Consider the following 57671-nt stretch of genomic DNA (forward strand, 5'->3'; position numbering starts at 1 on the left):
AGCCCCCCTCAAGATGAGATTTCCCAATTAGTAAGACCCCTTGAAGACGACGAGGTAGATAGGTTGGAGGTGGAAGCACAGCAATGTGTGGAGCTGACCAATACTAATCGGTCGAGGGCTTATCCTAAAAGATTAAACCCCAAAAAGTGACGTGAAGCTTTGCAGCAACACCGAAACCTTTTCGGGGGCCCCGGATGAACATCTAGCACTAACTTTCGCATTCAGTTTTCAGGGTGCAATGTTTTGGAGTCTGACTAGTGCAGACGAAGAAACGCACACAGCACTTGGTCGTGCTGAACCTGAATTTCATATTGGCTAATGCCGATGCTGTTTGGTGGCGATAGCGGAGGGGTTCCACGCGTACCCATCCCGAACACGACCGTTAAGCCCTCCAGCGCCGATGGTACTTGGATCGCAGGGTCCCGGGAGAGTAGGACGTCACCAAGCAGTTAATATTCCCTGATAGCTCAGTTGGTAGAGCACTCGACTGTTAATCGAGTTGTCACAGGTTCGAGTCCTGTTCGGGGAGCCATGGAGAGATGTCCGAGTTTGGTCGAAGGAGCACGATTGGAAATCGTGTAGGCGCCACAAGCGTCTCGAGGGTTCGAATCCCTCTCTCTCCGCCAGTTTGGCCCGTTGGTCAAGGGGTTAAGACACCTCCCTTTCACGGAGGTAACAGGGGTTCGAATCCCCTACGGGTCACCATTTTATGAATGAAATTACGTAGTACAGGGTACTAGTCAACTAGATAGAAACCATCTGAACAGGGTGGGATCATTACATTCAAATTTGTTAGTATCCAGCGTGAATATCGCGGGGTGGAGCAGTTGGTAGCTCGTCGGGCTCATAACCCGAAGGTCGCAGGTTCAAGTCCTGCCCCCGCAACCAAATATATAATCGCTATTTCATATAGGATTGCGTTGTTAAGGACACTTAGCTCAGCTGGGAGAGCACCATCTTGACAGGGTGGGGGTCAGCGGTTCGAACCCGTTAGTGTCCACCATAAAGAGCTATGAAATAATTATTGATAGATTGAGATACATAGCATTTATATGAAATATTATATGGACGCTTAGCTCAGCTGGGAGAGCATCTGCCTTACAAGCAGAGGGTCGGCGGTTCGATCCCGTCAGCGTCCACCATCATATCGCGGGGTGGAGCAGTTGGTAGCTCGTCGGGCTCATAACCCGAAGGTCGCAGGTTCAAGTCCTGCCCCCGCAACCAAATATGGAGCTGTGGTGTAGAGGCCTAACATGCCTGCCTGTCACGCAGGAGACCGCGGGTTCGAATCCCGTCAGCTCCGCCATTTTTCTTCTTGAGAAATGATCAAATTGAATAAGGCCCGTTGGTCAAGGGGTTAAGACACCTCCCTTTCACGGAGGTAACAGGGGTTCGAATCCCCTACGGGTCACCATTTCTCTCTTATGAGAGCCATTAGCTCAGTTGGTAGAGCACCTGACTTTTAATCAGGGTGTCGAAGGTTCGAGTCCTTCATGGCTCACCAGTTTGTGCAATATTCAGCCTGATGCGGAAGCGTCGGGCTTTTTTGTCGTTGTTTGGACAAGTAGAGCTGATTCGAGAGAGCGTAAGATGCTCTGAGTACGCAATCTTTGATTTAAGGGTGCTGATTTGTACTACCCCTAGAATTATGATAAGGGCATGCTCTATTGATGTTTTATTCGAAAGACATTATGATTAAAGGAATAGATAACTAACTCCTTTTATAAAAGGGTTTCAATAAGGTGGGACGTTATGGTGGTAGACAAAACCGTTAATATTAAGGAATTCAATCGAAATCGAATATATATGCTGCTGCGGCAAAAAAGAAACTTATCTAAGCAGGATATTGTGCAGCATTTGCAGATTAGCTTACCAACCATTACGCAGAATTTAAATTATTTGCTGCAGGAGAAGCTGATTGCGAATACGGGGACCATTGGTAATACCGGAGGACGAAATGCACAGGTCTATTCTTATATAAGCGATGCCAAAATCGCTATTGGCTTAGATATTACGCGGAACCATGTCACAACTGTGGTTGTTGATTTAAATGGGGATATTATCCACATAAACAGAAGAAGACAAAAGTTTGAAACCTCGGATCCTTATTTTCAGCTATTGGGAAATATCATTCAGGAGGACATAAAAGAACTGGATATTGACGATTCGAAAATATTAGGTGTCGGCATCGGGGTGCCGGGATTGATTACGGAAGACCACCAGACTGTCTTTTACGGGAAGATCCTGAATTTCACCGGAGAGACGCTGCAGCGCTTCACCAAGTACATACCGTATCCGGCCATTCTTGTGAATGATGCGAATGCGGCTGGGTTCTCGGAAATTTGGGCAACGCCGGACACGAAAAATGCATTTTATATTTCTCTTAGCAATAATATTGGCGGAGCCGTTTATATTGGAAATAAAGTGTTTGCCGGAGAGAATCAAAAGAGTGGGGAAATCGGGCATATTACGATCATTCCAGACGGTCTCCCTTGTTATTGCGGTCAAAAGGGCTGCCTTGAGGCATATTGCTCAGCTTCTTTATTAGCAGATACAGCTGATGGGAGTTTGGGGCGTTTTTTTGAGGAGGTACAGGGTGGCAATCGTGAAAAGCTGATCGTTTGGGACAACTATTTGCGCCATCTTTCGATCGCCATTAATAATATTCGCATGCTGTTCGACTGTGACATTATCCTTGGCGGTTACGTAGGGGCTTATATGGAGAATTATATCGATACGTTGAAGAAGCTGGTGGCTAGCCGCAATACGTTCGAAGATCATGCAGATTATGTGCGCATTTGCAGTTATAAAACGGAGGCTATTGCCGCTGGGGCTGCTCTGCCCTTCATCGATCAGTTCATTAATCAAATATAAGAAGATAGCAAGCTTACAGCAATCGCATGGAGTCGGTTTAAAGGAGTCAAGTTCCTTTACCTGCTTCATGCGTTTTTTTATCCTCCAATCGGCTGAACAAGCAGGAAATATTTCTTATCTTGTGCTGCAAAATGATACTTATTTTTTAATTGCATATTGACAAGAAGGACGAGAGGGAATATCCTTGCATTAAGTAGTTTTATAAAACACTTTAATAAAAGTAATTTACTTATTGGGGAGGCGGATGCATAATGAATCAACAACAATCTACCAGCTTAAAAGCCACGACAGGGAACGTACCAGCAACTATGAAAGCGCTTGTAGCGTATGGGAAGCATGATTACCGCTTTGAAGCCAACTATCCTACGCCTGAATGTGGGCCAGACGATATGATCATTAAAACGGAAGCATGCGGCATTTGCGCAGGAGACTTGAAGTGCATGCATGGCGCAGCAATGTTCTGGGGCGACGAGACACAGCCAGAATGGGTGAAGCCTCCGTTTATTCCGGGGCATGAATTTTTAGGAACAATCGTAGAAATTGGCGAAAATGTAACCGATTTCAAAATTGGGGATCGAGTAACTGCGGATCAGATCGTTCCTTGCCAAGAATGCAGATTTTGCAAAAGAGGGGAGTACTGGATGTGCCAGCCCCATAACATATTCGGTTTCCAAGGCTCAAACAACGGGGGAATGGCGGAATATGTTCGATACCCGAAAACGGCGGTTGTCCATAAGGTGCCAGGAGAGATGGAATTGGAGTCCGCGTTGCTGATTGAGCCCTACGCTTGCTCGAAGCATGCCGTGGATCGAGCGCAAATCGGATGCGAGGATGTCGTCGTTATCTCTGGGGCGGGGCCTCTTGGCTTAGGGATGATCACGTATGCGAGAATGAAAAATCCAAAAAAATTGATTGTGCTGGATTTGGTTGAGAACCGTTTGGAAAAGGCGAAGGAATTTGGCGCGGATATCGTCCTCAATCCGAAAGAGACGGATGTGGTTCAAACGATTTTGGATATGACGGAGGGTTACGGTTGCGACATCTACATCGAAGCGACAGGGCATCCTTCCAGCGTAACGCAAGGGTTGAGCATGATTCGCAAGCTTGGACGCTTCGTGGAATTCAGCGTGTTCGGGGAGCCGACTACCGTGGACTGGTCCATCATCGGCGACCGCAAGGAGCTGGATGTATTGGGATCACATTTGAGCCCCTATTGTTACCCATTCGTCATTGAAAATGTTGCAAACGGCAATCTGAAAACGAACGGCATTGTAACTCGCAAGTTCCCGATTGAGCAATGGGAAGAAGCCTTTGAATATGCATCTGGTAAGCATGGTGACTTCAAGGTAGCGATTACGTTCTAAAAAGGGTGAATGCTAAATGGAGAAATATGTAGTTGGAATTGATTATGGCACATTAAGTGCCCGTACGATACTTGTTAACGTATCCACCGGAGAGATATGTGCTTCTGCAGAGATGAACTATCCTCACAGCGTAATGGATCAGGTGCTGCCGGACGGCGTAACGAAGCTGGGGCCGGATTGGGCTTTGCAGCATCCGCAGGACTATTTACAATGCACCACTGCAACGCTGGCAAAGGTTCTGGAAACGAGTGGCATTGATACACGGCAGATTATTGGCGTCGGCACCGATTTTACGGAATGTACGATGCTTCCCGTAAAGGCGGATGGAACGCCCCTGTGCATGCTGGATGCATACAAGAACAATCCGCATGCGTATGTGAAGCTGTGGAAGCACCATGCGGCAGCAGAGGAAGCCAACCGACTGAATGATATAGCCCGTATGCGGGGCGAGGAATTTTTGGACTTCTACGGTGGGAAAATTTCTTCAGAATGGATGTTTCCGAAAATATGGCAAATTCTTAATGAAGCACCCGAAATATATGAAGCCGCTGATCGGTTCATGGAGCTTGCCGATTGGATTACACTACAGCTAACTGGCACAGAAACACGAAATAGCTGCACAGCTGGATATAAGGCCATATGGCACAAGCAAAATGGATTTCCATCAAATTCATTTTTGAAAGCGCTCGATCCAAAGCTGGAACACGTCGTTGACGAGAAAATGTCGAGAACCATTTATCCGGTAGGCACCAGAGCAGGATCAATTACAGAAGATAGTGCAAAATGGACGGGACTTGCTGCAGGGACAGCGGTATCCGTAGGAATAGGCGATGCCCATTGCGCCGTAATCGGCTGCGGGATTACGACTCCCGATATTTTATTGATGGTGATGGGGACATCCGGCTGCGACATGCTGGTCAGTGAAACGGCAGTGAAGGTGCCGGGCATTAGCGGCATTTGCGAGGACGGCATTTTGCCTGGGTTCTACGGCTATGAGGCAGGACAATCCTGCATGGGAGACCATTTCTCATGGTTCGCGAATCACTGTGTGCCAGAGCGCCTAGGGCAAGAGGCCAGAGCTGCGAACAAGCATGTGCTGCAGCTTCTCAATGAGAAGGCAGAGAAGATTAAGCCCGGTGCCAGCGGCTTGATTGCGCTGGATTGGTGGAATGGAAACCGTTCCGTTCTGGTGGATGCGGATCTGACAGGATCAATGTTCGGCATGACGACGGCTACGACAGCCGAAGAAATGTACAAAGCATTGGTTGAAGCAGTTGCATTCGGGAAGCGGATGATTATTGAGAACTTTGTACAGCACGGAGTTCCAATTTCCAAAATCATGGCTACAGGCGGGATTGCGGAAAAAAGCCCATTCATTATGCAGACCTTCGCGGACATCATCGGCATGCCTATTCACGTCGCGGCAACTCAGCAAGGAACAGCGATGGGGGCCGCCATGCTAGGAGCCGTAGCGGCAGGCAGTACTAATGGAGGATACGACTCCATTCAGCAGGCCGGGAAAGCAATGGGTGGAGGCATTAAGAAAACGTATGAGCCGCAAAGTAAGCACCGGGACATTTATAATCGACTTTATGCCGAGTATGTGCGGCTGCATGATTATTTTGGTCGCGATGAACAGAGTCCGATCAAACAATTGAAAGCGATTAAATTGGAAGTGATGGGTGGAGAGAGTTCAAATTAACATCTTTATAGAATAGCTGCATTACGAACAGTAGAAGAAGGAATAGATCATCCAGGAAAGAAGTGATGCATTTGAAAAGCAAAAATATTTTTGACAAAGTAGGTATTCCTGCATCTCTAGCTTGGGGCTATCTCGGCATTCTGATCTTTATGATGGGGGATGGTCTGGAGCAGGGATGGTTAAGCCCATATCTGGTTGAACAGGGACTCACCGTACAGCAATCCGGCATTTTATTTACGGTATACGGGGTTACGATTGCATTGTCTTCTTTCCTGTCCGGATTATTCGTTGACGCGATCGGCCCTAAAAAAGCAATGTTGACCGGGTTAATCCTATACATTCTCGGTTCCGTAGGCTTTATTGGTTTAGGAATTACCCAGCTTTCATTTGCAACGATGCTGCCGACGTATGCGTTTAAGGGTCTCGGCTATCCTTTGTTCGCATACTCGTTCCTCGTCTGGATCGCTTATCAGACACCTCAGAAGAAGCTGGGAACGGCTGTCGGCTGGTTCTGGTTCGTGTTCACTGGGGGCATGAACGTACTCGGCGCATACTATTCCACCTGGGCATTGAAGCACTTGGGGCATATCAATACACTATGGAGTGCAATCGTATGGGTACTGCTTGGGGCATTGTTCGCACTGGTCATCAATCCCGGCGGCAAGCTGGATAAGTCCAAGGCAGAACAGCATGACAACAAAGTAAAAGAGCTTGCCAAAGGATTGGCAATTGTCAAAAAGGAACCGAAAATCGTATTGGTCGGCTTAGTTCGCATCATCAATACGGCTGCACAATTCGGCTTCCCCATATATATGCCGCTATACATGGAGAGTCAAGGCATTAGCATTTCGTCCTGGCTGCATCTATGGGCTATGATTTTTATCGGAAACATCGCGTTCAACCTGCTGTTCGGCATTGTGGGCGATAAGCTTGGCTGGAGAAATACGGTAATGTGGTTTGGATGTGCAGGCTCGGCCTTCTTTACGATTTTACTCTTTTACGTTCCTCAACTTGCGGCAGGCAATGTATGGCTTGTGCAAATTGTCGGGATTTTGTGGGGCGGATGTCTGGCAGGCTTCGTGCCATTGTCTGCGATAGCCCCGTCTTTGGTAAAGGAAGAAAAGGGTGCAGCGATGTCAATCTTGAACCTGGGCGCGGGATTGAGCGCATTCGTTGGACCAGCTCTTGTTGCTTTATTTATTGGAAGCCTCGGTTACGCCGGCATTACGTGGCTTTTCGCTGGGCTATTTGCAGCAGCAGGCGTTATGATGATTTTTGTCACGATCCCCGCTGAGAAAAAAACAACGAAGGAAGCGAGTGCACATTCTGAAATTGTAAGCGCTTAATAATGTTATCTAAAAAAGCAGCTCTTCTCCACTTGGTAGAGGGCTGCTTTCATCATAATGCTAGCGATCAATTTTCTGGTAACTATTGTTTGTTCGATATAAGGTAGGACTGATTCCATACACGCAGGTAAACTGATTTGAGAAGTAATGGATTGAATCGTAGCCCAACATTAGCGCGATTTCCGTAATCGATTGGCGGCTTTCCATCAACAGAACGGCCGCCTTTTTCATGCGAGCCTGCAGCAAATACGCTTTAGGTGATACTCCTGTCTCTTGCTTGAAAAGCCGATAAAATTGGGACTTTTCCAGCCCACATTCGCTGCACCAGTAATCAACCGAATGCCGCTGCTCGGGATGTTCGTCCATTCGCTCCAAGATTCGAGCTATGCGATAATCCGTAGGATTGGGCAATCTGCTTGCATCGTACCATTGAATCAGCCAGGAGTAAAAACTAGCTGATGCAGCCTGCTTCGTATAGCAGCCGCGCCGATTATATGCGGTAAGCACATGCTTCATCAGCTCAATGAAGTAAGGATAAGGACGAAGCGAAGTGCAGGTCGGCAATGATTCCAGTTCTGTGCAAGACTTCTGTACGGTTAACCACTTCGGATCGAATTCATCCCATTCATAAGCAAAGGTAGGCTGGTTCGGCGGGGGAGCCTCCCAGAGATCGCAATAGATATTGCATGCATTCATCGTTTCATTTGGTGCATGCTCGAAGGAATGCCATTCGCCAGGACGTACAAAGATGAGCGTGCCGTTCGAGACCGCATATCGTTGGTCATCTATCGTCATATGACCATGGCCGTCCAAGAATAAGTGGAATGCATAGCTGTATCCTCTGCGCAGCTGTTCCTCTCGCGTTCCTCGGTAATTATACATATGCGCTGCACGGATGTATGGCCTTATATCCGCAATGGTCATCATGCCTATCCCTCCGGTTCGTTAGCGGAAATTTTTATAACTGACAGGAACTTGTTATAAATACGAGCAGCTAGGAACATGATACTATGTTTGCAGAGTTATGTCATGATAGGGGAAGTCTTGAAATGAGAATGATGACAGCATGTGTTGGCGAGGAGGAACAGTAATGGTTGATTTGGGCAAGGTGTTAGTAGAGGAATCACGAGGCGGTTGGTTGGAATGTGCATATACAGGACATATTGTAGGTGTTAACGAACAAGCTGAGACACTATTCCATGTTGGTGACCCTGACTATGTAAGCTTTATGCGCTCTTCTTCGAAGCCGGTGCAGGCGCTCCCTGCTTTGTTAGCAGGTGTTCCGGAGCATTACGGATTAAGTGAGGAAGAGATCGTCTTAATGACTGCATCTCATCGTGCACAGCAGTTCCATGTACAAGCACTGGAATCGTTCATGAAGAAAACGGGGATCACTGAGGATCAATTCGTATGCAAGCCTACCTATCCACTGAATGGCGCTGCGAGGGACGAGCGGATTGCCAACGGGCAGCCACCGCGCTCCTTATATCACAACTGCTCGGGCAAGCACTTAGGTGTTCTGGCATTATGCAAGATGATGGGGTGGCCAACCGATAATTATGCAGAACCGGAGCATCCCGTTCAGCAGAAGGTGCTGCGCTTGATGTCTCAGCTTGCTGATGTGCCTGCCCGGCAAATTAAATTAGGAACGGATGGCTGCGGGTTCCCGGTATATGCGATTCCAATTCGCAATATAGCCCTCTTGTATTTGAGATTGGCTTGTCCGGATTTAATTGCAGATGAGGAAGTGCGCAGAGCGATTACACGCTTGACGGGTCTAATGAACAAACATCCATTCTATGTATCCGGAACGGAACTTATTTGTCCAACACTGCTGCAGGATCCGAATATCGTAGCGAAAGGCGGGGCCAAAGGCATCTATTGCTTCGGCTTGCGCGAGCAGAGAATAGGGATAGCCTTTAAAGTGATGGACGGATCGGAAGATCAATGGCCGATCATTGCTGCTGACATTTTAGAGCAGATTCAATACCCGACGACTGCAACCATCGAACGATTGAAAAAGCTGAGCCCTGCGGAGACGAAAAACGACAATGCGAGGGTAGTAGGAATTCGCAAGCCTGCTTTTACACTTGAGTGGGTTAGATCATAAGAAACTAAGAACATACTATTAGAACCTGCTTGTATGAGCTGAGATATGGCTTGGCAAGCAGGTTTTTTAGCAAGAAAAAAATACCATCAAAAAATCTTTAAAAAAGATTTGCAATTCAATTATCAGTCTGATATATTATTACTTGTCCTTGTTGAACGGCAACGACGACAACGAAGTAAATGAAGTCGTACAAGTTGTATAAAATAAGGTAATATGCGGACATAGCTCAGTGGTAGAGTATCGCCTTGCCAAGGCGAGGGTCGCGAGTTCGAATCTCGTTGTCCGCTCCATATATATGCGCCCTTAGCTCAGCTGGATAGAGCGTTTGACTACGAATCAAAAGGCCGGGAGTTCGAATCTCTCAGGGCGCGCCACTTAATTTCATAATGGATACTACTAAGCCGGTGTGGCGGAATTGGCAGACGCGCGCGACTCAAAATCGTGAGGGAAACCGTGGAGGTTCGAGTCCTCTCACCGGCACCATCCATTCGGGACGTAGCTCAGCTTGGTAGAGCACCTGGTTTGGGACCAGGGGGTCGCATGTTCAAATCGTGTCGTCCCGACCATTATCATCAACCGTCGGTTATAACCGGCGGTTTTTGCTATTCTAATCCTTCTTTTTTTTCCATCCTTCCTTCCTAAATGATTATTTCAACTTTTTTAATAATTCTCTTGAACGATTCCTAACGATATTTCGTAATATAGTTGCTTTGCGCAAAGCTCGTTGCGTTATGATATTAAGGAAAGGAGGCGAATACATGTCTGAGCAGCATCGGATAGAGCGAGCAGTCAGAGGAGACATGGATGAACTTGCTGTGCTGCTGCATGATAATTACTCCTTTCTATATAAATATGCCTTGAAATTAACGATGAGCTCTTCGAATGCTGAAGATTTGGTTCAAGACACGATGGTGCGGTGTATGGAGAAGATTCATACGTACAATGGGAGTTCACGATTCTCGTCATGGCTAATTACGATTGCGACACGTCTGTTTTATGACAAGATGCGCCGCAAGAAAGTGGAGAGCAAATGGCGAGAGCAGGAACAAGCTGTGCGTCAGCTGCGTTATCAAATGGAATCAAGCAATATGGAGTGGACGGCAGCGCTGGAGCTCCTTGGTGAGCTTTCCTACGAACAGAGGACTCCAATTGTGTTGAAATATTATTATGGATATCAGGTTAATGAAATTGCAGAAATGTTGAACGTTCAGGCAGGTACGATAAAGTCACGCATGCACTATGGCTTGGAGAAACTGCGGAAGGAGTGGAAGCAAGATGAGTGAGAAGGAAGATAACAAGAAAGGACATGTAGATTCTCTACATCAAGTACCGATGTCCAATCATGCTACACATCCGGAACAGGACTCGGCGTGGGAGGAGAGACTGCATCCGCACTGGGAACACTTAGATGAATGGAGTGATCGCCATTCTCCGCATCCAAGTGCTGCCCATATCCAGCAGGTATTGCTTCAGGCGAAGAAGAGGAACCGTAGACGGCTGTGGAAAGAGCTGCTTGTCTTATGGAGTGCTGCATTGCTGCTAGTTGGCGGCGGGTGCAGTCTTGCCCAAGCGAATTGGTATATCTATGTCTGGATGCAGCTCATTTCCCTGTGTGGGGCGGTTCTTATCTGGGCAATTTGTATCCATCCGAGCAATGGGAGTGAGCAGAATGAATAACAGTCATGAGAATGTCCCTTGGTGGGTCTGGGTTCTGATTGGAATCATTCTGCTCATTCAAGGAACTTGGTTGTTTCTAGATGCGCGCAAGCGGAATAAGTACCCTTGGTTCTGGGGGATCTGGGGATTTACAGGCACCCCTCTCCCGGTTCTTGTCTATATATGCTTCGTCATTCGGCCATGGAGAAAATTGAAGTGAAGGAACAGACAGATAAATTGTATAACTTCCCCTTTATCTGGGCCACACTATAAGAAAAGCCTCCAAGTAATACAAGTGATGATTCTGGCGGCTTTTTCTTGTGAGCAGGAAGCAAGATGATTCAGGCATCGTGGAATCAATTGCTCTACTCAAATTAACAAGCAGTTAGAGGGGATTACTTATGGCTCGAGAACACCGTACCGTCTCTAGGTTCTATTTTCGAGTGAAGCAATGGAAGAAGCGTTTGCGGCGCTTCCGCAAGCCGATATGGTCTTTGGCTGCAATTGTGTTGTTCGTAGCGGTAGTTGCCATTGGGATACAGTTGTCTGATCGTGTGCGCGACATGCTGGCGGACTATGATAAGCCATCTTCGATTGAGACCTTCGCTTTATGGAAAGATAATGAGTCTAAGCTTAATGAATCAGCCCAGCTTGTGATCGCGCAGTTGGTTCAGCAGGATGAACAGCGTGAAGTCATTGCTCGCAAGCAATATATATGCGGAAAAAATGATGAAGTGTTGGGTGTAAAGCCAACACGTGACATTATTCAGCTCGTGCTCAACCATCCAGACTGGTCGGTATCCATGGATGCCAACGGACGGGTGATCTTGGAGGAACAGGTTGAAGAGTTGTCAGATACATGCAAGGATAAGGCGCATATTAGCCTCGACAAGGATGGTAATCTGACGTTGTATGACGGTCCGCCTGAAGGTGGAAAGGTGATACGTACATTTTTCCAATTGGATGTAGAGTCCATGGAGAGTTCGCTCCCTCCGAAGGTGATGAAGCAGTTATATCAAGGGATCCGCATTACAGATGTCGATGCTTATCATAGTGTGCTGTCTACGTTTAGCGATTATGCGATCGAAGAGACGAAGAAAGTCATGAAACCAACCCACCCGAATGAACGTATTACAAAATAGAGGCAGTAACAAGTAGGACGCCGTAACCGACGTCCTTCTTTTTTTGTAAATTCTCGGGTTTAGGTCATGAAATGTAACATAAAGAAAAATGGTATGGATTGCCCTTAGCCACCTACAAAAAAAATGTCGGTTTGCGGTCATAATAATTGTACAGCGGAAAGGGGAATGCCAATGGAACTTATTCTCATGTTGCTCATCATTTTGGCTTCGACAAAGATCGCAGGTGATCTCACTGTACGATTGGGTCAACCAGCCGTACTTGGTAAACTCATTGTGGGGATAATTATCGGACCAGCTGTGCTCGGATGGGTTTCAGATGGTGAACTAATTAAGGAAATGGCGGAAGTTGGCGTCATTTTGCTTATGTTCATTGCTGGTCTGGAGACAGATTTGGATGAATTGAAGAAGAATTGGAAGGCGGCGTTCGCTGTAGCAGTCGGCGGGGTCATTCTTCCGTTTATCGGTGGATATAGTGGTGGTCTGTTGTTCGGATTAGATTCGACCCAATCCATGTTTGTAGGCTTGCTGCTCTGCGCTACATCGGTAAGTATTTCGGTACAGACACTGAAGGATCTAGGACAGCTTAGCACTAGGGAAGGTACGACCATTCTTGGTGCAGCCGTCGTGGATGACATCCTTGTTGTCATACTTCTTGCCTTCATGCTCAGCTTGCTTGGTGCAGGCGGTGGCGCTTCAATCGGACTTATTATCGGGAAGAAAGTTATTTTCTTCGTCGTAGCTATACTTGCAGGGATTTATGTAGTGCCTCGAGTGATGAAGTGGCTTGCACCGCTTCGCGTTACCGAAGCCGTTATTAGTGCGGCGCTTATTATTTGTTTTGCCTTTTCTTACTTTGCAGACTATTTGGGCGTTGCAGGCATTATCGGTGCTTTCGCTGCCGGGATTGCCATCTCCCAGACGAAGTTCAAGCATGAGGTAGAACATCGCCTTGAGCCAATTGCTTACGGTATCTTCGTACCAATCTTCTTCGTAAGTGTTGGGATTAATGTCAACTTCGAAGGCCTCGGGGAGTATGTATGGTTTATTGTACTGTTTACCGTTATTGCAATTGTAACGAAGCTGTTCGGCTGTGGATTGGGAGCTCGACTGACTGGATTTGATCGCAAGAGTGCGATCGGGATCGGCTCGGGAATGGTATCCCGCGGTGAGGTTGCACTTATTATTGCAACGACGGGTCTTGAAGGCGCCTTGTTCGATAAAGTGTATTTCACACCATTCGTTATTGTCATCATTATGACGACATTGGTGACGCCTCCGATGTTGAAGATAGCATTCCGTCATTCTACAACTGAGGCAGCGGCAAATCAAGTATCAGCTGGGAAGTAATCGGCCGTAATTAGGCTGTTTTCCCTGCAAACATCATAGGAATGACTCATTCTCTTCTTCACGATCTATGTTATAATGGAGTGAACACATATGTTCGCTTACTGGTACATGGATGCGGTGAGGGAGAGATTTTTTTTGCGTATTTTGGGGATTGACCCAGGGATTGCGATTGCAGGATTTGGGTTTGTAGATAAACAAGGAAGTCGGATTGTACCTGTACAATATGGCTGTATTCAGACAGAACCTTCGACAGCGCCGGAGATGCGGCTGCTGCAGGTGTATGAAGCTACGGAGCAGCTGCTAGACAAGTATAAACCAGATTCTATGGGAATAGAGAAATTGTTCTTCAATCGAAATGTCACGAATGCGTTTGCTGTTGGACAAGCACGCGGTGTTATCATTCTAGCAGCTGCCAAGCGCGGCATACCGATTGCAGAATATACGCCCATGCAGGTGAAGCAGGCTGTTGTTGGTTATGGGAAGGCAGAGAAGAAGCAGGTTCAAGAGATGGTGAAGCTGTTCTTGAAGCTGAAGGAGATACCGAAGCCTGATGATGTTGCTGATGCTCTTGCGGTGGCGATATGTCATGCGCATTCGAGTGGGCTTAATGACAAATTGAATGGAGTATGGCGATCATGATCGATTTTTTGCGTGGACAGGTTGCTCATTTAGAAACCGAATATATCGTCTTGGATGTTCAAGGCGTTGGGTACCGTGTCTTTACCCCGAATCCCTATGCTTTTGCAAAGCAGGAAGGGGCAGTCACCGTATATATTCATTATCATGTGCGTGAGGATGCAACATTGCTCTTTGGATTCAGCTCGCGAGAGGAGCAGAAGCTATTCCGCAGGCTGATCGATGTGAACGGAGTAGGGCCGAAGGTAGCGCTTGGCATTCTAGCAGGCTGTGGCAAGCCGGAAGCAGTTGTAACTGCCATTCAGCAAGAGAATATTGTGTTCTTAACGAAGCTGCCGGGTATCGGCAAGAAGACGGCTCAGCGTATCATTCTGGACCTGAAGGATAAGCTGGACGGTATCGGACTGGATATCCATCCGGACGCCTTGTTCATGAATGTCACAGTAGCAGACGATGACAGTGTGGACGGCAATGTATGGTCAGAGGCTAGAGAAGCACTCAAAGCATTGGGATATACAGAGACAGAACTTGATCGTGTATGGAATGACTTGCAACATCGCATTCATGCGGATGAAAGTGTAGATTCTTTAATGAAGAAGGCGCTGCAGGCGTTGTTTAAAGGATAAGAAAGGCGGTTAAGATGGAAGAGCACGAACGCATCATATCAGCCAATTGCATGATGGAAGATCAGGCAGTCGAGTTAAGCCTAAGACCGCGTTATTTGTCCGAGTATATCGGTCAGTCGCAGGTGAAGGATAATTTGAAGGTTTTCATTGAAGCTGCTAAGCTCCGCAAGGAAGCGCTTGACCATGTCCTGCTGTATGGACCTCCTGGTCTTGGAAAGACGACCTTATCTAACATTATTGCCAATGAGCTTGGCGTAAATATTCGTACGACTTCGGGGCCGGCGATTGAGAGACCGGGCGATCTCGCGGCATTGCTAACGAACTTGCAGGAAGGGGATGTCCTCTTCATAGACGAGATTCATAGACTGCATCGGACTGTAGAAGAAGTATTATATCCGGCTATGGAGGACTTTGCACTCGATATTATTATCGGGAAGGGGCCGAGCGCCAGATCCGTTCGTCTGGATCTGCCGAAGTTCACCTTGATCGGTGCCACAACTAGAGCGGGATTACTCTCGGCTCCGCTTCGTGATCGCTTCGGTGTTGTGAGCCGCTTGGAGTTCTACAATAAGGATGAATTGAGCTATATCGTGTCGCGTGCCGCGGACATATTGGAAGTCCAAATTGTGGGGGAAGCAGCGGATGAGATTGCTGTTCGCTCAAGAGGGACGCCGCGGATTGCTAACCGATTATTAAAACGGGTGAGAGATTTTGCGCAAGTACGTGGTGATGGCATCATTACCGCAGCCATTGCGAAGGAATCGCTGCGCCTTATTCAGGTTGATCCACTTGGCCTTGATCAAATTGACCACAAAATGCTGCGCACGATGATTACGAATTTTCGTGGAGGCCCAGTAGGGCTGGATACGATTGCGGCAACGATTGGCGAAGAGAGCCAGACCATCGAGGATGTATACGAGCCGTATTTGCTGCAAATTGGTTTTCTTCAGCGGACACCTCGGGGTAGAATGGTTACCCCTCAAGCCTATACTCATTTAGGATTGCCTATACCGGAACAAAATTAAGTAAAACGCGTACAAATTGGCGTATGCAGAGGAGACGTGACAGAGGAAAGGAATGGGGAAACTTGAATAACAACAGGAACGTTATCCGATCCGTTGCAAGTGTGCTTACGGGGGCTCTGCTGCTATGTGGAGATCCGTATGCTCTTATACAGCCAGCTAACGTCGCGTATGCGGCAGCAAGTAACGATGCAAGACCTGAGCAAGCTGCTCTTCAGAATCATATCCGAGTGGCTTTGTTCGCTAATTTGAGCAAAGGATCACCTGGGCAAACATCGCTCCTGTCTCTGGCCTCCACAGCATCGCTGCAATTGGAAGCGCGAATTGGTGCGAGTTCCAAAGGCAGCGTTGATGTGGATGGTGGACAAGCTCGCTTTAGTGCGGATGATTATAAAGTGAAATTACTCGAAACCGATGATTTAACTGAGGCGCAATCGGTTATGAAGAAGGCACAGTCTTTAGGGCCAGCATATATTACCCAGATTCCAAGACGTGGAACGACATTCTTCGCTGTCTATGCTGGCAGCTATACTACCAGCAAATCTGCCTCCCAAGCTATGGACAAGATGCGTGGAATGACGGTGAAGGGATATGAACCATCCGTCGTTGGCCCCCATTATGTGCAAGCTGGCACATATGGCTCCCAAGATGAGGCCAAAAATGTACAACAATCCTTGTTGGATGCAGATCTTGATGCTTATGTGGTGACATTGGCAACGGATAGTGGAGTGCGGACAGCGGTCTGGGCAGGACAAGCTGCTTCGGATGCACAGCTTAGTGGGATACAATCTGTAGTCTCATCGAAGGGATATGCGGCGGGCGCTGTACAAGCCCAAGGTGCTGCTGTACATAGCATGGAATCGACTGGCAACGCGCTTACTCCTCATTACCGCGTATACGGCAGTGCGAAGTGGATTGTGAAGCCGAAAACGACGACGACGATTAAGGTAAGCGAACGAAGCGGAAGAGCGTACCGCGGCGTGATGGAGGTTAGTCTATATAAGGACAAGCTGGCGCTGGTTAATGAAGTGCCGCTTGAAGAATATTTGATATCGGTCGTTGGTGGAGAGGTCTATTCCAGCTGGCCGATGGATGCATTGAAAGCGCAGGCAGTAGCCGCTCGTACATTTGCACTGTATCAAGGGGACAAATTCGAGATTGCTAATGTGGTAGATACAACATTAAGCCAAGCCTACTTCGGCGTGGAGAAAGAGCATCCAGACATTAAGAGAGCCGTGGAAGAGACTGCTGGAGAAGTGTTGATGCAGAACGGCAAGCTAATCGAGGCCATTTTCAATTCCAATGCAGGCGGCAAGACGGCTGATCCGATGGAAGTCTGGGGCGGATCTTACGATTACTTCCAAGTTGTCGATAGTCCAGACGATGTCGCAGAGGCAGGTTCCAAATCATGGTATCGCGTATCCTTGCCAGATGGTAAAACAGGATATGTTCGTGAGGATGTAGTGAGTCTATCCGGGCAGACGGCAACCGTTCTTGAAAATGGTACGAATGTACGCCCAACACCGGCTATTCAGACAGACGTTCAGCCCGTAGGGAAGGTCGATAAGGGTACAAAGTTAACTGTGCTTGAAACGATTAAAGAAAATAATGAAATGAATTGGGTACGAGGCCCTTATACAGCGGAGCAGATTACCAGCTGGCTGAAGGACCGGACAGAGACGACATTAAGCGGAACGATTAAGACTCTAGCGGTTACGGAAAGAGGTCCATCTGGACGTGCTGTCAAGATCGAAGCTAATGGCAAGCCTGTCGCGGTTAGTTATCCAGACAACTTCCGTTATGCATTTGGCGGTCTGCCGAGTACTTTGTTCGATATCGTTCCTGGCGGATCAGGTGTGGTGTCTGATGTCCTCAGCAATGGCAGCGGGACAGGCACATCCTCGATTTCTATCGTTGGGGCAGATGGCAAATTGCAATCCGTTAAAGATACCTCACAGCTTCGTGTTGTCAGCGGCAGCAGTAAGACAAGCGGGAAGCTCCCAAGCAGCATGGTAGCTGTGAATGGGAAAGGTACGACAAGCAAAGTGTCGCCTACCAAGGAAGAGCAGAAGCCAGTCGTAGAAGCGACATCGTTCTTGTTTGTTGGCAAAGGTAATGGGCACGGAATCGGAATGTCGCAATGGGGTGCCAAGGGATTAGCCGATCAAGGGTATGACTATAAAGCGATTTTGCAATACTATTACAAAAATGTAGAGCTAGTGAAGCGTTAGGACGGATAGCAGATGAATGTGGACTTATATGATTTTCATTTACCAGAGCATTTGATTGCGCAGACACCGTTGGCAGTACGGACTGCATCTCGATTATTAACATTGAATCGCCAGACTGGTGAAGTGGAGCACCATGCATTCCCTGAAATCATTAATTATTTACAGCCAGGTGATTTATTGGTACTGAACGACACTCGGGTTATCCCTGCCCGGTTGTTCGGAGTTAAGGATGATACGGGCGCTAAGGTGGAAGTTCTCTTGCTCAATCAGGAAGAGAATGATTGCTGGGAAGCGCTCGTGAAGCCAGGGAAGAAAGTCAAGCTGGGAACGGTTGTAGTGTTCGGTGATAAGTTGAAAGCGGAAGTGTTGGAAGAGCGTGAGATGGGGGCGAGATTGCTACGCTTCACATATGAGGGCATTTTCAATGAAATATTGGATGAGCTTGGGCAAATGCCCCTTCCTCCATATATTAAAGAACAACTAGATGATCGTGAACGTTATCAGACCGTATATGCGAAGCACGAGGGATCTGCTGCTGCACCTACGGCAGGATTGCACTTTACGAAAGAACTCCTAGCGGAAGTGGAAAATAAGGGAGCTCGAATTGCGTATGTTACCCTTCATGTAGGATTGGGCACGTTCCGACCAATGTCTTCTGATACGATTGAAGAGCATGTCATGCATTCGGAATATTATGAAGTGAGTGCAGAGACGGCACGAACAATTAATGAAACGAAAGAGCAAGGCGGCCGTATAGTTGCAGTAGGAACTACATCAGCAAGAACACTAGAAACGGTTGCAGGGAGATTCGTCGGAAAGGCGATTGAGCCGTGTTCGGGCTGGACAGACATTTTTATCTATCCAGGATATGAATTCAAGCTTGTGAACTCGCTACTAACGAACTTTCACCTCCCGAAATCGACATTAGTGATGCTTGTCAGCGCACTGGCTGGCCGTGAACATATTATGGCTGCCTATCAGGAAGCAATTGAGCAGAAATATCGCTTCTTCAGCTTTGGCGACGCCATGTTCATTTATGATAATGCAACGGAAACCTAATACAAGGATGAGATACAATTATGGCAGCAGTTACTTACGAATTAATTAAGACATGCAAGCAGACGGGAGCGCGGCTTGGCAAGGTTCATACCCCGCACGGCTCCTTCGAGACACCAATTTTCATGCCTGTTGGGACATTGGCAACAGTAAAGACGATGAGCCCAGAAGAGTTGAAAGAGATGGAAGCCAAGATTATTTTGAGCAATACGTACCATCTCTTCCTTCGTCCAGGGCATGAAATCATTCGCGAAGCTGGCGGGCTTCATAAGTTTATGAATTGGGATCGCGCGATTTTGACGGATAGCGGCGGGTTCCAGGTATTTAGTCTTAGCGATATGCGTAAGATTGAAGAGGAAGGGGTTCACTTCCGATCCCACTTGAATGGGGACAAGCTCTTCTTGTCTCCAGAGAAAGCGATGGAGATTCAGAACGCGTTAGGCTCTGATATTATGATGGCATTCGATGAATGTCCTCCGTATCCGGCTGAACCTCAATATATCAAGCCATCGCTTGAGCGTACAACTCGTTGGGCAGAACGTTGTTTGAAGAGCCATGCTAGACCACACGATCAAGCGCTATTCGCGATTATCCAAGGTGGCATGTATGAAGACCTTCGCCGCCAGAGTGCGAAGGATTTGACTTCGATGGATTTCCCGGGGTATGCTATTGGAGGACTTAGTGTAGGAGAACCGAAACACTTGATGTACGAGGTGCTGGATTACACAACTCCGTTGCTTCCGGCTAATAAGCCCCGCTATTTGATGGGGGTTGGATCACCGGATGCTTTGATCGAGGGAGCTATGCGTGGGGTGGACATGTTCGACTGCGTACTTCCTACCCGCATCGCCCGCAATGGTACGACTATGACAAGCCAAGGCCGTCTTGTTGTACGGAATGCGAAGTATGCTCGCGACTTCGGGCCGCTTGATCCGAAGTGCGATTGCTACACATGCCGCAACTACTCGCGTGCGTATTTGCGCCATCTCATTAAGGCAGATGAGACATTTGGTCTTCGCTTGACGACTTATCATAACCTGTATTTCCTGGTGAACTTGATGAGTCAAGTACGCGAGGCGATCCGTGAAGATCGACTGCGCGATTTCAGAGACGAATTCTTTGAAGCTTATGGAATGGACCGCAACGAGAGCGGGTTCTAACAGTAGACATGCTGCCTGCTGAATCGTTTACATTCGTGGATGCTTCAGCTCGTTCGGCAGTCTATACATAATTATTTCATTATTGAAAGGGGGATACATACATGTTGATAGCAGGAGCAGAGGCAGGAGGAACTGGTGGGTTCCTTCAAATGTTGTTGCCGTTCGTCTTGATGTTTGCAGTATTTTACTTCTTGTTAATCCGTCCTCAGCAGAAGAAGCAGAAGCAGCGGAACTCAATGCTTGGTGCATTGAAAAAGGGAGACAAGATCGTAACGATTGGCGGTCTTCATGGCAGCATCATGGAAATTACGGATGACACAGTCGTGTTGCGTGTAAATGACGTTACAAAAATGACATTCGATCGCAGTGCAATTAGTCAAGTTGTATCTGTAGATGAATCTACAAGCGCATCCTAAGTTGATGCCAAGCATAGGAGAAGGGGCTAACCGTTGCATGAGATGCAATGGCCAGCCCCTTCTTTCGTTGCATCATGCGCCGTATGCCGAAGGGAGCAGGAGCATGATTAGCTTATGTCGTTGGAATTGGTATAAGACTTGCTGAATGTCTTCTGCCGATCTGGCAGCAAGCTGAGCTTGGGTTGAACACCTGCAAGCTTCAAGCCCACCCATGATGCAACCATAGCAAGTACGGTTCCAGCCAGCATATCCGTTAACCAGTGAATGCCGAGGTAGAAGATCGAGAACACAATAATAATTGCACTTGCTGCTGTAAAGATGGCCCATCTGCGATTGCCAGACTGTGAAGCGAGCAGAGCGACCGTTACGGAGATTGACGTATGCAAGCTTGGGAAGCAATTATCAAGTCCAGAGAGGGCGCGATACTGCTCCTCGAAGTTCGGGAACACCTCCAGCATGCGGAAGCTGACCCCGGCTGGTGCATACGACCATACCTCATTAACTGGGAAAAATAAATAGAATGGGATAGCTACGATGTAGTTAATCATAATGGCATAGCATACAGCGTGCGCCATTCGGATATTCCCGTTTGTTGTATAAATCCCGAGTGAGGCTACGATAAGTGCTTGAAAGACAACAATATAGAAAAAGGAAACAAATTGCGTTAATAGCGGATGATTGAAAATCTGCTGGACACTGTATACGAATTGTCCTTCAAGTTGATGAATATTGGAAGTGAAATCCCAATTAATCTGCAGCACTTTTTCGAGCGTAAGCTCAAAGCCATTGACCATGAGAATAAGCACCATCGCAATGAACGCAATCAGAAAAGAACGCGATGTCCACAATGATCGTAGTAATGCTCCAGCGACAGCTAGCGGCTGTCTGCGTGAACCAAACCAGACAAGTACAATGACGGTTACGATGGTCCACAGCGTGACAGTCTGCATGGATTGAAATAGAACCACGAGAATCCCCCTAATGTTATGTCACATTGCCGTTTTGTAAACTCCAATAGTATAACACAATTGGGTGGGGATTACATGATGCGATCATGCCGGCCATTTGAGAGCAAGGCTTTCCTCCTTTACTGGCTGGACTTGCTCATATTTACACCGATAATACCCCCTATTGCGCTGACAGCGAACGCTGCTACTGTTTGGACGAGTTTTTGAACGCTTACCCCTGCATCCATTGCAAGAAAACCAATCAGCATGACGAGCAGCACATAGAAGATTCCTGTCATTCCTCCATAGTACCAGCCCTTTTTGCCGCTTCTTCTGCCAGAAGTCCATCCACCGATAAAAAGAGCGATACAATGGATAATATAAATATAGCCTTTCATTTCGTCCTCACTAGTTGAGCTTGAATATAGCAAGACTGACAAGGCGAGTGCACCGAGAGCCATCCAAACGAAGGCGTAGACGATTCCCGCCACTAGCGGGTGGCCTAATTTCCAGCGCGTTACATTCTGAATCGCATTCATCTTACACGCTCCTCCCATCATTTCTATGATTAGTATTCATCGTATGGGCAAGCTATCCAATTTAGTACAAGGCATAGACGAAAAAAAAAGACAGCGTTATAATGTGTGAACAAAAGGTCAGTAAAGAAGAAAGTTGCAATCAGAGCCTTATAAGGTAGAGAGGGATGGAGTCTTGTGGGACATACTGTAGCAAATTGGCAAGTGACCGCGGCGGTCATTGTGTTTTTAATCACGTATGCCATCATTATTTCGGAGAAGATTAATCGAGCCGTTATTGCGCTCTTAGGCGCAGTTGCGATGCTCGTCCTGCAGATTGTAGATGTACATATGGCATTTACAACCTATATCGAGTGGAATACGCTGTTCCTGCTCGTTGGTATGATGATTTTGGTGGGGATTACGAACAAGAGCGGGATCTTCTCATACGCTGCTGTCAAGGCAGCACAGCGGGCTAAGGGACATCCGAAGCGCATCATGCTCATTATGTTCCTGCTCACAGCGGTAGGATCTGCATTTTTGGATAATGTAACGACGGTGCTGCTCATGGTGCCGATTACGTTTTCCATTACACGTATGCTGAAAATCAACCCAGTGCCATTTCTAATCGCGGAGGTTATCGCATCGAATGTAGGGGGAACAGCAACCCTAATAGGCGATCCGCCGAATATTATGATTGGATCTGCCAATAAGCATCTGACTTTCAATATGTTTTTGACGCATCTGGCTCCAATTGTGTTTGTCATCGCAATCATCATAATCGGCTGCTTGCTGTTCATCTACCGCAAACAGCTGCATGTATCGGACGAGCAGCGGCAAGCATTGATGGAGCTGTCGGCAGCTTCGTACATTACAGACGCTAAGCTTGTAAAGAAGTCCCTTACTGTGCTTATTTTAACGATTCTTGGCTTCGCACTCCATTCAGTTATTCACGTTGAGGCAGCTGTTGTTGCAATGGCAGGTGCAACAATCTTGATGCTCATCGGATTGAAAAATGAGGAGGAGCTTGAAGAGGCGCTCCATCAAGTCGAATGGGTTACGATTCTATTCTTTATCGGGTTGTTCATCCTTGTTGGCGGTTTGATTCAAGTAGGTGTCATCAATCGTCTTGCAGAACTTACGCTCGGACTTACGAACGGGGATATGACCAAGACTTCGATGCTCGTCCTCTGGGTATCCGGTATTGCGTCGGCTACGATTGATAACATCCCGTTCGTCGCGACAATGATTCCGCTCTTACAGGATATCGGGACGCAGATGGGGATTACAGACCCGAACCAATTGAATCCACTCTGGTGGTCACTTGCGCTTGGTGCATGTCTTGGCGGAAACGGGACGCTGATAGGTGCATCTGCCAACGTCATTGTGGCGGGTATGGCCCAGCGTGAGGGTCATGGTTTTAGCTATATGGACTTTTTGAAAATAGGTGCGCCGATTACGATTATCTCGCTTTTGATTTCTACGGGATACATTTTACTGTTCATCCTATAATTACAATTGTCCATTTGTAAGATACAGGATGGGAAAAATTCAATAATTAAGAAGCAGTATGCTTCACGATCACGGCGGTCAGAATACCAATGAAAGCGGCTATCGCAATGCGACAATCGGCAGCGAGGGAGGCGTTACATTTGGGACTTTGGACCGTCGTTTTTCGTACGGTGTTGATGTATTTTGCGGTATTTATTGTTCTTCGAGTAATGGGCAAGCGTGAAATCGGCAAGCTGTCTGTTTTTGACCTCGTCATCTCGATCATGATTGCAGATATTGCAGTAATGACGATTGACGATTCAGAGCGTCCCCTTCTTGTGGAATTTGCTCCGATCATTGTACTGCTCGTCATCCAGGTTACACTTGCCTTCGTAACGTTAAAGAGCCCGAAAATGCGCGAAGTATTTGACGGGACTCCAAGCATTATTATTGCCAATGGAGTGCTGCAGCAGGACGTTATGAAGAAGCAGCGATACAATCTGGATGATTTAATGCTGCAACTGCGGGGACAAGGGATCGACAACGTCAATGATGTTACCTACGCCATTTTAGAATCAACAGGGGAATTGTCCGTATTTAAGGCAAGTGAGGAAAAGCCAAACCAGAACTCATCGAGCTCGAATGCAAGCAAGCAGGAAGGGCAAAAGGAAAGCAAGTCCAAACCATCCAATACACAGCCCGCCCTGCCAGAAGCACACCAATATCAATTCACGTCACTTCCCTTGCCGCTCATTATGGAGGGGAAGGTACAGGAACAGAATTTGCTAAGCATCGACAAGACACGGTTCTGGTTAAAGAATCAAATTCAACAAAAGGGTGTCTATGATTTTAAGCAAGTGTTCTTCTGTTCCATAGACCATAAAGGCCATATTTACGTAGATAGCAACCCGAGCAAGCTCAAGCGCTGAGATTATTTTGGATCAGGCTTCGCATGAAAGAAGCGTCGAAAGAACGGAAAGCGGGAAAGATCACTGCGATCGATTAATTTCATCATGATAAGAAGCAGAATATAGACAACAATCCCAACAATACAAGAAATAATGAATCGAAGCACAAGATGCTCGTCCGTAGAACCTGGAAAATGAATATATGTCGCTTGTATGCACCCGGCCGTAATGATCATTGCGGCTCCAACCTTGATGAAATCCAGCCAAGGAAGCTTAAGGCCAACATGGCGAACGACACTATATGCGTGCATAGTTGTTACGACAACGATGTTCACATTGATGGCAATAACCGCGCCGGTAATGCCTAATTTCGGATCTGCCGCGAGCCATAGAATCAATCCAATTTTAAGAATTGCCCCTATGAAGGTATTGATGAGAGCTGTTCCCGGACGCTCTAGCGCTTGGAGAGCAGCTTGGAGCGGGGCTTGCAGGTAAATGAAAATAGCGACAGGCGCCATCCATTTCAACATTGGAGCAACGGTTGCATCATTGTATAGCAGAGAACATAACGGAACAGCCAGCACGAACATAACAACGGCAAAAGGTGCTCCGCTTACGAGCGCAAGCCGGAGAGCCTGATGAATGCGCTTCTGAATGGTGGTCGTATCTCTACGGCCAAGTGCTTCGGACAGGGCAGGGACGAGTGAGACCGCAAGAGAGTAAGTAAGTGCTCCTGGCAAGGTGAGAATGGGAATAATCATGCCTTGAAGTGCTCCGTATTGCGCCGTTGCGACTGCGGTAATGATACCGGCTGCTGCAAGACTGCGTGCGATTGTGATGGACTCTAATAAATAGGACAGAGATCCAACCAGTTTGCCTCCTGTAACAGGAATCGCGATTTGCAGCAGCCTTCGCAAGACATTGCCCTGAGCTGGGCAAGAGGTTGCGCCCGTTGGCTCTTGTCCACCTTCAATTGACTGCTTCACTGCATTGAGCTGTTGAGTGCTGCTCTGAGAGTGACGTTTGCGAGCCGTGTAATACATCCAAGCAAGTACGGCAAATCCTCCGATCTCCCCAATTACTACACCTGCCATGGCGCCAGCGGCCGCCCATTCCAAGCCGTAAGGCAAGCCCATATATGCAAATAAAATGACGGTAAAGATCCGTATTATGGTCTCAGTAACTTGAGACATCGCGGTTGGTATCATGTTCTGCATGCCCTGGAAATACCCTCGAAGCACGGATGAGGCAGCAATCACGATAATGATAGGGGTCATCACCATGAACGTATAATATACTCTGCTGTCCGTTAGAACGTGCGTCGTTATCCATGGTGCAAGAACAAGCAAGGCAACTGAAAATAATAGGGATGCCCCAATCGTTATTTTGAGTGACAATGACAATATCCGTTTTACTCGTTGTTGATCGCCGGTAGCATCTGCCTCCGCGATAAGCTTGGCCACTGCTAGTGGAATCCCACCCGTTATTAACGTAATGATCACGATGAGGAAGGGGTATCCCAGCTGATAAATGCCTACGCCCTCTGCTCCAATGATGCGCGGCAGCATAATGCGTGGGATGAATCCAAGGATGCGGTTCACGATGCCGGCTGCCAATAAAATAAGTGTTCCTTGAATAAATGTTTGTTTTTGTAAGGTATTTTTTGACAATAGCATCCCTCTTCTCGCGCAAACTTCAGTACACGTAATTGCTGCCCAATATCATTCATATGCGGTTGTCCACAAACCATACCGAATGTGTTGAGGAGATTTTTCAGCCTAGAGCTTGCGTATTAGCAGGAATTCAAGAGGAGAGGGTCGAATTATGACTAACGTGGAGAAGGGAGTTATGCGGCATGACAGAACTAATTAGTGACGCGGAACGTATCGAGGCAATTGAACTGTGCTGTGAGAGCAAAGCAGAAGAATTGCGCTTGATTGGGTACGAGCACGTTACCGGTAAGGATGTATGGGAATGTGTAAGTTCGAAGTATGTAAAAAATGGAATCGAACCTGCGCTGCATAAGGTTGTAAATGACATTTTATCGCTTAAAGCAACGCAATTTATGAATTATATAACAGTTGCCGCATATCGGGGCGCTCCCTTTTAATAAGGCGAGGCCTTTTTTTTGTTTGTTTGCCATGATTCTTAAAATTGACGCGAAAAATGAGCGCCGATATAATAGGAATATTGAATATGAAAGGGGACTAGGGACGATATGAAAAGGGTGACCGCATTCCTGCTCATCGTTGTCGTTTCGCTAGGCGTCATTTTTTGGACAAGCCCTTCGATCGTCAACAGCATACGTCTTGGGCTCGATTTGAAGGGCGGCTTTGAAATATTGTATCAAGCATCGCCGCTTGAATCGGGTGGCAAAATTACAAATGAGGCGTTGAAACAAACGGCGAAGAGCTTGGCTAAGCGTATTGATGCTAACGGCACGAGCGAACCGGAGATCATCATTGAAGGTTCGGATCGGATTCGTGTCAAGCTTGCCGATGTGAAGAATGAGGAAGAAGTTCGCAAGAAATTAAAGGAGCCTTCGGTGCTGACCTTCCGTAGTTCTGACGGCTGCAAGGAAGCCACGGACTACTGTAAGGTGGAATTGCAGGGAACAGACTTCAAGGAGGGTGGCGCGAGCGTCGTATTTAACGAGTTGCACCAACCAATTGTAGCTATCAAGATGAAGGATGCAGGCAAATTCTCTGAATTGACGAAACGTCTTGCTTCACTTGCCGGTGAGCAGCGCAACCACTTGGCAATCTTCATGGATGAGAATATGATCTCTGATCCGGCTGTTAACTACGAGATTCCGGGTGGAGAGGCGACGATTACTGGTCAGCGCACGGTTGAGGAAGCGAACGACCTTCGCGACAAAATCAACCTTGGCGCATTGCCGCTGAAACTGACAGAAAAATACTCCCAAAGTGTTGCTGCAACACTAGGTAAGTTGTCGTTGGAACAAACGGTGAAAGCCGGCTTGATCGGATCGGCACTGATTCTCGTGTTCATGCTGCTTGTTTACCGTTTGCCAGGGGTAATTGCGAGCTTCTCGCTCGTCTTGTTCACATGGCTTCTGCTGGTGTTGTTCTGGTTGGCTGATATTACACTGACATTGCCGGGTATTGCGGCATTCATTCTCGGTCTCGGTATGGCAGTCGATGCGAACATCATTACTTATGAACGGATTAAGGAAGAGCTGCGCAGTGGTAAATCGATTAACTCCGCACTCAAGGCTGGTTCAAAGAACTCGTTCAGAACCATTATGGATGCAAACGTAACGACGATTATTGCAGGTGTTGTTATGTACATCATGGGTGAAAGCTCCGTTAAAGGCTTCGCACTCATCTTGATGATGACAGTCATTTGCAGTATTTTCACAAACGTATTCTTGTCTCGTGTGTTCCTACATCTGCTTGCGAAATCGAAGTTATTGAGCAAGCCAGGATATTTTGGCGTAAAGGAGAGTGAAATCCGTGCGCTTTAAGGGAACATTCAACTTTGTTCATCAGAGTAAATATTTCTTTATCTTCTCGATCGTGATTACCATTCTCGGTTCGTTGTCTCTATCGATATTCGGATTGAACTACGGTGTTGATTTCAGCTCTGGTACGAATGTGGATATCAACGTCACGAAGAAAATTGAGAAATCACAAGTGGAAGATCTGCTGAAAACATATAATTTCAAAAAAGAACCTACGATTACGATGGGGGCGGAACGTATTACCGTACGCTTCACTGAAGTTCTTGATGAGCAGCACGAAAAGCAGTTCAAGGCGGACATGAAGAAGATTGATGAAGGCTCTTCCATGGAAATCAATACGGTTGATGTAGAGATTGCTCGTGAATTGCAGCGTAATGCACTGCTCGCTGTATTGATCGCGAGTATCGGGATTATTATCTATGTCAGCATCCGCTTTGAGTGGCGCTTTGCCGTATCAGCGGTTGTCGCCCTGCTGCATGATGCATTTATGGTTATCAGCTTGTTCTCCATCTTCCGGTTGGAGGTCACGCTGCCGTTTATTATTGCGGTGCTGACGATCATCGGTTATTCCATTAACGATACGATCGTTATTTTTGACCGGATTCGTGAGAATTTACGTTTTTCGAAGATCAAGAGTATGGATGACTTGGCTCACTTGGTTAACGACAGTATCTACCAAACGCTCACTCGCTCCATCAATACAGTATTGACTGTATTGGTAACGGCGCTCTGCCTGTTCATCTTCGGCAGTGAGTCAATCCGGATGTTCTCACTTGCGATTCTATTCGGTCTCGGCTTCGGTGCTTACTCGTCCATCTTCATTGCAAGCCCGCTGTGGGTCGTATTGAAGAACAAAGAGAGCAAGAAACCAAAAGCTTCTGCTAAACCGCAGGAAGCGAAGTAATTTATTTTGTAAAGAAACCATTTGTTTTTCTTTTCTCTCATAATCTGGAGTTAAGAAACATACGATAAAGCCGCGTCCGTTTGTGACGCGGTTTTGGCGTTGTGTAAGCCGCCATGATCACAATGATGATTAAACGAGGGATGCTGCATGTCTACTGACCGATTTGCCAAGGCGGAGACCGGAGCCTGGGTAGGAATTATCGGGAATATCTTATTAGCTGGAGTCAAGGGAATAGCCGGATTTTTGTCCGGGAGCCAGGCGCTTATCGCAGATGCCTTTCATTCTGCTTCGGATGTAGCGGGTTCATTCGCTGTTCTAGTCGGTTTGAAGGCGGCTAAGCGTCCTCCAGACAAAGATCATCCATATGGTCACGGCAAGGCAGAATCGATTGCTGCAATTGTCGTCTCTGTACTGCTGCTGGTCGTGGGAATTGAACTGGCAATCTCTGCGGCTAAGTCAATATGGAATGGCAAAGTCGTCGTGCCAGAGTGGTATGCGCTGGCAGCTATTATTTTGTCCATCGTAGCGAAGGAGAGTATGTTCCAGTACAAATTCCGATTGGGCAAGCGCTTATCGTCGCAGGCATTAATTGCGAATGCGTGGGAGCATCGATCTGATGTATACTCGTCTATTGCGGCACTAGCAGGTGTTGGGGGAGCAATGATTGGCGGCAAACTAGGCATTAGCTGGCTTCTCTATTTAGATCCGATCGCGGGTGCTGTTGTAGCTCTGCTCGTCCTACGAATGGGGTATCGGCTCGTACTGGACTCCATCCACTCCACCATGGATCACGTCCTGCATGATGAGGATGCGAATCCACTTATTCGAGCAGTGCAATCCGTTGACGGTGTAATTACTGTTGATGAGCTGCGAGCGCGCGAGCACGGACATTATGTGATTGTAGATGTCAAAATTAGCGTCAATCCTCGCTTGACGGTAGCGGAAGGACATACAGTTGCCAAGCGAGTCAAAAAACATTTATTGCAGCGGTTTATCCATGTAGCGGATGTATTCGTGCATGTGAATCCATTCGATCCGGGATTCCCTTATCGATCTCAGGAAGCACGTAGTGAGGATGCCTCCACATTGCTGCAATAAGGATAATAAAGGAGATAAAGAATGCTTCATCCACGTTCACGGTGGATCTGCGCGGCAACGTCAGACGAGCAAGTGAGTCAATTGGCACAAGAAGCCAAATTATCGCCATTGTTGGCTCGTATGATGGTCGTACGTGGGATTGACACTGCGGAGCAGATCCAGCAGTTTTTATATGCTGATGTCAACCAACTGCATGACCCGTTCCTCATGGCAGGGATGGAAGAAGCGGCGGGACGGATAAGACGGGCGTTAAATAGCGGAGAGAAAATTCGGATTTACGGTGACTATGATGCGGATGGCGTATCGAGTACTTCGCTTATGATTTACCTGATGCGAGAGCTGGAGGCGAACTTCGATTACTATATCCCGCATCGTGCGAATGAAGGATATGGACTCAACAATGGCGCGATTGATGATGCGAAGGCACAAGGCTGTACGCTTATCGTAACCGTCGACACTGGCATTAGTGCCGTAGAGCAGGTTGCCTATGCGAAAGAGCTTGGTATTGATATCGTTGTTACGGATCACCATGAGCCGCCTGAGCAGCTTCCAGAAGCATATGCCCTCGTCAATCCGAAGCTTCCTTATTGCCCCTACCCATTCAAGGGATTGGCTGGGGTGGGGGTAGCTTTTAAGCTGGCTCATGCATTACTCGGCAAAGTGCCCGAACATTATCTGGAGCTTGCTGCGATTGGAACAGTGGCTGACTTGATGCCGCTACTCGGAGAGAATCGAGTCATTGTTCAGGAAGCATTGAAGCGCATGGCTCGTTCCCAATATGCAGGCATTCGCGCTTTGATGACCATTGGCGCGATAGATCCGACAGAAGTAACATCGACAAGTATTGCCTTCTCGATGGCTCCGCGCATTAATGCAAGCGGCCGGCTCGATCATGCCGATATCGCTGTTCGATTGTTAACGGCTGATGAGGATGAGACAGCTATCGCTTATGCATCTGAGCTGGATCGATTGAATAAGGAGCGGCAGAAGATCGTAGAAGGCATCGTGAAGGAAGCAGAGGCACAGTTGACGGAGAAGATGACTGATACAGGCGAGGTTCCGAATGTCATCGTTCTCGCAGCAGAGGGCTGGAATGTCGGCGTTATCGGCATTGTTGCTTCGAAGATTGTAGAACGCTATTATCGGCCTACCTTCGTGCTTGGGATTGATGAAGAATCAGGATTTTGCAAGGGCTCGGCCCGTTCGATTGCAGGGTTTGACTTATATGAATCGATGACGGAATGCGCAGAGGTGTTCGAACACTATGGCGGTCACCAGGCTGCCGCCGGGATGACGATTCATCGCGATCGATTATCCGAGCTTGAGGAACGCTTGAATAAGACGGCTGCGGAGAGATTGACCGAGGATGATTACATTCCATGCACGGAAGTCGATGCGGAATGTGAGCTTGATGATGTTCCGCTGGAAGTGATTGAGCAATTAGGGCGTCTAGCACCGTTCGGAATGGGCAATCCTAGTCCGCGTGTGGTTATTCGCAACGCGGTAGTACGCGATAAGCGCACGATGGGGAAAGAAGGACAACATTTAAAGTTGATGTTAGGCAAAGAGCGTGCTACATTGGATGCGGTGGCATTTCATAAAGGGGCATTGTCCTACCGAATTGCCAATGATGTGCAGGTTGATGTGCTTGGAGAGCTGTCGATCAATGAATGGAATGGACAGCGCAAGCCACAGTTGATGATGCAGGATATCCAGATTACAGAACGACAGCTATTCGATCGTCGCGCAACTGCTCGTCCACTCGAATCAGCTATCGAGTTGGCAAGAACACTCGAGCAGGACGAACCGCAGACAAGCGCTCTACTTATGACACGAGAGCAGGCAGGAGTGTATGCCGCTGAACCGTTCGTCTGGTTGTATAGCGATGAGCTTGAAGGGCCTACCGTCATACCGAGCTCCTGGGCATGGGCAGCGGATGAATCAATGCTTGGGAACGTGTCGAAGCATATCCATGAGCTCGTGCTGTGCAGTATCCCTCCATCGGAGTGGGAGCTGAAGCGGTTGGCAGATCAGCTTTCGAATGTAGGAAGAATACATGCCATACTCCCGCGCCAGCCGGAAGGCGGGCGGCTGTTCACGCCTAGTCGTGATCGAATGGCCTATGCATATAGCGAGCTGAAGCGAGTCGGCACTTGGGATACGGAAGTGTCAACGATGTCTTCGCTTGCGAAGCGATTGCGTATGAATGAAAGAGAACTGCTGATGCTGATGGAAGTATTTAAGGAATTGGACTTTATTACTTGTACATCTTCTTCGAACAACAGCGTTTACAGCATTGTACAGCAGCCGAACAAAACATCACTTGAACAATCACAGCGCTATCAGGATTGGATGACCGCAGCAGCCTGGGAATCTCGCTGGTACGAACCAGTGACTGAGGAATTAGCGGCATGGATATGGTCATATTGGGATGAAGCGCGTTGCAAGTAAGCTATATTATATTTGGATAATTCCAAGGGAGGATTTTTAATGGATTTAAAACAGCATATTCGGGTGATTCCTGATTTCCCACAACCAGGCATCAGCTTCAAGGACATAACAACATTGTTGAAGGATGGCCAAGCCTACAAGGCGACCATTGAAGCGATGCATGAACTCGTAAAGGATAAGCAGATTGATCTCGTAGCAGGGCCAGAAGCGCGCGGATTCGTAGTAGGTGCTCCATTGGCACTGTCTATCGGAGCTGGTTTCATTCCGGTCCGCAAGAGTGGTAAACTTCCAGGAGAGACGATTGAGGTCGGTTATGACTTGGAGTATGGCAAGGATAAGCTAGCTATGCACAAGGATGCGATTCAGCCTGGCCAAAAAGTGCTTATCGCAGATGACCTGCTCGCTACGGGCGGTACAATCAAGTCTACGATTGATCTCGTTCGTCAGTTGGGCGGCGAAGTCGTTGGTGCGGTATTCCTGATTGAGCTTAGTGAATTGAACGGCCGTGACAAATTGGGCGAAGGCATCGACGTTATTTCGCTCGTTCAATATTAATTCGTTCTCTTGTGAAGCAACGATAATAAAAATCCCCTGCCGCCTCTTCTTCCGTGATAGATGAAGATGCGTGCAAGGGATTTTTTTGTATGATTCAATATTATTCGTTAGACAAGTGAAGCTTGTCCAGAATGATGAAGAACACGTTCAGTACAATCGCAAGCACAGTTGCGAGCGCCATCCCTTTCAATTCAACAGCACCGAACTGGAGCTTGGCACCGCTGATCCCGATGACGATGACGAGGGTTGTCAGCAGCAGATTCTTCGGCTTGCTGAAGTCAACCTTCGAGTCCACAAGAACGCGGAGACCGGATGCAGCAATGACCCCGAACAAGAGCAGGGATACGCCGCCCATAACGGGAACTGGAATGTTCGCAATCAATGCGGACACGTTACCGAAGAACGACAGGATAACTGCGAATACAGCAGCACCGCCGACAACCCATACGGAGTATACGCGTGTCAGCGCCATAACGCCGATATTTTCACCGTATGTTGTATTCGGTGTGGAACCCATGAACCCGGAAATGACAGTAGAAATACCATTACCAAGCAAGGAACGATGCAAGCCAGGTTCTTTGGATAAGTCTTTGCCTACAATGTTGCTCGTTACCATCAAGTGACCGATATGCTCCACAACAACGACCAGCGCTGCGGGAACAATGGTGAGAATAGCAGTTAAATTCCATTCTGGAGTCGTAATCGTAGGCAATGAGATGAATGATGCCTCAACGACCTTATCCATATTCACATAGCCCATAAGGTAAGCCGATACATAACCAGTAATAATACCGATCAATATCGGGATAATCTTAAAGAATCCCCGGAACATAACATTACCGATTACGGTCACACCCAATGTGATCAATGCGAGCGTAACCGCTTTTCCATCCAATGGGGCATCTGGGCCAGCAGGAATGAAGCCAGACATGTTGGCAGCAACCGGTACAAGCTCTAAACCGATAACCGCAACAATCGCGCCCATCGCTGCAGGAGGGAACAATACGTTAAGCCAGCGAGTGCCTGCCATTTGGACAATGAGAGCCACTACGATAAATATAATACCTGATACGATAAAACCGCCAAGTGCTTGTGCATAATTCTCCGCATGACCAGAGAGAACGACCATAACCGGAGAAATGAAGGCGAAGCTCGATCCCAAATAAGCAGGAATCATACCGCGGCACAGAATGAGATAGAATAGTGTACCTAGTCCGTTCATCAGCAGTACAATCCCTGGATCGACTCCAAATAGGTTAGGTACAAGCACGGTAGAACCGAACATGGCGAACAAATGTTGAATGCTGAGCAGCAGCCCTGGAGCGAAGCCAGGTTTTTCATGCACTTGAATTTCGCGTTGCAAGCGAATGCACTCCTTTTTCAAATATGTAGTTGTATTCGGGCGTGTAGACAATCAATGTTCAAAAAGTTTGAGCTTCTTGAACTACCGCTAAGGCCCAACTATATAATTTACAGGTTAAGCCCCCTTCATTTCAACAACATTTTACTCGATTTGCATAAAAAAACGTCAAATGCCCATAAGAAACGAGATTATTCTGCAAATTTCGACATATATAAACACCACTCACGGATGATAAGGATCGGAAACCATTGACGAGTGACACCGAATAAAGGCATAATTATAGGATACTCTGTAATCTAGGGGAGGTGTCCCCGGATGAAGAAAGGAACCGAGTCGACTCCAATGGGTATCGAGCAATTAATTGAGAAAGCTGCGACCTATATGAAAGAACCGGATCTCGATCGCATCCGCGATGCATACGAATTTGCGGACAAAGCGCATACCGGACAAGTCCGGAAATCCGGTGAACCTTATATATTGCATCCGTTGGCCGTTGCAGACATCGTTGTTGGCATGCAGATGGATCCTACCTCTGTCGTTGCGGCCTTGCTGCACGACGTCGTAGAAGATACATCCGTATCCCTGGAGGAAGTGCGAGCTAAGTTCGGGGAGACTTGCGCGATGCTCGTTGACGGACTGACGAAGCTGGAACGCATCCAATTCCGCTCTAAAGAAGAGCAGCAAAATGAAAACTATCGCAAAATGTTCGTAGCTATGGCAAATGATATCCGAGTCATCGTCATTAAGCTGGCGGACAGACTGCATAATATGAGAACGCTCAAATTTCAGTCGGAGGAAAGCCAGCGCCGTATCGCGTATGAAACGCTGGAAATTTTCTGTCCGATTGCGCATCGTCTGGGTATTTCCGCGATCAAATGGGAGATGGAGGACATTGCGCTTCGGTATTTGAATCCGCAGCAGTATTATCGCATTGCGAATTTGATGCATAAGAAGCGGGCAGAACGTGAGCAGTACATTTCGGATGTCATTTCCCGGATCAAAGAAAAACTCGATGAGATGGGAATTACAGCTGATCTGTCAGGACGCCCAAAACATATTTATAGTGTGTACAAAAAAATGACGGCGAAGAGCAAGCAGTTCAACGAGATCTATGATTTGCTTGCCATTCGAATTATTGTCGACAATATTAAAGACTGTTACGCGACCTTAGGGATTATCCACACACTGTGGAAGCCGATGCCAGGTAGATTCAAAGACTATATTGCGATGCCGAAGACGAACATGTATCAGTCCTTGCATACAACGGTCATCGGGCCTACGGGCGAGCCTACGGAAGTTCAGATTCGCACTTGGGACATGCACCGTACGGCCGAGTACGGTATCGCGGCTCATTGGGCCTACAAAGAGGGGAATGGCACGATTGGCGGCAGCTTCGAAGAGAAGATGCACTTCTTGCGTGAAATCTTGGATTTGCAGCAGGAAACCAAGGATGCCCAGGAATTTGTTGAGTCGCTCAAAATGGATTTCTTCTCTGATCTCGTATTTGTATTTACGCCGAAGGGAGAAGTTATTGAGCTTCCATCCGGTTCAGTACCGCTCGACTTCGCCTTCCGCATCCATACGGAAGTTGGAAATCGGACGATCGGTGCGAAGGTGAATGGACGGATCGTACCGCTTGATCATCAGCTGAAGACCGGGGATATCGTTGAGATCTTAACTTCAAAGCATTCCTATGGTCCTAGCCCGGACTGGATTAAGATCGCACAATCTTCGCATGCGCGCTCCAAGATTAAGCAATGGTTCAAGAAGGAGAAGCGAGAAGAGAATGTGCAGAAGGGCCGGGAATCCATTGAACGTGAACTGAAGCGTCTTGGGCTCGAGACATCCGTATGGATGGCTGATGAGAAGCTGATGGAAGCAGCCAAGAAATTCAACTTCAACGATATAGAAGATATGATGTCTGCCGTAGGCTTCAGCGGGATCACTGCAGCGCAGGTATGCACTCGCATGACGGAGAAGATGCGCAAGGAAGCCGAGGAAGCAAGTCAGATTGAATTGACGCATGAAGTGAAGGAAGTCAAGAAGGAGCCTGTTCGCAAGCATCGTCCGACTCACGGCATTACCGTTAAGGGAATCGACAATCTCCTCGTTCGCTTTGCCCGGTGCTGCAATCCAGTGCCGGGGGACGATATTGTCGGGTATGTAACCCGCGGAAGAGGCGTATCTGTCCATCGGGCAGATTGCGTGAATGTCGTATCGACAACGGATGGCGAAGACGCTGCACGGATGATTGATGTGGAGTGGGGAGAGTCTGCTGAGGCGAATTATAGTGTCGATATCGAGATTACGGGGATGGATCGCCGTGGCTTCTTGAACGAAGTGCTGCAGGCTGTATCCGAGAGCAAGACCAATATAGCAGCAGTGTCTGGACGTTCTGACCGTAATAAGCTGGCCATGATTCATATGACGATTCTTATTCGAAATACGGATCATCTTCAGTCTGTAGTAGAGAAGATCAAACGAGTAAAAGACGTATACACAGTGCAGCGAATTATGCAATAATTCGCTGCCTTTTTACATGCAAGGACGTTGGTAATAGAAGGATAAAATGGCGGATGACAGGAACGCTTATCTAGCATGCCAGCCCCTCAAGGGTGTTGTAACCGCAATATGGGACTAAGGAGGATGACGACATGAAGGTAGTTGTACAGCGCTGCAAGGAGGCGCATGTGGACGTTGATGGAGTAATAGTTGGCGGGATTGGACAGGGTTTAATGCTTCTTGTGGGCATTACACACGAAGATACAGAGCGAGATATTGAATGGATGGCGGATAAACTTGCAGGTCTTCGTATTTTTGAAGATGAATCTGGTAAAATGAACAGCTCGGTGCAGGATGTAGGCGGCAGCATTTTATCGGTATCTCAGTTTACCTTATACGGGGATTGCCGGAAGGGAAGACGCCCGAACTTCATGGCAGCGGCTCGTCCTGAGCAGGCGGAACCATTATATGATTTATTCAATGAACGTCTTCGTACACTAGGTTTGGAAGTTGCGACTGGGAAGTTCGGAGCCATGATGGATGTGCATCTTATTAATGACGGACCGGTTACGCTAGTCGTCGATAGCCGTACCGAATAACAGCTTCCTGACTGGCTATACTAGAACTGGCACTTCTGTGACGCACAAGGCAAAGGAGCGATTCGATGCGCCAGTCCCTGCATCAGTTAGCAATCCAGTACAGCTGCTTGTCAGGAATGCAGTCGCTGCGTGAATCCGCTGCGGCATTGCAGCAAGAGGAAGAGCATAGGCAAGCGACACGTCGAAATGGCGAAGGCATGAAGCGGTAAACTAATCGAAGTCTGCATCATACCAGTGGATGCGCCCTTTTGGGGCGTATTTTTTTGCTTTGATGTTGGAGAGGAAGAGCCAGAAATAAAGCGCTTTATTTTTTGTAATCTTATTGTAATCTTTGTTTCATGTTTCCTTAACATTGGATACCTATAATAACAGACATGACCCCCTTTTAAAAATATATCTTATTGATAAACCTACAGTGATGTAGGTTTTTTTCTTGACTTTAGCGTGCTACATCCTTACAATGTTCTTTATATTCCGACTTTACATGTAAATGAAAATGATGATTTGATGACAGGAACAAGTAATTCGTACCCACATATGCAGAGAGAGGTTCCACGGCTGGAAGAACCTTGATGATGGACGGATGAATGACATCCTCGAGAACCTGCGGCGAAGCGAGAAGCATCGATCTTGGATAAAGCATTGAGCTCTCAAGGTAGGACACCTAATGTCCAAGTAGCCGTATGGCGTATGACGTACGTTACACGTGAATGAAGCGTAATCGGAGATTTCGATGTGCAGCCGATATAGGGCACAGTGCTTGCGATTGCGGAATGTGGGTGGCACCACGGGTGAATGGAACATACCATCTCTCGTCCCTTTGCAAATGAATCATTTGCGGGGCGGGAGATTTTTTATTTTATAGACAAAACGATTAGGAGGTTAGCGCTCATGGCATATCAAAAACCTACGGGTACGCAGGATTTGCTGCCTGGCACGGTTGAAATTTGGCAAACGGTTGAGCAAAAAGCTCGGGATATCTGCCGTCGTTTCAACTTTAAGGAAATCCGGACTCCAATCTTCGAACAGACTGAACTGTTCGAGCGCGGTGTTGGTGAAACAACGGATATCGTTGAGAAGGAAATGTATACGTTCCGGGATAAGGGCGACCGCAGCATGACACTGCGTCCAGAGAATACTGCAGGCGTAGTTCGCTCGTATGTAGAGAACAAGCTGTATGGTGAACCGGACTTGACGAAGCTGTATTACATGGGGCCGATGTTCCGGTATGAACGCCCGCAGGCGGGTCGCTATCGCCAGTTCCACCAATTCGGCGTGGAAGCCTTCGGGTCTGTTGATCCTAGCTTAGACGCTGAAATTGTTGCTCTTGGCTATCAGTTCATGAAGGATATTGGCTTGAGCGGTGTTCGTGTCGAGATTAACTCTGTCGGCAACGCACCGAGCCGTGCGGCTTACCGCGAGACTTTGCTTGGCTTCCTGATGCCGATGAAGGAGACACTGTGCAAGGATTGTCAATCCCGGATGGAGCGTAATCCGCTGCGTGTGCTCGACTGTAAGGTCGATCAGGACAAGTTCACGAATGCACCATCGATTCTGGACAGCTTGGATGAAGAATGTGCAACACACTTCGAGAAGGTGAAGCAGCACTTAACGGCGATGGGCGTCGAGTATGAAGTGAACCACCGTCTTGTGCGCGGCTTGGATTACTATACGCATACGGCATTCGAATATAAGGCCCAAGGGATTGGAGCCATTGATACCGTAGGGGGCGGAGGCCGCTACAATGGTCTAGTCGCTGATATCGGCGGTCCTGAGCAGACAGGTATTGGCTTCGGTATCGGGATGGAGCGAATTGTGCTTCTGCTTGATAAGCAAGGCATTGCCTGCAATGAGCAGCCGCCGCTTGATATTTATCTCGTAGGACTTGGTGAACAAGCAGAGAATGAGGTGACGAAGCTGTTGTACGCATTGCGTACAGCTGGCATCGCTGCCGAGAAGGACTACCAAGGACGCAAGATGAAGGCGCAAATGAAATCAGCCGATCGCATGAAGGCTCGGTATGCAGGGATTCTCGGCGATGACGAATTGGCACGTGGGGAGATCGCGTTGAAGCATCTGGAAACAGGAGAGCAGCAGTTCGTGAAGCTGGAGCAATTGGCTGAAGCAATCGAAAGAGCTTAACTAGGCTCAATTCCATTCGTAAATGGATGAACTATATTAATGTGAGGAGCGTGCATCCTATGATGTACAAAACGCATCAGTGCGGAAAAATTACAAAAGAACGAATTGGCGAAACGGTTACCCTGAATGGATGGGTACAGCGTCGTCGTGACTTGGGCGGGGTATTATTTATTGATTTGCGCGACAGAAGCGGTCTTGTACAGGTCGTATTCAACCCTGATTTCTCTCAAGAGGCTCACGACATTGCAGATCGTGCGCGTAACGAGTATGTGCTTGCTGTTCGCGGTACAGTCGTTGAACGCGATGCAGAAACGGTGAACCCGAATCTGCCAACAGGAGAGGTAGAAGTACGCGTAACGGAAATTGAAATCTTAAATGCAGCGAAGAACCCGCCATTCTTCATCGAAGACGGCATTGAAATTGATGAGTCCCTTCGTTTGAAATATCGTTACCTCGATCTTCGTCGTCCGGAAATGCAAAAGACACTGATGCTTCGTTCCAAAGCAACGAAAGTATTCCGTGATTTCCTGGAAGAGAATGAATTCATCGATGTAGAAACACCAATCTTGACAATGATTACGCCAGAAGGCGCACGTGACTACCTAGTACCAAGCCGTGTGCATCCAGGTGAATTCTATGCATTGCCGCAATCGCCGCAAATCTTCAAGCAGCTGCTTATGGTATCCGGCGTTGAGCGTTACTATCAGATTGCGCGCTGTTTCCGCGATGAAGACTTGCGTGCAGACCGTCAACCAGAATTCACTCAGGTGGACATCGAAACGTCCTTCATGTCTACAGAGCAATTGCATGAAATGATGGAGCAATTGATGGTTCGTTTGTTCAAGACAACATTAGGAGTAGATATTCCTACGCCATTCCAACGCATTACGTACCAAGATGCAATGGAGAAATACGGTTCCGATAAGCCGGATCTTCGCTTTGGCCTTGAGCTTGTGGATGTGTGCGATATCGTACAAAACAGCGGCGTGAAGGTGTTTGGGTCAGTAATCGAAAAGGGCGGCGTTGTTAAAGTCCTGAATGCAAAAGGCTGCGGAACATGGAGCCGTAAGGACATCGATGATTTGGCACCGTATGCAGCACGCTATGGTGCGAAAGGCTTGGCTTGGATTCAAGTGAAGGACGGCGAATTCCGCGGTCCAATCGTGAAGTTCATGAGCGAGGAAGAAATCGCATCCCTTCGTGAGCGTACAGGCGCAGAAGAGGGAGACTTGCTGCTCTTCTCTGCGGACAAGCGTAAAGTGGTATACGATGTGCTCGGCAACCTTCGTCTCTTGATCGGCCGCCGCTTGAACCTGATCGATGACAATGCGTTCAAGTTCGCATGGGTTGTTGACTTCCCATTGCTTGGCTACGACGAAGAAGCGAAGCGTTATGTAGCGGAACACCATCCGTTCACACGTCCGAAGGACGAAGACTTGGCATTGTTCGATACTGATCCTGGCCAAATCCGCGCTCAAGCTTATGACCTTGTCTTGAATGGTTATGAAATCGGCGGCGGTTCGATGCGTATTTACAACCGCGATGTACAAGAGAAGATGTTCGCGGCGCTTGGCTTCACACCAGAAGAAGCACAACAAAAATTCGGCTTCTTGATGAATGCCTTCGAATATGGTACGCCTCCACACGGTGGTATTGCATTCGGCTTGGATCGCCTCGTAATGCTGCTTGCAGGACGTACGAACTTGCGCGAGACGATCGCATTCCCGAAAACGGCAAGCGCAACAGACTTGATGACAGATGCGCCTAACGTAGTTGATAAGTCTCAGTTGGATGTTTTGCATATTAAGTCGACGTACAAGAAGAAAGAAAAAGAAGAGAAGACTCAAGAGAATAACGAAGAGCAATAAGCCGGACGGCTGAATAGAAGCTGTCTGCATACAACGCCCCTCGCCCGAAATTCCTACTAGCGGATGCTTGGGCAAGGGGCGTTCCGCTATGCTCTTGAGCCCGTCTATGGTACGATAGAAGGTAGTAGATTAAGCATCTAAGATGCGAACTTGATGCATGATGGCTTTTTGTGCAGAAGTGTTGCCATTTGTGCAGAAGTGTGCCAATTGATGGGCAATATTGCACATCACACGATGCATAAACCATGCATGGATAATGAGACGCAGGAGGAAAAGGACGTTATGCTGCATCAATTTTCACGTACGGAACTCGCGATTGGACCTGAAGGATTAGAGAAGCTGAAAAACAGCACAGTCGCAGTTCTAGGAATCGGCGGTGTTGGCTCAATGGCTGCAGAGGCATTGGCACGCACCGGTGTAGGCCGAATTATTCTCATTGATAAAGATACAGTCGATATTACGAACATTAACCGGCAAATTCACGCCTTGACGACAACAGTAGGTCAGAAGAAGGCGGAGTTGATGCGTGAGCGGATTAAGCTAATTAATCCAGACTGTGACGCAATCGCGCTTAACATGTTCTATACGGAAGAAACCTATGAGGAACTGTTCAAGTATGAGCTAGATTATGTTGTCGATGCATCAGATACGATTGTATATAAAATTCACTTGATCAAAGAATGTTTGAAACGTAAAATACCTATCATTTCCAGCATGGGTGCAGCGAACAAGATGGATCCTTCGCGCTTCCAAGTGGCTGACATTTCGCAGACGTCTTACGACCCGATTGCCCGCGTCATTCGGCAAAAGCTGCGCAAGGATGGCATTCGCAAAGGGGTAAAGGTTGTGTTCTCTACAGAGGAGCCGATCAAGCCGCGTGAGGATGTTACGGAGCGCATCGTACCGGATACTGCCCCCGATATTCGGAAGGCGAAGCAACCGCCATCCAGTAACGCATTCGTACCGCCGGTAGCCGGGCTTATTATGGTCAGTGTCGTGATTCGCGATATGCTGGCAGACTTGTAATTCGTGGTGACAGATATGGATCTATTCTCTTATGGGGAAGAACAGCAGCATCCTACGATGCGATTGCTGGCTGATCGAATCCGGCCAAGAACATTGGAAGAATATATCGGCCAAGAACATATTATAGGGCCGGGGAGACTGCTGCGGAGAGCGATTGAAGCGGATCGGGTCTCCTCGATATTACTGTATGGCCCCCCAGGCTGCGGCAAGACAACGCTCGCGAATATCATCTCGGAGCAGACAAAGGGTGAATTCGTTCGTTTAAATGCTGTCGATGCATCAGTTAAGGATGTTCGAGCCGTAATTGAACAGGCGGATACGAATAAGAAGATGTACAACACCAAGACCATTCTGTTCTTGGATGAGGTTCATCGCTTCAATCGATCGCAGCAGGATGCCTTGCTGCCTGCCGTTGAGAAGGGGACGATTATATTCATCGGCGCAACAACGGAAAATCCATTCCATCATGTAAATGGAGCGTTGATCAGTCGTTCGACCTTGTTCCAATTAAAGCCGCTCACGAAGGAGCACTCGCTGATGGCGATGAAGCGTGCTTTGGTGGATAAGGAGCGTGGGCTTGGCTTCATGCCGATTCAGGCAGACCCGGATGCGCTTGAGCATATCGCTTCCATGGCGAATGGCGACATACGCCGTGCATTGAACGCGCTGGAGATGGCGGCAATGACGACGACACCGGAGGAAGACGGGACAGTCCACATTACGCTGGAAGTGGCGGAAGAATCCGTTCGGCGGCCGACTGTGCAGGCAGATGAATCTGTACAGTATGACGTCTTGTCCGCCTTCCACAAGAGTATTCGCGGCTCCAGTGATGCAGCATTGTACTGGTTCCTGTATGCGGTCGAGAAGCTGGGCATGGATCCAATGACGTTCATTCGCAGATTAACCGTTGCATGCAGCGAGGATATCGGATTGGCGAACCCGCAAGCAATGGTGCAGGCTGTGAGCGCATTGGAGGCCTATCATCGAATTGGCTGGCCGGAGTCGAAGTATATCGTGGCACAAGCTATCTTATTCGCGGTAGAAAGTCCGAAGTCCAACTCAATACCGCTTGCCATTGCTCGCGTCATGCAGGCATTTGAGGATATTAAGACTGCTGAAGTGCCATTGCATTTGCGAGATACTCATTATAAAGGTGCAGATAAGCTCGGACACAAGGGCTATCAGTATCCACACGACTACCCAGGACACTATGTAGAGCAGCAATACCTGCCTGACCTGATCAAGAAGCGGGTATTCTTTATGGCGAACGAGCAGGGGACAGAAGCGAAGATGCGCATCAACCAAGAGCGGAGAAGAGGCTCGCATGGGCGAGGCGACGTTTAGTACGTTTAATGTAGACAGACCTGTACTGAATTTGAAATGAATACTTTGATGGAGGTATTTTCATGTTCATTCGTAGGCACAGAGCTAACAGAAACAAAGGACATCGTCTGAATCGACTCGCACCATTTTCATTGGTTATTGGTCTTATCGCATTAACAATTGTCGCAGGCTGTGGCAGTTCTCCTGCGGGCAAAGAAGGCGCAGAACATGCCGGACAAGCATCAGGAGATCATGAACGTCTGATGAAGAATGGCGATCTGCGTCAAACGACGGCATCGGTTGCCGAACTTCCGCCTTTCTTGAATGACAAACAGAAGGAAATGCGACAAGTTTATCAGCTGGCTGCTACGAACAGTGAATTACTTCAATATATTCCTTGTTATTGCGGATGCGGAGAAGTAGCTGGCCACCAGAGCAATTTGAATTGCTTCGTCGCCTCGAAGGAAGAGGCGAAGATCGAATGGGATGATCACGGCACTCGCTGTGGTGTGTGCCTTGATATTGCCGTAGAGGCGTCCCTCATGCTGAGGGACGGGAAGTCGGCCAAAGACATCCGCCAAGCTATTGATACCAAATACAAAGAGGGATATGCAGAACCTACTCCTACGCCACTTCCTGCTGTGTAGGAGCAGGCTTCATGCATGCTCTGAATCAATTGGCATGGATTCCTTAGGAATCCATGTTTATTTTTCTTCGCTTTGTCATAACCTACAGGCAACAGTGCCATACATATGTAGGTATGTTCATCTCGTTCCCACGCATAAGCAGCCAGATATAGATGAACAACACAAAGGAGAAGAAGAAGATGAATTATTTCCTGGGAAAAGATTTGGATGCAGATGTACTGGAGCGGGTATCGCAAACGTTCAAAGCGTTGGGTGATCCGACACGTATTCGAATTTTGTCACTTCTTGCGCGTGAGGAATGCGCCGTAAATCAAGTCGCTGACGCTCTGCAATTATCACAATCGGCAGTATCTCATCAGTTGAAAACACTTCGTGCATATCGCTTCGTCAGATATCGCAGAGAAGGTCAAAATATTTTATATATTTGCGATGATGCTTATATACTTGAGCTGTTAAATGAAGCAGTTCGATACGCGGTTGAGCAATAATTTCGCGAAATCGCAGGCTGATTGTTCCGATTCATATTCAACAAAAATGGTGATAGGACGATATAAAGAAAGAATATACATAAAGACAACAAATCCCGCTAATTCTCATATGTTCAACGAAGAGGCGTATGGGAGTAGGATTCTTATGTATTTTCTTATATAATAGTATATGTCTTTATTTTATTGTATGGGGAGGTGTTCCTGTCCGTTTCGAAGTGGGAGTGGGCAGGAGATCGGGTGAGTAGTGATCCGTTACCGATATTTTGGGGATTGTTGTTTGTACTGCTATTAGTATTTTTGAATGGCTTTTTCGTTGCGGCAGAGTTCGCGATGGTGAAGGTGCGCGGAAGTCGCCTGGATACGCTCGTGCAGGAGGGAAATGCGAAAGCGAAGCTGACTCGGCATGTGACAGAGCATTTGGATGCTTATTTGTCTGCCTGCCAATTGGGAATTACGCTTGCTTCTCTTGGTCTCGGATGGATTGGGGAGAAGACAGTCGCACAGCTGCTGTATGAACCGTTGACGGCACTCGGTGCAAGTAATGCGGTGATTACATCGATATCTACTGCTATCGCCTTCATTATCATTACCGTGCTGCATATCGTTCTCGGTGAGCTTGCGCCTAAGACGCTTGCGATACGCAAATCGGAACGTGTAGCATTGTGGACTGCAGGACCATTAAGCTTATTCTACAAAGTGATGTATCCGTTCATCTGGCTATTGAATGGTACGGCTAATATGGTGCTGAAGGTATTCGGCATCGAGCCGGCTTCTGAGCATGAATCAGCTCATACGGAAGAAGAGATTCGGATCCTAGTCAAGGAAAGCCATAAGAGCGGTCTCATTGATAATACTGAATTGGCACTTGTAGACAACATTTTCGACTTTACGGAAACGCATGCACGGGAAATTATGATTCCAAGAACCGATATGGTCTGTTTGTATGCAGAGGATTCATTTGAAGTAAACAAGACCAAAGTGCTGACGGAAATGCATACTCGTTATCCGGTATGCGATAACGATAAGGATAATATTATCGGCTTTATCCATATTCGCGACATTGTGAAGGCTCCTGATGATTTGGAGAGCATTCATACGATTGTTCGGCCAATGTTAAGTGTCCCAGAATCGATGTCAATTAGTGCCTTGTTGAAACTGATGCAGAAAAATAAGGTGCAAATCGCGCTGCTTATTGATGAATTCGGTGGGACAGCCGGTTTGGTCACATTAGAAGATATTATGGAAGAGATCGTTGGCGAGATTCAGGATGAATTTGATGAAGAGCGTCCGCAAATTGAGAAGAAAAATGAAACCAATTATTCGATTGATGGACGTTTGCTGATTGAAGAAGTGAATGCGTACTTCGGGACGAATATTTCTTCCGAGGATTATGATACAATTGGCGGCTGGATGTATGCCATGGTGGAGGTGCCTCCGAGAGTGGGGCTGCGAACTCGGGTGGAAGGCGCCTTTGAGTATGAATTCATCATTGAGGAAACGGATCATTTCCGGATTGCGCGACTTCATGTGAAGAAGCTGGGGGCGGCAACCAGCCATGATGCGATTCTGAATCCAGCATCAAGCATTTAGACCCAATGACGAAGGGGGGTTATCCTGCACCGTGTGGAAATTTCACAGTGCGGGATAACCCCCTGTATCGTTCAGCAATCCTGCTGGGTGTTACGCCTTCAATTTACGGACGATATCAATCGTGCCACCGCCCAGGCAAATGTCGCCATCATAGAAGACGACTGCTTGTCCAGGTGTTACAGCGCGTTGGTTGACGTCGAATGTTACCTCAACTGTTCCGTCCGCATTCTTCTGGAGAGTAACTCCTTGGTCAGGCTGACGGTAACGGAATTTGGCTGTGCAGCGGATCGGTTCAGTTGGCATGTCGCCTTCGATCCAGTTGACCTGAGTTGCAACGAGGCCTGTGGAATAGAGGCTTGGGTGATCATCCCCCTGTACCACATACAGAACATTGTTGGCCAAGTCCTTCTCAGCAACGAACCATGGCTCTCCGTTGCCTGAGCCGCCTATGCCCAAGCCTTGGCGTTGACCTAGCGTGTAATACATAAGCCCGTCATGGCGGCCCTTCACCTCGCCTGTACGGATGTCAATCATCTGTCCAGGCTGTGCAGGCAAGTACTGGCTCAGGAACTGCTTGAAGTTGCGTTCACCGATGAAGCATACGCCGGTGCTGTCCTTCTTCTTGGCAGTGGCTAGTCCTGCTTCTTCCGCAATGCGGCGAACCTCCGGTTTCGGCAGATGGCCGATCGGGAACATAGCCTTCGCTAGTTGTTCTTGGTTCAGCGCATTAAGGAAGTAGGTCTGATCCTTATTCCCGTCCACACCGCGCAGCAGCGTATGCTTGCCGTCTTCATGAAGGACACGCGCGTAATGGCCTGTCGCCAGATAGTCTGCACCCAGATCGAGTGCTTTCTGCAGGAACTCACCGAATTTGATCTCACGGTTGCACATCACATCTGGATTTGGCGTGCGACCGTGACGATATTCGTCTAAGAAATAGGTGAAGACCTTATCGAAATATTCCTTTTCGAAGTTCACCGTATAATAAGGGATGCCGATTTGTTCGCATACGCGGCGAACATCTTCCGCGTCGGTTTCGGCTGTACACTGTCCGAACTCGTCAGTGTCGTCCCAGTTTTTCATAAATATGCCGATGACATCGTAGCCTTGTTGCTTAAGCAGCAGTGCTGTCACCGAGGAATCTACGCCGCCCGACATGCCGACGACGACGCGAGTGTTCGCATTAGAGTTTGTCATGGTATCACCGTCTTTGCTGCGAGCTGTAAGAATGGCCTTGCGATAATGGCTATCGGCTCGCGATTTTATCATAATAGCTTGAAACTAATACAGGCTTGGTACAAAAGCGAGAGTAATTCACTTCCTTTAATATTGTACCATAAGGGCTTGTATACCGGAAATAAGAGATGATGTCAAGAAAATTTCAAGCAAATGGAAATAATTCGTGAATGGCACATCAGTTTATTGTCCATAAAGAGAAGAGTTATGTTACGATATACAGGGAACCTTAATCGGAATACATTGGATTTATACGATAATAAAACTATGAGGTGTATAATATGAAAATTTCAACGAAAGGCCGTTATGGCCTGACGATTATGATGGAACTGGCAAAGAGCTGTGGAGAAGGCCCAACGTCGCTAAAGAGTATTGCAGAGAAGAACCAACTGTCCGAGCATTATTTGGAGCAGCTGATTGCGCCGCTGCGCAATGCTGGATTGGTTAAGAGTATTCGCGGCGCATACGGCGGCTATATACTGGCAGGCGTTCCTGAACATATTACAGCAGGTGAAATTATTCGCGTGCTGGAAGGGCCAATCTCCCCAGTCGACTTCACGGAAGAGGATGATCCGGCTAAGCGTGACTTGTGGCTGCGTATCCGGGACAGCATTGCGCAGGTACTTGATTCCACGACTCTTGCCGATCTGGTTAACTATAAGGATGTGGGAAGCCAGGACAGCTACATGTTCTATATCTAGACGATGGATGGACAGCAAGCTATAGGTTGACGACCACTTATCTTGAGAGAGAAGTTTGATATTGTTATTTGTCATACGGATTAGCAGAAACGAGGGAATACAATGGAACTCATCTATTTTGACCATGCAGCGACGACTCCGCTTCATCCCGACGTACTTCAAGCCATGACCGACAGTATGCATCAAGTGTTCGGAAACGCTTCCAGCGTTCATGCGTTCGGACGTGAAGCGAAGCTTGCCTTGAATCAAGCCCGCGATCGTATTGCCGCCCAGTTGGGCTGCCAGCCGCAGGAGCTTGTCTTCACGAGTGGAGGAACGGAAGGGGATAATGCTGCCATCTTCGGTGCAGCATGGTCTGCCTGGCTGCAGCAATCGTCAGAAACTGCTTCTCAGCAAGGAAGCAGTGGCGATTCATCCGCACGCAAGCCGCATATCGTGACGACTCAATTGGAGCATCATGCAGTGCTGCATGCGTGCGAGCGCTTGGAGCAGTTGGGCTTCGAGGTTACTTATGTTGCGCCGGATCAGCTGGGTCGAGTATCGGTTGAGGCAATTGAAGCTGCGCTGCGCCCGCATACTTGTCTCATTAGTGTCATGTATGGCAACAACGAGGTGGGCACGCTTCAGCCGATAGAAGAAATTGGCCGCTTGGCACGTGAGCGCGGCATTCTGATGCATACAGATGCTGTTCAGGTGCTCGGGCATTTGAAGCTCGAACTGCACGCGTTGCCGGTTGACTTCGCCAGTTTCTCTGCCCATAAGATTAATGGCCCCAAGGGAGTAGGCGTTCTCTATGCTCGCGCAGGTGTTCACTGGGATCCTCTGCTGTATGGTGGAAGCCAAGAACGCAAGCGCAGAGCAGGGACGGAGAATGCAGCAGGGATTGCCGGAATGGCGAAGGCAATGGAGATAGCGAATGGCTCACTTCCAGCGAAGCTGGAGGAACTAGCGCAGGTGCGCAGCACGCTGTGGACAGAGTTGTCAGCAGCTCTCAGCGATCGAGTGGTCATGAATGGCCATCCTACTGAGCATTTGCCGCATATATTGAATGTTAGTTTCTTGGATGTGCCTACGGAGACAATGCTGATGAATTTGGACTTGGCGGGAATTATGGCTTCGAGCGGATCTGCCTGCACATCAGGCTCGCTTGAATTGTCGCATGTGCTAGAGGCTATGGATTTACCAGATGAGCGCAAGAGAACTGCTGTACGATTCAGCTTCGGTTTGGGCAATACTAGGGAAGAGGCTGCTTGCGCTGCGCAACAAATTGCAACCATCGTATCACGTGTTCGTACTAGACAGTAAGGGAACTGTCACAGCGTGAAAGGAGGGGCGTTTGAAGATAACGCGGCATGTTGGCCGGGGACGTACGTGAAATGAGAATCTACCTGATTCTGATGAGGAACGTCCTGCATTTGGAAGTGAATGCCGTTAGCTGAAGAGGGGGCCCCGATATGAAGCTGTTGGAATTAATCGGCCTTCCCGTATATGGAATTGAGACGGGGAAGCGGTTGACCAAGGTAAAGGATATCCGCATTTCGAATGATTGGACTATCACACATATAGAGCTTGAAGGTCGTTCCCGCAAGGGATCACCACCTCCTTCTGTAAGCTGGGAAGAGGTAACGGCTTGTGGTGAGGATGCAATAATGATCGCGAATGATACAGCCATCCGGCATACGGAGGCTATCCATATAGAGAGGGCTTTCTTGACAGGGAATGGAGCGTTGAAGGATTTGCCTGTCATGACAAGTGAAGGATCGCAATTAGGATGGGTCGCCGATGTTTATTTTCAGCCAAATATGGGTAACCAAGTAACAGGTCTGGAAATTTCAGACGGTTTGCTGTCTGACTTGTTGGAAGGCAGACGGCGGATAGATGGGACAAGCCGCTTGAAATGGGGATCAGATGTTATCATCTTCGAAGATGGCGGATAACCTGAACGGTACGAACAAATTAGTCAATGGACGGAATGGTGAATACGATGTTGCGATGCCCGAATTGCAATTCCAAAGAAATCGGGAAAATTGGTTCCCACCAATTTTATTGCTGGGGATGTTATATAGAGCTGACGGTGAACGGGGACAAGATGTCAGTTTACCAGGTCGAAGAGGATGGCACATTAAGCTCTCTGGATGACTTGTTTTTTGGTGATGAATTTGCTGCACCTTCGTTCCCAGAGGCGCAGGCTTCATCGTAAGGGTCAGGCAGAAATATCCACCATATGGAACATAAGCGCTCGTAACCGCCTTATAGAGGCGATTGCGGGCGCTTTTTGCATGGTCGGCCATTTGTCCGTGATGAATCTCATATTGTGAGAAAAAGAGTTCGTTCATAATACATATTGTGCTCATTTTCAAATAACAACACTAGATATAGTTGACATAGACAAATTGCACTGAAAATGATGGTACATAAAGAGAAAGGAATGAGTTGATATGACGATGGTATCCATGAAACGGACGAACGCAGTATGGGATCGGAGCAAACGGACCAGCACAGAACACTTGACGGCATCGCTGCACGAGATTGTAGACGGTGGCAATCAGGATCTGATGCAGGAAAATGCGAATGTAGATGGAAGATCGCCAATGGGTATGATGGGGAAGATCGCTAGCGAAAGCGCACGCTGGTATGCGGTTCAACATCTGCTGTCTGCTGACGTAAGAGATGCAGTGGAGCAGAACCTGATGTATCCACATGATCTTGATTTCTATGCCTCCGGTACGACAACGTGCTGCCAGATTCCTCTGGGCAAGATGTTGAAGCAGGGGTTCAACACAGGTCATGGATATATGCGCGAGCCGCAGGATATTAAGAGCGCGCTTGCGCTGGCATCGATTATATTGCAGGCGAACCAAAACCAGCAGCATGGCGGACAGGCGTATCCGATGTTCGATTATGATGTAGCCCCTTATGTGCGCAAGACATTCAATCGCCATATTCGCTATATGGAATCACTGCCACTGCAAGCAGACTTCGATCTAGAGACAGAGGCGTGGAGACTAACGGAGCGTGACGTATATCAGGCTTGCGAGGCATTCATTCATAATGCGAACTCGATGCATTCTAGAGGCGGTGGGCAGGTACCGTTCATTTCATTGAACTATGGCACGGACACCTCTGTGGAGGGGAGAATGCTGATTAAACAGTTTCTTCTCGCAACGCAGGCCGGTCTTGGTAGAGGAGAAACACCTATCTTCCCAATTCAAATATTCAAAGTGAAGAAAGGCGTCAACTTCGATCCTGCTGATCCGAATTACGATCTGTACCAGCTTGCCTTGCAAACGACAGCGCAGCGGCTGTTCCCTAACTTTGCCTTTCTCGATGCTCCGTTCAATTCGCAGTACGATAACGGCACACCCGAGAGCGAGGCATGCTACATGGGCTGCAGAACGCGCGTCATGGGCAATGTGAACGGGGACGAAACGGCGATCGGCAGAGGGAACTTGTCATTTACCTCTTTGAATCTTGTTCGCCTTGCTATGATGTCGTCCAGTGTGGATGATTTCTTTGGCCGATTGGACTCGCTTCTGTCCTTGACAGTGAAGCAGTTGAGAGAGCGATTCGACTATCAATCGAAGAAGCAGGTGCGAGACTTTGCCTTTCTTATGAAGCAAGGGGTATGGCGCGGAAGTGAGGACTTGCAGCCCGAGGATGAGCTGGGAGATATCCTGAAGCAGGGGACGCTTAGTGTTGGCTTTATCGGACTTGCTGAGGCGCTTGTAGCGCTTGTTGGCTCCCATCATGGCCAGTCTGAGGATGCACGCAAGCTAGGTATGCGCATTGTGTCTCATATGCGTATGCGAATGGATGAGGCGATTGAAGCGACAGGCCTTAATTTCTCCTTAATCGCGACGCCGGCTGAAGGTCTATCGGGTAAATTTACGAGCCGGGATCGGGATGATTTTGGCGTGAGAAAAGGAATTACAGATCGGAAATATTACACCAACTCGTTCCATGTACCCGTCTATTACTCGTTGAAGGCAATCGACAAGATTCAAATCGAAGGGCCGTTCCATGAGCTGTGCAATGCCGGGCATATCACGTATGTTGAGCTGGATGGAAGCGCCAAAGCCAACCCACAGGCACTTGACCGTATTGTGCGTGCAATGGCGATGAGCGGGATTGGGTATGGTTCTCTTAATCATCCTGTTGATCGCTGTCGTACATGCGGCCATCAAGATACGATTGAAGATAGCTGTCCGATGTGTGGAAGCTCAGGTTCGCAGATTGAGCGCATTCGCCGCATTACCGGTTATTTGGTAGGGGATATGGACAAGTGGAACTCTGCGAAGCGGAAGGAAGAGACGGAGCGGGTGAAGCATCGATGAGTATGCGTGTTCTATCTATTTTGCATGACAGTGTCGTTGACGGCGAAGGGCTGCGTACAGTTGTGTTCTTCAGCGGCTGCCCCCATCAGTGCGAGGGGTGTCATAACCCGCAATCGTGGAACATGATGAACGGCACGGAAATGAGTGTAGCGGAGGTGGCAGCCGAGGTACTGTCCAATCCGCTTACGGATGTCACACTGTCCGGCGGAGAACCGTTCATGCAAGCGAAGGAAGTGAAGGAACTTGCCCGGCTGCTGCGTCAGTCGGGTCGGCATATATGGGCATATACGGGATATACGGTGGAGCAGCTGCTTGAAGGAGGAACAGCTGACCAGCAAGAGCTGCTTCACTGTGTGGATGTATTGGTTGATGGTCGATTCGCAGCGGAGCGCCGTTGTCCAGGACTTCCCTTCCGCGGCAGTGACAATCAGCGCATATGGCGGATGGAGGAAGGGATACCAGTTGGATTAATTTCTCCCTAGGCTACACATACTTTACTGTATTGCAAGCATTCTACATCACAAGCGTACATGAACGGAGTGTATAATACAGTGGAGCGTTTTTGGAAGAACCGTCTTTTTGTAATGGCTATCTATTGTCTGCTTGGTCTTATCATCCTCTATTTTCTATTTATGATGAAACCTCTTATCGGGCATGTATACGGCTTCCTCAAGGCCGTGCTTGCCCCCTTCTTCGTGGCCATGATCATTGCCTATGTGTTAAATCCCATCGTAATCCTGCTCAATGAGCGGAAAGTGCCGCGAACGATGGCGGTGCTGCTTATTTATGCAGTGTTTATTGCGGTAGTTACCGTGATTTTAGTCAATATCATCCCCATGCTGGTGAAGCAGCTTGCTGAGCTTAACAATCAGATGCCCCACCTGAATGCCAAGGCGGAACAGATGATGGACGGGGTTAGCAAGACGATGCCGTCATCTGTACGTTCCGGTTTAAATGACTCCATTTATGCTCTTGAGGAGCGCATAGGCAAAGCGATATCGGACTTTATGGAGAATATTGGCGCCGCCATTAATTTGCTCTTCATTGCGCTTATCGTACCATTCCTCATCTTCTACATATTGAAAGATTTTGACGTCTTCGAGAGGGCGGTAATAGCTTATGTGCCGCGTTCGCATCGCAAGCATACGGTGATGCTATTCCGAGAAATTGATACTGCGCTAGGAAGCTACGTCCGGGGTCAATTTCTTGTATGCCTTATTATCGGTGTGCTTGCATATATCGGCTATTGGATAATCGGCATGCCCTATGCGCTTCTGCTTGCGTTATGTGTAGCCGTGTTCAATATTATTCCTTATCTCGGGCCATACTTCGGTGCTGCTCCTGCACTTATCTTCGCAGCGACGGTATCGCTCAAAATGATTATTTTGGTCATCGTTGTAAATACTATCTGCCAAATTGTAGAAGGGAATATTATTTCTCCACAGATCGTGGGCAAGACGCTTCATATGCATCCGCTGACGATCATTTTCGCCCTGCTTGTGGGCGGGGAGATTGCTGGAGTTGTGGGGCTAATCCTTGCGGTTCCTTTCTTTGCAGTCGTAAAAGTAATCTGTCAGCATATTGTAGCCTATCAAATCCGAAGAAAGACAGTGTGAACATTTATCGGTAGTGGAGGAAAATCAAAGTAACGAAACATCCTACTTAAGACCTATTTTTCAGAAAGTTTCGCAATTATGAACAACAAATATGTTGTTCGGCGCGTTTAAAGAATTGGATACGGCGGTAATGAAGGATGGACGCCGTATATTTTATTCGTGAAACTATGCGAAGCTGCGTCCTGGGGAACGAACGGGAAATTAAGGGAGGGGAGTTCTACGTGAAACGAACACTTGCGATATTGCTCACCATTGCTTTAGCGATGGAACTTTCTGCGAATGCCGCAATGGCATTGCCGCAGACAGACTCAAGCACAGCGCTTAAAGACTCAGTGAAAGATAAAATAGAGAGCTTGAAAACAATTAAGGTGGCATCCATGTCTCCAGCTGCTGGAGCGACGGATGTCAATGTTGGAACTGAACTTATTCTTACATTTACAAGTGAAGTGGAAAAAGGAAGCGGGAACATCACCATAAGAAAGAAAAATGGCGATAAGGTAGAGGATGTTGCAGTAGACGGCAGCCAAGTTCGGCTCGATGATACGAAAAAAAAAGCAACGATTACGCTATCCAAGCCGTTGGATTCTGGGACCTCCTATCGGGTTCAAGCAGATTTCGGTACGTTCAAGTCTGGCAGTTCTGAGTTCCTGGGTATTTATGACCCTACAGAATGGACGTTCACGACAGCAGCTGATACTGGAGCACCTCAGTTGGATACGGTATCGCCAGCGATCGGGCAACGGGACGTCCGTGTGGATTCCAAGCTTGTGTTGACTTTCAAGGAGAAGGTATGGAAGCAATCTGGCGGGAGCGTCATTATGAAGCAGGCGAAGGACGGCAAAGTGCTTGAAGCGCTGCCGATGACCTCTACCCGGGTTACGGGAGACGGAACGAATACAATTACGATTGATCCCGTTCAACAATTGAAGCCAAATATGGATTACACGATAGAGATTGCGGCAGACTCTCTGCGCAATGCAAGTGGGAAGTCTTATGCTGGATTGAATACATGGAAATTCACAACAGGCAATCCGGATACAGCGGCTCCATCGTTGAAATCCGCTGCGCTGAGCAAGGTGGATACGATTCGCTTAACGTTCGACAAGGAATTGAAGAAGACATCGGTTCCGCCAGCAGCAAGCTTCGAAGTATGGGTAAATGGTGACACACGCCGTGTAACGGGTACAGCTGTGGGCAACGATTATGTGGATGTAAGCCTGGAGAACGGAGTCTCTGTGGGTCAGAGCATTTCCATTTCCTATCGTCCTGGCGCTGACCGCAAGTCTATTCAGGATACGGCCGGCAATGCGGCTGCTGCATTTGAGAAAATATCGGTGAGGTATGAGGTTGACCGTACGCCTCCTGTTGTGAAGCAAGCGAATGCGCAAGGCATGAAGGTAGTGTTGGATATGTCGGAGCCGCTGGATACAGTGTCGGCGCGTGCTTATGAGCAATTCAAGGTGACCGTGGATGGAAGCGAGAAGACAGTCAGCCGCATATCTGTGGACGGCTCGAAGGTAACGCTGTCGCTTATTTATGTAATCCGCGATAATCAAACGGTGCGAGTAAGTTACAAGCCAGATCGATATCCGTTGACGGATCGAAGCGGCAACAAGCTTGAAGCATTTACAGATGTGCTGGCACGCAATGATGCGGATACGAAGGCGCCAGTGCTTCAACGGGCAGAAGTAAGCGGGAGCCTGCTGACGTTGACTTTTAATGAGCAATTAGACACGAGCAAAGTACCGCCGCGCAGTCATTTCTCGGTGTATGTCAATCGCTCATCCCGAAGTGTCGATTCTGTTCAAGTGCGAGATAATATGGTTAATCTGATCTTGAGCTCCAGTGTTAGCGATGGTGATGATGTCACGGTATCCTATGTGCCAGGTACGGGTGAGCCTCGTATTTCGGATCTGGCGGGGAACAAGGCAGCTGTATTTACCTTGAAGAAGGTGGACAATGGTTCTGATCGAACGGCTCCAACCTTGCGTTCAGCTTCTGTGAAGGGAAGCACGATGACACTTGTCTTCTCCGAGCGCTTGAAGGAATTGCCTTCGCCGGATGAATCTCAATTCGTGGTACACTCGGACAATCGGGTGATTAAGGTAAAGCGTGCTTCGACACGCAATGAAGAAGTTACCTTGACGCTGGACGAAGCGGTCAATGCATACAGTGCGGTAACAGTTGCTTACTTGCAGGGTAAAAATCCGATTAAGGACTTGGCAGGGAATTCGCTGCAGTCGTTTGCTTCTACGACCGTTACGAATAAAACTGATGGTTCCACGACACGTCCCGGAGATTTGCAACCGGCTACGTTCCGCTGGTTCTTGGATGATGGATGGTATTTGCTCTCCAGTTCGGCAGCGGACACAAGCTCTGATCGTTCCTTGAGCGGAAGCACTGCGAAGCGTTATACAATACCGGCAACAAAGTTGAAATCATCTTTTGAATATGTACTCAAGAACGGCACGCGTAATCATCTGGCATTTGATGTGCCGACATCCGAGCGCGGAGCAGTGGTTGCTGTTCCATTGCAAACGTTGAATGAAGTATACAATAAGGCGAATGATGCGATTTTCTCCATTCGTTATGGCGATATATTGATGTCGGTACCGCTTCGTGAGCTGGACTTCCGTGCGCTTGAACGCGAGTGGGGAAACAATCAGGCATACCTGCTGCTTCAAGCAGAGTCACAGTCGGGATCGGATTCCAATGCATTGCTGCGCAGCCTGAACGATACAGGTGCACGCGTGCGTGTCAATCCGATTGAATTCCGCTTGTCGGCATTTGCTGGCTCCGCTACGCCGCGTACAATTGAGGCTAACTTGAAATATAAAGTGCGCAACGCACAATTGATACAGCGTAGTAATGCATCAGCCGTTCGTTATGATTCCGTGCTGAACAAGGCGGGATATGTGCCTACAGTGACGAAGCAGGAGCTAGGCGTTGCGGTATACGCCTTCCAGTTCAAGGGCAATCGTTCCGTTGCCATGATGGATCGCTCGAAGGACTTCTCGGACATTAAAGACCACTGGGGAAGAGACGCCATCCGCGAATTGGCATCAAAGTATATCATTGAGGGTGTCAGCAATAATGCATTTGCACCAAACGCCAACATTACGCGCGGGCAATTCGCGATTTTGCTGGCACGCTCGCTGGGGCTTCAAGCTGATGCATCCGGTGCTTCCGCTTATC

The 57671-nt window shown here is 48.0% G+C and carries 49 protein-coding genes, 14 tRNA genes and 2 rRNA genes (1 of these 65 running past the window's edge); 59 read left to right on the forward strand and 6 right to left on the reverse strand.

The window, feature by feature from the left end; genetic code table 11:
- The 16 genes from M3661_RS02585 to M3661_RS02660 all read left to right on the forward strand — a co-directional run.
- Positions 1–127: ribosomal RNA gene (locus M3661_RS02585) — 23S ribosomal RNA — on the forward strand; the annotation flags it as partial.
- Positions 128–330: 203 nt separating this feature from the next.
- Positions 331–447, forward strand: a 5S ribosomal RNA gene (gene rrf, locus M3661_RS02590).
- Between the two features lie 9 nt (positions 448–456).
- Positions 457–532, forward strand: a tRNA-Asn gene (locus M3661_RS02595).
- 1 nt (position 533) lies between these two features.
- Positions 534–626, forward strand: a tRNA-Ser gene (locus M3661_RS02600).
- 4 nt (positions 627–630) lie between these two features.
- Positions 631–705: transfer RNA gene (locus M3661_RS02605), tRNA-Glu, on the forward strand.
- A gap of 107 nt (positions 706–812) precedes the next feature.
- Positions 813–888 (forward strand) — tRNA-Met (locus M3661_RS02610).
- Positions 889–927: 39 nt separating this feature from the next.
- Positions 928–1003 (forward strand) — tRNA-Val (locus M3661_RS02615).
- 63 nt (positions 1004–1066) lie between these two features.
- Positions 1067–1142 (forward strand) — tRNA-Val (locus M3661_RS02620).
- A gap of 6 nt (positions 1143–1148) precedes the next feature.
- A tRNA-Met gene (locus M3661_RS02625) sits at positions 1149–1224 on the forward strand.
- A 5-nt stretch (positions 1225–1229) separates the two neighbouring features.
- Positions 1230–1306 (forward strand) — tRNA-Asp (locus tag M3661_RS02630).
- A gap of 33 nt (positions 1307–1339) precedes the next feature.
- Positions 1340–1414 (forward strand) — tRNA-Glu (locus tag M3661_RS02635).
- A gap of 14 nt (positions 1415–1428) precedes the next feature.
- A tRNA-Lys gene (locus M3661_RS02640) sits at positions 1429–1504 on the forward strand.
- A gap of 248 nt (positions 1505–1752) precedes the next feature.
- Positions 1753–2874, forward strand: a complete 1122-nt coding sequence (locus M3661_RS02645) for an ROK family transcriptional regulator (RefSeq protein WP_065294257.1) — start codon at positions 1753–1755, stop codon at positions 2872–2874.
- 251 nt (positions 2875–3125) lie between these two features.
- Positions 3126–4238 carry an MDR/zinc-dependent alcohol dehydrogenase-like family protein gene (locus M3661_RS02650; protein WP_065294256.1) on the forward strand — a complete coding sequence of 371 codons (1113 nt, stop codon included), beginning with the start codon at positions 3126–3128 and terminating at the stop codon, positions 4236–4238.
- A gap of 16 nt (positions 4239–4254) precedes the next feature.
- The gene (locus M3661_RS02655) at positions 4255–5940 is read left to right on the forward strand and encodes a ribulokinase (RefSeq protein ID WP_251482165.1); all 1686 of its coding nucleotides are present in this window, start codon (positions 4255–4257) and stop codon (positions 5938–5940) included.
- Between the two features lie 65 nt (positions 5941–6005).
- Positions 6006–7286: an MFS transporter gene (locus tag M3661_RS02660; protein WP_251482167.1), complete on the forward strand. Its 1281-nt coding sequence runs from the start codon at positions 6006–6008 to the stop codon at positions 7284–7286.
- A 60-nt stretch (positions 7287–7346) separates the two neighbouring features.
- Here the strand turns inward: M3661_RS02660 and M3661_RS02665 are convergent, their stop codons facing one another.
- Positions 7347–8213, reverse strand: a complete 867-nt coding sequence (locus M3661_RS02665; RefSeq protein WP_251482170.1) for an AraC family transcriptional regulator — start codon at positions 8211–8213, stop codon at positions 7347–7349.
- A 163-nt stretch (positions 8214–8376) separates the two neighbouring features.
- Between M3661_RS02665 and M3661_RS02670 the strand changes: the two genes are divergently transcribed.
- From M3661_RS02670 to yajC, 17 genes are all read left to right on the forward strand, one after another.
- The gene (locus M3661_RS02670; RefSeq protein WP_174810095.1) at positions 8377–9396 is read left to right on the forward strand and encodes an asparaginase; all 1020 of its coding nucleotides are present in this window, start codon (positions 8377–8379) and stop codon (positions 9394–9396) included.
- A 215-nt stretch (positions 9397–9611) separates the two neighbouring features.
- Positions 9612–9686: transfer RNA gene (locus tag M3661_RS02675), tRNA-Gly, on the forward strand.
- Between the two features lie 7 nt (positions 9687–9693).
- Positions 9694–9770: transfer RNA gene (locus M3661_RS02680), tRNA-Arg, on the forward strand.
- A 26-nt stretch (positions 9771–9796) separates the two neighbouring features.
- Positions 9797–9879, forward strand: a tRNA-Leu gene (locus tag M3661_RS02685).
- A gap of 6 nt (positions 9880–9885) precedes the next feature.
- Positions 9886–9962 (forward strand) — tRNA-Pro (locus M3661_RS02690).
- Positions 9963–10154: 192 nt separating this feature from the next.
- On the forward strand, positions 10155–10679 hold the full coding sequence (gene sigY, locus M3661_RS02695) for an RNA polymerase sigma factor SigY (RefSeq protein WP_065292174.1): 525 nt from the start codon (positions 10155–10157) through the stop codon (positions 10677–10679).
- Positions 10672–11073, forward strand: a complete 402-nt coding sequence (locus tag M3661_RS02700) for a YxlC family protein (RefSeq protein WP_251482174.1) — start codon at positions 10672–10674, stop codon at positions 11071–11073. The genes sigY and M3661_RS02700 overlap by 8 nt, the downstream gene beginning before the upstream one ends.
- On the forward strand, positions 11066–11272 hold the full coding sequence (locus M3661_RS02705) for a sigmaY antisigma factor component (RefSeq protein WP_251482177.1): 207 nt from the start codon (positions 11066–11068) through the stop codon (positions 11270–11272). Before M3661_RS02700 ends, M3661_RS02705 begins: the two co-directional genes overlap by 8 nt.
- A 181-nt stretch (positions 11273–11453) precedes the next feature.
- Positions 11454–12194: a BofC C-terminal domain-containing protein gene (locus tag M3661_RS02710; RefSeq protein WP_251482180.1), complete on the forward strand. Its 741-nt coding sequence runs from the start codon at positions 11454–11456 to the stop codon at positions 12192–12194.
- 171 nt (positions 12195–12365) lie between these two features.
- A complete protein-coding gene (locus M3661_RS02715) occupies positions 12366–13541 on the forward strand; it encodes a cation:proton antiporter (RefSeq protein WP_251482183.1) in 1176 nt (391 codons plus the stop codon).
- A 135-nt stretch (positions 13542–13676) separates the two neighbouring features.
- Positions 13677–14180, forward strand: coding sequence for a crossover junction endodeoxyribonuclease RuvC (gene ruvC, locus M3661_RS02720; protein ID WP_036592604.1), 504 nt, complete (start codon positions 13677–13679; stop codon positions 14178–14180).
- On the forward strand, positions 14177–14803 hold the full coding sequence (gene ruvA / locus M3661_RS02725; RefSeq protein WP_021257038.1) for a Holliday junction branch migration protein RuvA: 627 nt from the start codon (positions 14177–14179) through the stop codon (positions 14801–14803). The genes ruvC and ruvA overlap by 4 nt, the downstream gene beginning before the upstream one ends.
- A 14-nt stretch (positions 14804–14817) precedes the next feature.
- Positions 14818–15828 carry a Holliday junction branch migration DNA helicase RuvB gene (gene ruvB / locus M3661_RS02730; protein ID WP_021257037.1) on the forward strand — a complete coding sequence of 337 codons (1011 nt, stop codon included), beginning with the start codon at positions 14818–14820 and terminating at the stop codon, positions 15826–15828.
- Between the two features lie 62 nt (positions 15829–15890).
- On the forward strand, positions 15891–18056 hold the full coding sequence (locus tag M3661_RS02735) for a SpoIID/LytB domain-containing protein (protein WP_251482186.1): 2166 nt from the start codon (positions 15891–15893) through the stop codon (positions 18054–18056).
- A 12-nt stretch (positions 18057–18068) separates the two neighbouring features.
- Positions 18069–19115: a tRNA preQ1(34) S-adenosylmethionine ribosyltransferase-isomerase QueA gene (gene queA, locus M3661_RS02740; protein WP_251482190.1), complete on the forward strand. Its 1047-nt coding sequence runs from the start codon at positions 18069–18071 to the stop codon at positions 19113–19115.
- Positions 19116–19135: 20 nt separating this feature from the next.
- The gene (tgt, locus tag M3661_RS02745; RefSeq protein WP_065292182.1) at positions 19136–20272 is read left to right on the forward strand and encodes a tRNA guanosine(34) transglycosylase Tgt; all 1137 of its coding nucleotides are present in this window, start codon (positions 19136–19138) and stop codon (positions 20270–20272) included.
- Between the two features lie 101 nt (positions 20273–20373).
- Positions 20374–20688, forward strand: coding sequence for a preprotein translocase subunit YajC (gene yajC / locus M3661_RS02750; protein WP_021258750.1), 315 nt, complete (start codon positions 20374–20376; stop codon positions 20686–20688).
- Between the two features lie 107 nt (positions 20689–20795).
- On the opposite strand, the gene M3661_RS02755 is transcribed toward yajC, so the two are convergent.
- Positions 20796–21656 carry a phosphatase PAP2 family protein gene (locus M3661_RS02755; protein WP_083189293.1) on the reverse strand — a complete coding sequence of 287 codons (861 nt, stop codon included), beginning with the start codon at positions 21654–21656 and terminating at the stop codon, positions 20796–20798.
- 119 nt (positions 21657–21775) lie between these two features.
- A complete protein-coding gene (locus tag M3661_RS02760) occupies positions 21776–22174 on the reverse strand; it encodes a TIGR04086 family membrane protein (protein WP_065292183.1) in 399 nt (132 codons plus the stop codon).
- Positions 22175–22348: 174 nt separating this feature from the next.
- Between M3661_RS02760 and M3661_RS02765 the strand changes: the two genes are divergently transcribed.
- Together M3661_RS02765 and M3661_RS02770 are read left to right on the forward strand one after the other, a co-directional pair.
- Positions 22349–23662, forward strand: a complete 1314-nt coding sequence (locus M3661_RS02765; protein ID WP_251482193.1) for an ArsB/NhaD family transporter — start codon at positions 22349–22351, stop codon at positions 23660–23662.
- 107 nt (positions 23663–23769) lie between these two features.
- On the forward strand, positions 23770–24570 hold the full coding sequence (locus M3661_RS02770) for a YetF domain-containing protein (protein WP_483874653.1): 801 nt from the start codon (positions 23770–23772) through the stop codon (positions 24568–24570).
- A gap of 2 nt (positions 24571–24572) precedes the next feature.
- Here M3661_RS02770 and spoVB read toward each other — a convergent pair whose 3' ends face one another.
- A complete protein-coding gene (gene spoVB, locus M3661_RS02775) occupies positions 24573–26219 on the reverse strand; it encodes a stage V sporulation protein B (RefSeq protein WP_251482200.1) in 1647 nt (548 codons plus the stop codon).
- 185 nt (positions 26220–26404) lie between these two features.
- Here spoVB and M3661_RS02780 point away from each other — a divergent pair, with 185 nt between their 5' ends.
- The 6 genes from M3661_RS02780 (at position 26405) to M3661_RS02805 (ending at position 33041) form a co-directional block, all read left to right on the forward strand.
- Positions 26405–26659 (forward strand): post-transcriptional regulator, encoded by a 255-nt coding sequence (locus M3661_RS02780; RefSeq protein ID WP_251482202.1) that lies wholly within the window; start codon positions 26405–26407, stop codon positions 26657–26659.
- Positions 26660–26767: 108 nt separating this feature from the next.
- The gene (gene secD, locus M3661_RS02785) at positions 26768–28036 is read left to right on the forward strand and encodes a protein translocase subunit SecD (protein WP_072730356.1); all 1269 of its coding nucleotides are present in this window, start codon (positions 26768–26770) and stop codon (positions 28034–28036) included.
- Positions 28026–28937 carry a protein translocase subunit SecF gene (gene secF / locus M3661_RS02790; RefSeq protein WP_083189295.1) on the forward strand — a complete coding sequence of 304 codons (912 nt, stop codon included), beginning with the start codon at positions 28026–28028 and terminating at the stop codon, positions 28935–28937. The genes secD and secF overlap by 11 nt, the downstream gene beginning before the upstream one ends.
- A gap of 147 nt (positions 28938–29084) precedes the next feature.
- Positions 29085–30035, forward strand: coding sequence for a cation diffusion facilitator family transporter (locus M3661_RS02795; RefSeq protein ID WP_021257024.1), 951 nt, complete (start codon positions 29085–29087; stop codon positions 30033–30035).
- Positions 30036–30056: 21 nt separating this feature from the next.
- Positions 30057–32486, forward strand: coding sequence for a single-stranded-DNA-specific exonuclease RecJ (gene recJ / locus M3661_RS02800; RefSeq protein WP_251482203.1), 2430 nt, complete (start codon positions 30057–30059; stop codon positions 32484–32486).
- A 39-nt stretch (positions 32487–32525) separates the two neighbouring features.
- Positions 32526–33041, forward strand: coding sequence for an adenine phosphoribosyltransferase (locus tag M3661_RS02805; protein ID WP_021257022.1), 516 nt, complete (start codon positions 32526–32528; stop codon positions 33039–33041).
- Between the two features lie 100 nt (positions 33042–33141).
- On the opposite strand, the gene uraA is transcribed toward M3661_RS02805, so the two are convergent.
- The gene (gene uraA, locus M3661_RS02810; protein WP_251482205.1) at positions 33142–34404 is read right to left on the reverse strand and encodes a uracil permease; all 1263 of its coding nucleotides are present in this window, start codon (positions 34402–34404) and stop codon (positions 33142–33144) included.
- A gap of 342 nt (positions 34405–34746) precedes the next feature.
- Between uraA and M3661_RS02815 the strand changes: the two genes are divergently transcribed.
- The 10 genes from M3661_RS02815 to M3661_RS02860 all read left to right on the forward strand — a co-directional run bounded on the left by M3661_RS02815 (position 34747) and on the right by M3661_RS02860 (position 46589).
- A complete protein-coding gene (locus tag M3661_RS02815; protein ID WP_028531400.1) occupies positions 34747–36927 on the forward strand; it encodes a RelA/SpoT family protein in 2181 nt (726 codons plus the stop codon).
- A gap of 131 nt (positions 36928–37058) precedes the next feature.
- Entirely contained in the window at positions 37059–37505 is a 447-nt protein-coding gene (gene dtd / locus M3661_RS02820) for a D-aminoacyl-tRNA deacylase (protein WP_021257020.1), read from the forward strand.
- Between the two features lie 65 nt (positions 37506–37570).
- Positions 37571–37714, forward strand: a complete 144-nt coding sequence (locus M3661_RS02825) for a hypothetical protein (RefSeq protein WP_162833953.1) — start codon at positions 37571–37573, stop codon at positions 37712–37714.
- A gap of 682 nt (positions 37715–38396) precedes the next feature.
- Positions 38397–39647, forward strand: coding sequence for a histidine--tRNA ligase (hisS, locus tag M3661_RS02830; protein ID WP_021257018.1), 1251 nt, complete (start codon positions 38397–38399; stop codon positions 39645–39647).
- A 59-nt stretch (positions 39648–39706) separates the two neighbouring features.
- Positions 39707–41515: an aspartate--tRNA ligase gene (gene aspS / locus M3661_RS02835; protein ID WP_021257017.1), complete on the forward strand. Its 1809-nt coding sequence runs from the start codon at positions 39707–39709 to the stop codon at positions 41513–41515.
- Positions 41516–41797: 282 nt separating this feature from the next.
- Positions 41798–42541, forward strand: a complete 744-nt coding sequence (locus M3661_RS02840) for a tRNA threonylcarbamoyladenosine dehydratase (RefSeq protein ID WP_021257016.1) — start codon at positions 41798–41800, stop codon at positions 42539–42541.
- Positions 42542–42556: 15 nt separating this feature from the next.
- Complete coding sequence (locus M3661_RS02845) at positions 42557–43885, forward strand: replication-associated recombination protein A (protein ID WP_251482712.1); 1329 nt, start codon at positions 42557–42559, stop codon at positions 43883–43885.
- Positions 43886–43947: 62 nt separating this feature from the next.
- A complete protein-coding gene (locus M3661_RS02850) occupies positions 43948–44511 on the forward strand; it encodes a PCYCGC domain-containing protein (protein ID WP_251482207.1) in 564 nt (187 codons plus the stop codon).
- A gap of 179 nt (positions 44512–44690) precedes the next feature.
- Positions 44691–44999 carry an ArsR/SmtB family transcription factor gene (locus M3661_RS02855; protein ID WP_021260659.1) on the forward strand — a complete coding sequence of 103 codons (309 nt, stop codon included), beginning with the start codon at positions 44691–44693 and terminating at the stop codon, positions 44997–44999.
- 237 nt (positions 45000–45236) lie between these two features.
- The gene (locus M3661_RS02860) at positions 45237–46589 is read left to right on the forward strand and encodes a hemolysin family protein (protein WP_251482209.1); all 1353 of its coding nucleotides are present in this window, start codon (positions 45237–45239) and stop codon (positions 46587–46589) included.
- 90 nt (positions 46590–46679) lie between these two features.
- On the opposite strand, the gene mnmA is transcribed toward M3661_RS02860, so the two are convergent.
- Positions 46680–47786, reverse strand: coding sequence for a tRNA 2-thiouridine(34) synthase MnmA (gene mnmA, locus M3661_RS02865; protein WP_251482212.1), 1107 nt, complete (start codon positions 47784–47786; stop codon positions 46680–46682).
- A 320-nt stretch (positions 47787–48106) separates the two neighbouring features.
- Between mnmA and cymR the strand changes: the two genes are divergently transcribed.
- The 8 genes from cymR to M3661_RS02905 all read left to right on the forward strand — a co-directional run.
- Positions 48107–48526 (forward strand): cysteine metabolism transcriptional regulator CymR, encoded by a 420-nt coding sequence (gene cymR, locus M3661_RS02870; RefSeq protein ID WP_021257010.1) that lies wholly within the window; start codon positions 48107–48109, stop codon positions 48524–48526.
- Positions 48527–48628: 102 nt separating this feature from the next.
- On the forward strand, positions 48629–49831 hold the full coding sequence (locus tag M3661_RS02875; protein WP_251482214.1) for a cysteine desulfurase family protein: 1203 nt from the start codon (positions 48629–48631) through the stop codon (positions 49829–49831).
- 149 nt (positions 49832–49980) lie between these two features.
- Positions 49981–50463 (forward strand): PRC-barrel domain-containing protein, encoded by a 483-nt coding sequence (locus M3661_RS02880; RefSeq protein ID WP_065292198.1) that lies wholly within the window; start codon positions 49981–49983, stop codon positions 50461–50463.
- A 47-nt stretch (positions 50464–50510) separates the two neighbouring features.
- Positions 50511–50726, forward strand: coding sequence for a hypothetical protein (locus M3661_RS02885; protein ID WP_065292209.1), 216 nt, complete (start codon positions 50511–50513; stop codon positions 50724–50726).
- 244 nt (positions 50727–50970) lie between these two features.
- Entirely contained in the window at positions 50971–52860 is a 1890-nt protein-coding gene (locus M3661_RS02890) for an anaerobic ribonucleoside triphosphate reductase (RefSeq protein ID WP_397376488.1), read from the forward strand.
- A gap of 2 nt (positions 52861–52862) precedes the next feature.
- Positions 52863–53342, forward strand: coding sequence for an anaerobic ribonucleoside-triphosphate reductase activating protein (gene nrdG, locus M3661_RS02895; protein ID WP_251482714.1), 480 nt, complete (start codon positions 52863–52865; stop codon positions 53340–53342).
- A 69-nt stretch (positions 53343–53411) separates the two neighbouring features.
- Entirely contained in the window at positions 53412–54476 is a 1065-nt protein-coding gene (locus M3661_RS02900; RefSeq protein ID WP_065292199.1) for an AI-2E family transporter, read from the forward strand.
- Positions 54477–54697: 221 nt separating this feature from the next.
- A protein-coding gene (locus M3661_RS02905; protein WP_251482217.1) for a SwmB domain-containing protein crosses the window boundary here: on the forward strand, positions 54698–57671 show its 5' portion. Its footprint extends 371 nt past the window's final position; 2974 of the gene's 3345 nt are visible here — the first part of the coding sequence; it begins with the start codon at positions 54698–54700; its stop codon lies beyond the right edge, outside the window.

Origin of the sequence: Paenibacillus sp. MER 180 (genome assembly GCF_023713665.1) — a bacterium.
Lineage (GTDB): Bacteria > Bacillota > Bacilli > Paenibacillales > Paenibacillaceae > Paenibacillus_B > Paenibacillus_B suaedae.

Coding starts and splice junctions, on each gene's coding strand:
- M3661_RS02780 (WP_251482202.1), top strand. CDS start 26,405: ATGACAGAACTAATTAGTGACGCGGAACGTATCGAGGCAATTGAACTG.
- M3661_RS02805 (WP_021257022.1), top strand. CDS start 32,526: ATGGATTTAAAACAGCATATTCGGGTGATTCCTGATTTCCCACAACCA.
- cymR (WP_021257010.1), top strand. CDS start 48,107: ATGAAAATTTCAACGAAAGGCCGTTATGGCCTGACGATTATGATGGAA.
- M3661_RS02700 (WP_251482174.1), top strand. CDS start 10,672: ATGAGTGAGAAGGAAGATAACAAGAAAGGACATGTAGATTCTCTACAT.
- M3661_RS02660 (WP_251482167.1), top strand. CDS start 6,006: ATGCATTTGAAAAGCAAAAATATTTTTGACAAAGTAGGTATTCCTGCA.
- sigY (WP_065292174.1), top strand. CDS start 10,155: ATGTCTGAGCAGCATCGGATAGAGCGAGCAGTCAGAGGAGACATGGAT.
- dtd (WP_021257020.1), top strand. CDS start 37,059: ATGAAGGTAGTTGTACAGCGCTGCAAGGAGGCGCATGTGGACGTTGAT.
- M3661_RS02795 (WP_021257024.1), top strand. CDS start 29,085: ATGTCTACTGACCGATTTGCCAAGGCGGAGACCGGAGCCTGGGTAGGA.
- tgt (WP_065292182.1), top strand. CDS start 19,136: ATGGCAGCAGTTACTTACGAATTAATTAAGACATGCAAGCAGACGGGA.
- M3661_RS02840 (WP_021257016.1), top strand. CDS start 41,798: ATGCTGCATCAATTTTCACGTACGGAACTCGCGATTGGACCTGAAGGA.
- M3661_RS02890 (WP_397376488.1), top strand. CDS start 50,971: ATGGTATCCATGAAACGGACGAACGCAGTATGGGATCGGAGCAAACGG.
- M3661_RS02875 (WP_251482214.1), top strand. CDS start 48,629: ATGGAACTCATCTATTTTGACCATGCAGCGACGACTCCGCTTCATCCC.
- M3661_RS02645 (WP_065294257.1), top strand. CDS start 1,753: ATGGTGGTAGACAAAACCGTTAATATTAAGGAATTCAATCGAAATCGA.
- M3661_RS02880 (WP_065292198.1), top strand. CDS start 49,981: ATGAAGCTGTTGGAATTAATCGGCCTTCCCGTATATGGAATTGAGACG.
- M3661_RS02855 (WP_021260659.1), top strand. CDS start 44,691: ATGAATTATTTCCTGGGAAAAGATTTGGATGCAGATGTACTGGAGCGG.
- aspS (WP_021257017.1), top strand. CDS start 39,707: ATGATGTACAAAACGCATCAGTGCGGAAAAATTACAAAAGAACGAATT.
- M3661_RS02760 (WP_065292183.1), bottom strand. CDS start 22,174: ATGAATGCGATTCAGAATGTAACGCGCTGGAAATTAGGCCACCCGCTA.
- nrdG (WP_251482714.1), top strand. CDS start 52,863: ATGCGTGTTCTATCTATTTTGCATGACAGTGTCGTTGACGGCGAAGGG.
- recJ (WP_251482203.1), top strand. CDS start 30,057: ATGCTTCATCCACGTTCACGGTGGATCTGCGCGGCAACGTCAGACGAG.
- M3661_RS02665 (WP_251482170.1), bottom strand. CDS start 8,213: ATGATGACCATTGCGGATATAAGGCCATACATCCGTGCAGCGCATATG.
- M3661_RS02845 (WP_251482712.1), top strand. CDS start 42,557: ATGGATCTATTCTCTTATGGGGAAGAACAGCAGCATCCTACGATGCGA.
- yajC (WP_021258750.1), top strand. CDS start 20,374: ATGTTGATAGCAGGAGCAGAGGCAGGAGGAACTGGTGGGTTCCTTCAA.
- M3661_RS02710 (WP_251482180.1), top strand. CDS start 11,454: ATGGCTCGAGAACACCGTACCGTCTCTAGGTTCTATTTTCGAGTGAAG.
- M3661_RS02670 (WP_174810095.1), top strand. CDS start 8,377: ATGGTTGATTTGGGCAAGGTGTTAGTAGAGGAATCACGAGGCGGTTGG.
- secD (WP_072730356.1), top strand. CDS start 26,768: ATGAAAAGGGTGACCGCATTCCTGCTCATCGTTGTCGTTTCGCTAGGC.
- mnmA (WP_251482212.1), bottom strand. CDS start 47,786: ATGACAAACTCTAATGCGAACACTCGCGTCGTCGTCGGCATGTCGGGC.
- hisS (WP_021257018.1), top strand. CDS start 38,397: ATGGCATATCAAAAACCTACGGGTACGCAGGATTTGCTGCCTGGCACG.
- M3661_RS02825 (WP_162833953.1), top strand. CDS start 37,571: ATGCGCCAGTCCCTGCATCAGTTAGCAATCCAGTACAGCTGCTTGTCA.
- M3661_RS02850 (WP_251482207.1), top strand. CDS start 43,948: ATGTTCATTCGTAGGCACAGAGCTAACAGAAACAAAGGACATCGTCTG.
- M3661_RS02770 (WP_483874653.1), top strand. CDS start 23,770: ATGCGACAATCGGCAGCGAGGGAGGCGTTACATTTGGGACTTTGGACC.
- M3661_RS02655 (WP_251482165.1), top strand. CDS start 4,255: ATGGAGAAATATGTAGTTGGAATTGATTATGGCACATTAAGTGCCCGT.
- ruvB (WP_021257037.1), top strand. CDS start 14,818: ATGGAAGAGCACGAACGCATCATATCAGCCAATTGCATGATGGAAGAT.
- M3661_RS02715 (WP_251482183.1), top strand. CDS start 12,366: ATGGAACTTATTCTCATGTTGCTCATCATTTTGGCTTCGACAAAGATC.
- M3661_RS02885 (WP_065292209.1), top strand. CDS start 50,511: ATGTTGCGATGCCCGAATTGCAATTCCAAAGAAATCGGGAAAATTGGT.
- M3661_RS02815 (WP_028531400.1), top strand. CDS start 34,747: ATGGGTATCGAGCAATTAATTGAGAAAGCTGCGACCTATATGAAAGAA.
- queA (WP_251482190.1), top strand. CDS start 18,069: ATGAATGTGGACTTATATGATTTTCATTTACCAGAGCATTTGATTGCG.
- ruvA (WP_021257038.1), top strand. CDS start 14,177: ATGATCGATTTTTTGCGTGGACAGGTTGCTCATTTAGAAACCGAATAT.
- M3661_RS02705 (WP_251482177.1), top strand. CDS start 11,066: ATGAATAACAGTCATGAGAATGTCCCTTGGTGGGTCTGGGTTCTGATT.
- M3661_RS02650 (WP_065294256.1), top strand. CDS start 3,126: ATGAATCAACAACAATCTACCAGCTTAAAAGCCACGACAGGGAACGTA.